A 56908-nucleotide genomic window follows, 5' to 3' on the forward strand; every position below is an offset into this window, starting at 1 on the left:
GGCCCGAACAGCCGGACCAGCGCGACGACGAACGCGAGCGCGAGGCCGATGCCGAACGATGCCAGCGTGAGCGGCACGGTAAAGACAAGCCCCGCGTACAGCAGGGGCCTCAGCGAGTGCGCCATCAGATCCAACCATGCCGGCATGATTCAGACTCGCAGGTGGTGTTTATTGGGAGACGTCCTTGCCGAAATACTTCTGCGAGAGTTTCGCGTAGGTGCCGTCTTTCTTGATCTCGGCGAGCGCCTTGTTGATCGCCGCCTGCAACTCCGGGTTGCCCTTGCGGATCAGCACCGCGGATTTGTCGCTGCTATCCGGCGAGGTATCGAGCGCGGCGATCTTCACCTTCGCATCCGGCTTGTGCTTCTTGAAGTCGAGGAACGACAGCGAATCGTTGACGGTCGCATCCACGCGGCCCGAGGTCAGCAGGTCGATCGATTCGTTGAAGCCCTGCACGGGAATCACTTCCGCGCCATGCGCCGCCGCGATCTTGCCGAAGTTGCTGGTCAGCGTGTTGGCGGATTTCTTGCCTTTGAGGTCGTCGAAATTCTTGATCGCGCTGTTGTCGGAACGCACGATCAGCGCCGCGTGCGACGTGATGTACGGGTCGGAGAAATCGTATTTGGCCTTGCGCGCCTCGGTGACGGCCACTTCGTTGATCACGGCGTCGTAGCGGTTCACATCGAGGCCGGCGATCAGGCCGTCCCATTTGCCTTCGACGAATTGCGGCTTGACGCCGAGGCGCTGCGCGATCGCCGTGCCGATCTCCACGTCGAAGCCGGTCAGGTTGCCCGATTCGTCGTGATACGTGAACGGCGCATAGGTGCCTTCAGTGCCGATCTTGAACACGCCGGCGGATTTGATCCGCGCGAGTTCATCGGCGGCGAACGCGGAGCTCACGGCCACCGCTTGAAACAGCGCGATCAGCAGGATGGAACGAATCGACTTCATCAGTTGGCTCCGTAAAGTTTGCTACGTCGGTTGCATGGTCTTGTTCGACAGATCCCCGCCTGGGTCGCGCCGGGCGGAGTGGGCGGACTGTAGCAAACGGTCCGCCTTTTTACAAAGGATCAGGTTTGCGATCAATATGCGCACACGTGCTAAGCGGACAGCGGCGGCCTCCGGTGCGACATGGAATTCCACTCTACAGCAGATAGGGCGGACGCGGCATGCATCGCAACATGGAACGCATGCCGCGCGCCATCGGGGAAAACGCGGGCGAGGTGCTGCCGCGGCGAACGCGCGGCATTGAGAAACGGGCGGCGCCGAAGGCCGCCCGTCGTGCGATGGGCAAGGATCTAGCGCTCCACGCGATGCGGTTCCTTCAACTTGTTGGCCACGCGGATCGCCTCGAAATACGCCGGGTTCGGCGGACGCTTCAGGTAGCGCCCCGCGCCGCGCACCGCGCGCAGTTCGCCGTCGGTCCACGCGAGCGCGCCGCGCGTGAGCGTATGCATCGCCACGCCCTGCACCGTCATGCCTTCGAATACGTTGAAGTCGACGTTCTGATGATGCGTCTTGACCGAGATCGTCTTGCTCGCATTCGGGTCCCACACCACGAGGTCGGCGTCCGCGCCGACCTGCACGGCGCCCTTGCGCGGATACAGGTTGAAAATCTGCGCGGCGTTCGTCGACGTGATGCGCACGAATTCATTCGGCGTGAGACGTCCTGAATTCACACCGTGATGCCACAGCACGGCCATGCGATCCTCCACGCCGCCGCAACCGTTCGGGATCTTCGTGAAGTCCTCGCGGCCCATTGCCTTCTGCGACGCGCAGAACACGCAGTGATCGGTCGCCGTGGTATGCAACTGGCCGGCTTGCAGACCGCGCCACAATGCCTCGCGATGCTCGGCCGAGCGGAACGGCGGGCTCATCACGTGCGCGGCGGCGCGGGTCCAGTCGGGATCGCGATACACGGCCTCGTCGATCACCAGGTGGCCCGGCAGCACTTCGCCGAACACGCGCAGGCCCTCGCTGCGCGCGCGGGCAATCGCATCGACCGCGTCTTTCGCGGACACGTGCACGATATACACCGGCACGCCCAGCACTTGCGCGATGCGGATCGCGCGATTGGCCGCCTCGCCCTCCACCTCGGGCGGCCGCGACAAGGGATGCGCCTCCGGTCCCGTCAAGCCTTTCGCCAGCAACTGACGCTGCAACTGAAACACCAGTTCACCGTTTTCCGCATGCACGGTAGGCAGCGCGCCGAGTTCGAGCGAACGCGAGAAGCTGTTCACCAGCACTTCGTCGTCGGCCATGATCGCGTTCTTGTAGGCCATGAAATGCTTGAAGCTCGACACGCCATGGTCATGCACCAGCGTGCCCATGTCGCGATGCACCGACTCGTCCCACCACGTCACCGCGACGTGAAATCCGTAGTCCGCCGAGGCTTTTTCGGCCCAGCCGCGCCACGCGTTGAACGCATCCATCAACGGTTGCTTCGGGCTCGGAATCACGAAGTCGATGATGCTCGTCGTGCCGCCCGACAAACCCGCGGCCGTGCCGGTGTAGAAATCGTCGCTCGCCGTCGTGCCCATGAACGGCAGTTCCATATGCGTGTGCGGATCGATGCCGCCGGGCATCACGTATTGCCCGCCGGCATCGACGATCGTCGCGCCCGCCGGCGCCTCCAGGTCCGCGCCGATTTGCAGGATCGTGCCGCCGTCCTGCGGGTCCGCGCACAACACGTCCGCGCGATACGTGTTCTGCGCGTCGATGATGGTCCCGCCGCGAATCAGGGTCGTCATGTTGCCGCCTCCTCATTGCTGGTTTCATGCCGCGTACTTCGTTCGAGCGCGCGGCTGTTCATGCGCTCGCCACGCGCGCGCTGGTTCCCTTGCTCAGCTTCATCCACGCGCTGTACACGATCGACGCCAGCGCGAGTCCCACAAACCATGCATACGTGTAGAGCGTATTGAAGATCGCCGGCACGTTCGGAAACGCCGCGGGAAACGCGGTGTGCAGGAAGCCCGGCAAATTCGGCAGCACGCCGATGACCAATGCGACCACCGCACCGATATTCCAGCCGCCCGTATAGCTGTACTCGCCATGCTCGTCGAACAGTTCTCGCGGGTCCAGCCGCGTGCCGCGAATCAGGAAGTAGTCGACCATCAGAATGCCCGCCACCGGACCGAGCAACGCCGAATAGCCGACCAGCCACGTGAAGATATAGCCTTGGGTGGTGGCGAGAATCTTCCACGGCATCATCACGATCGCGATGGTCGCGGTAATCATGCCGCCGACGCGATACGAAATACCCTTGGGCCACAGGCTCGAAAAATCATAAGCCGGACCGACGAGATTCGCCGCGAGATTGCAGCACATCGTGTCGAGCGTCAGGATGATCAGCGCGAGGCCGACGCCGATGCCGGTCATGCGGCTCGTCAGATCGATCGGATCCCAGATCGCCTTGCCGTAGATCACCACGGTCGCCGACGTCACCACCACCGAAATCACGGAGAGCAAGGCCATCGGCACGGGCAAGCCGATCGACTGGCCGATGATCTGGTCGCGCTGCGTTTTGGCGAAGCGCGTGAAGTCGGGAATATTCAGCGCGAGCGTGGCCCAGAAGCCCACCATCGCAGTCAGGCCCGGCCAGAACGTCGCCCAGAACAAGCCCTCTTTCTTGCCGCCCGGCACGAACTGCGACGGCGCGGACAACATCGAACCGAGCCCGCCCGCCTTCGAGGTCGCCCACCACACGAGCGCGATGCACATCACGATCTTGATCGGCGCGGACCAGCTTTCGAGCCAGCGGATCGAATCGGTGCCATGCACGATGAAGTAGATTTGCAGCGCCCAGAACACCAGAAAGCACGCGAGTTGCGCCGCCGAGATGTCGAGAAACGGCAATGCCGCGCCGTGCAGCGCGTTGCCGGTGAGAATGTTCAGCAGCGTATAGATCGCGCTGCCGCCGAGCCACGTCTGAATCCCATACCAGCCGCACGCGACGATCGCCCGCAGCATCGCCGGCAATTTCGCGCCCTGCGTGCCGAACGACGAGCGCACCAGCACCGCGTACGGAATGCCGTGCTTCGCGCCCGCGTGACCGATCAGCAGCATCGGCACCAGCACGATCAGATTGCCGAGCAGCACGGTCAACACCGCCTGCCAGGGCGACATGCCCTCTTCCGTCAAGCCGGCGGCGAGCATGTACGACGCGATGTTCATCACCATGCCGACCCACAGCGCGGCGAAGTGATACCACCTCCACGTGCGTTGCGCGACGCCGGTGGGCGCCAGGTCGTCGTTGTAAAGACTGCTGCCCTGCGCGCCGGCCGCGAACTGCGGATCGACGGGATGCGCTGTCTGCTTCATCGAAAGATCTCCACTGGATCGTTGGGGCCCGCGCGGCTTCTCGTGGCGCGTCGGGTCTTTGGGGACACTCAGGTTCAGTACAGGCGCTTCCTCGATGGGGACTGCGTGTTTCAAGCCGCCTTGGCCGCATGAGCCTGCGCGTGTTCGGCGGTTTCAGCCGCGCTCGATGTGTCGCTCTCTTGCGCCGTCGCCCTCGTGGGATTGTTCGGATGCGTGGTCCAGTTCGCGTACTCGCCGTTGTCCACGCGTTCCATCGTGATGCACTGCTCCACCGGGCATACGTGCATGCACAGATTGCAGCCGACGCACTCGGAGTCCATCACTTCAAAATGCCGGACGCCATCTTTTTCTTTCATGATCGCCTGGTGCGCGGTGTCCTCGCAGGCGATATGGCACAGCCCGCACTGAATGCACTTGTCCTGATCGATGCGCGCCTTGATGTCGTATTTGAGGTTCAGGTATTTCCAGTCGGTGACGTTCGGCACCGCGCGGCCGCGAATCTCGTCGAGCGTCGCGTAGCCTTTTTCGTCCATCCAGTTCGAAAGGCCATCGGCCAGATCGGAGACGATGCGAAACCCGTAGTGCATCGCCGCCGTGCAGACCTGCACGCTTCCCGCGCCCAGCACGATGAATTCCGCGGCGTCGCGCCACGTCGAAATGCCGCCGATGCCGGAGATCGGCAGATTCGGCGTTTCCACGTCGCGGGCGATTTCCGCGACCATGTTCAGTGCGATCGGCTTCACCGCCGGGCCGCAGTAGCCGCCGTGCGTGCCTTTGCCATCGACCATCGGCAACGGCGACATCGCGTCCAGATCGACCGCGACGATCGAGTTGATCGTATTGATCAGCGAGACGCCGTCGGCGCCGCCTTGATACGCCGCGCGCGAACCGAGCCGAATGTCGCTGATATTCGGCGTGAGCTTCACGAGGCACGGCAGCTTCGTGCCTTCCTTGACCCAGCGCGTGACCATCTCGATGTACTCGGGCACCTGGCCCACCGCCGCGCCCATGCCGCGTTCGCTCATGCCATGCGGACAACCGAAATTCAATTCCACCGCGTCGGCGCCGGTGTCCTCGACGAGCGGCAGGATCCATTTCCAGTCGCGTTCGTTGCACGGCACCATCAGCGAGACGATCATCGCGCGCTCGGGCCAGTCGCGCTTGACTTGCGCGATCTCGCGCAGATTGACGTCGAGCGGACGGTCCGTGATCAGTTCGATGTTGTTCAGGCCCGCGATGCGCTGGCCGTTCCATTGCACCGCGCCGTAGCGCGAGCTGACGTTCACGACGTGCGGGTCGAGGCCGAGCGTCTTCCACACCACGCCGCCCCAGCCCGCTTCGAACGCGCGGTTCACGTTATAGGCTTTGTCGGTCGGCGGCGCGGAAGCGAGCCAGAAAGGATTCGGCGAGGTGATGCCGGCAATCGTACAGCGCAGATCGGCCATGTTCGGCTCCTTGGGGACTGCTGTTTTTGTCTGGTGTGATGCGTGGCTTCGCGGCCGCCGCTAGGCGGCCTTGATCGCCATGCGGGCGAACTGCGCATCGATCGCCGCGGCGGCGAGCTTGCCGTCCTGCACCGCCTGCACCGTGAGATCCACGCCGCCGGTCGCCGCGCAATCGCCGCCCGCCCAGACGCCTGCAAGCGAGGTCTGCCCGTTCGCATCGACGGCGATGCGGCTGCCGTCGAGCGTCAGCAATTCCCGTTCGATACCCACGGCAACCAGCGTTTGACCGATCGCCTTGAGCACCATGTCGGCCTCGACCACGAAGCGCTCCTGCGCCTGATTGCCTTCGTCCGCTGTACGTTCGAATTCGACACCGGTGACGACGCCGCCCTCGCCGATCAACCGCACCGGCCTCGCATGCGTGACGAGCGTGACGCCGTTGGTCTGCGCGAACTCGCGCTCGGCCCACGTCGCGCTCATCGCTTCCACGCCGCGCCGGTACGCCATCGTCACGGCGGTCGCGCCGAGCTTGCGGCTCTGCACGGCGGCGTCCACCGCCGTATTGCCGCCGCCGATCACGACCACGCGGCGGCCTACCGGCACCGTGCCGAGGTCGCTCGCGTCGCGCACCTGTTCGATGAAATCCACCGCGTTCATCACGCCGCTCAGGTCTTCGCCTTCCATCGCCAGCGCGCGCACGCCGGTCAGGCCGATCGCGAGAAACACGGCGTCATGGTTCTTGCGCAGCGTGTCGAGCGTGACGTCACGCCCGAGCGCCACGCCGTATTCGATCTCGATGCCGCCGACCGAACACAGCCACGCCACTTCCCGCTGTGCGAAATCGTCGACGGTTTTGTAAGCGGCAATGCCGTATTCGTTGAGGCCGCCCGCTTTCTCGCGGGCGTCGAAGAGGGTGACGCGATGCCCCGCGAGCGCGAGCCGATGCGCGCACGCGAGCCCCGCCGGTCCCGCGCCGACCACCGCGACGTGCCGCCCTGTTTCCGCCGCGCGCTTGAACAGCACCTCGCCGCGCGCCATCGCCCAATCGGTCGCATGGCGTTGCAGCGCGCCGATCGCCACCGGCTTCGCGTCCTGGTGGTTACGCACGCAAGCCCCCTCGCAAAGAATCTCGGTCGGGCAGACGCGCGCGCACATGCCGCCCATCGGATTGGCCGACAGGATATCGACGGCGGCGCCCTTCAGATTGCCGTTGCCGATCTTGCGGATGAAGCCGGGAATGTCGATCCGTGTCGGGCACGCATTCACGCATGGCGCGTCGTAGCAGTAGTGGCAGCGGCTCGCCGCCGCGGCCGCGGCGCTTGCGTCGAGCAAGGGCGCGATGTCGGAGAACTCGCACGCCAACTGCTCGGGCGACAGGCGCTGCGCGGCAATGTCGCCGGTTTGCTTGATGGCCATACACGTTCCTTCTTCGTTGTGAGGACGTAGCCGTACCTGCCGGCTGCGTTTCAGGCGAAGCCGGGACGGCGTGTTTCATGGGCACTACGGTGAAGCGAGTGATGCAACCGAATCACGCAACCGCTGCCGCAAAAAGCGTTATGAAACCGGCTCGCACGCCCGTTCGAGCATCGCGTGCAACAACACGTTGGCGCCCGCCTCGATCCATTCGAAGGTGGCGTCCTCGATTTCGTTATGGCTGATCCCGTCGACGCAAGGCACGAACACCATCGAAGTGGGCGCGACTTGCGACAGATAACAGGCGTCGTGCCCCGCGCCGGACACCATGTTGCGATGCGGATAGCCGAAACGTTCGGCCGCGGCGCGCACGGATTTCACGCAGGCTTCGTCGAACGCGACCGGCGCGTAGTAAAAGATCTGTTCCAGTTCGGTTTCGAGACCGATGCCGCTCGCGATCTTCGCCACGCCTTCACGCAGCGCGGCATCCATCTTCGCGAGCACCGCATCGTCGGGATGACGAAAGTCGACGGTGAAAAACACGCGGCCGGGAATCACGTTGCGCGAGTTCGGATGGACTTGCATCATGCCGACCGTCGCGCAGCCGAACGGCGCGTTATCGAGTCCGATGCGATTGACCAGATCGACCACGCGCGCGGCGCCGAGCAATGCGTCGCGACGGCGCGGCATCGGCGTCGGACCCGCATGCGCCTCCTGTCCCGTCAACGTGATCTCGTACCAGCGCTGACCTTGCGCGTCCGTCACCACGCCGATGGTTTTCTGCTCGGCTTCGAGAATCGGCCCCTGTTCGATATGCAGTTCAAAAGCCGCATGCAACGCGCGCCCGCCGCACGGAACATCGCCCGCATAGCCGATGCGTTGCAGTTCCTCGCCGATGGTCTTGCCGTCCACGTCCTTGCGCGAGAGGCCATACTCCAACGTGAACACGCCGGCGAACACGCCCGACGCGACCATCGCCGGCGCGAAGCGCGAGCCTTCCTCGTTGGTCCAGATCACTACTTCGACGGGGTGCTCGGTCTCGATGCCGTGATCGTTCAGGCTGCGAATCACTTCGAGACCGCCGAGCACGCCATAGATGCCGTCGAAGCGGCCGCCGGTCGGCTGCGAGTCCGCGTGCGAGCCGGTCATCACCGGCAGCGCATCCGGGTTGCGCCCGGCGCGGCGCATGAACACATTGCCCATCTGATCGACACTGACCGTGCAGCCCGCTTCCTTCGCCCAGCCGACGATCAGATCGCGCCCCTGCTTGTCGAGGTCAGTGAGCGCGAGACGGCAAACGCCGCCCTTGGGCGTCGCGCCGATCTTCGCCATCGTCATCAGGCTGTCCCACAGCCGATGGCCGTCGACCTTGATCGACGTAGCGGGTTCTCGGTGGGCCTTCTTCAGCGCTTCGGATACCGCGTTCATTCGTCTCGCTCCTTTCGGTGAACCGACATGAAACTGGTGCATTGACGGCGAATTCTGGGGCGTGGCCGCACGGCGGCGGTGCACATTCGATCGCTTCGCTCGCCCCTTAGGGAAAGGGCAAACCCTGGGGCATCGCCCGCTCCCTCAATCCTGTCCAGTTGGACAGGTTGTAGACGATTAAGACCGCCAAATCAATGCCTTTCGTGCGGTGACAAACAGAGCGAGAAGCGTGCCATTGCATCGCAGCACGCGCTCGATGCGCGTGGCGAATCCGCATGTCCACGCGCCGCCAAACGACTAGAATGAAGCGCGACGCGGCACACATGCCGCTGCGGGTGAACATGAGAGACGACCACGTGGCTGCCGACATCACCGAAAACGAAGAAACGCGCGCACCTTTGCGGCGGCGCAAGGCGCACATTCGCGAGTCGAATGAAGCGCATCTTCTGGCGTGCGCCGAGGCGGTTTTCGCCGAGCGCGGGCTGGAGGGCGCCAGCACCGCGATGATCGCCGAACGTGCGGGTTTACCAAAAGCCAACTTGCATTACTACTTCCCGACCAAGCTCGCGTTGTACCGGCGCGTGCTGGAAGACCTGTTCGAGGATTGGTATCGCGCGGCGGATACGTTCGAATGCAGCGACGATCCGGTCGAGGCGATCGGCGGCTATGTACGCGCGAAAATGGAACTGTCGCGGCGCCGGCCGCTCGGCTCGAAGGTGTGGGCGAGCGAGATCATTCACGGCGCCGAGCACATGGACGACATACTCACGCAACGCGTGAAGCCGTGGCTCGACAGCCGTGTGAAAGTGATCGACGACTGGATCGCGCGCGGCCTGCTCGCGCCGGTGAATGCGCAAACGCTGATGTACATGATCTGGGCGACCACGCAGCATTACGCCGACTTCGACGCGCAGATTCGCGCGCTCAGGGGCAAGCGCGCGTTGACGCAAAAAGCGTTCGAGGCGACGACGGAAGAAGTGGTGCAGTTGGTGATTCGGGCGTGCGGGGCGGTGTCGCCTGGGCAGGCTGGAGGCTCGCGTTAGAACAGGTAGTGGAAATCGCCGAATTTCATTTAGGATGATGCCTTCGGGCAGATGGCTATGGAAAAAGTCATGCAAGACAAGCGGGTATCCAAGTCCGAGTTCAAAGCCAAGGCGCTGGAATTTTTTCGGCAAATCGAATCTTCCGGCGAAAGCATGATCGTCACGGATCACGGCAAACCAGCGCTGGAAGTACGGCCCTACCACGGTGCAGAGCGCCTCAGTTGTGCGTTATGACGAGTCAGCTTCGCCTATCGAAGAAGACGACTGGGAGACCGCACAGTGACCATCTGGTAAAAAACGCAGGGCTCGCAAGCGCGCGAGCCGCTTCGCGTGGAAACGTAAGCCGCTCAATACGTCTCCAGATGCAACCGCCCTTCCCGCTTCAACTTCGCCCACAGCGCGTCCCAATCCATCCGATGCTGCTCGCCGATTTCCCTGAGCGCCTGCAGCACGCCCTCTTCCATGCCCTTCAACCCGCACACGTAGATATGCGTGTTGTCGTCCTTGAGCAGCTGCGCGACATCGACCGCGCGCTCGCGCATCGCGTCCTGCACGTAGCGCTTCGCCTGCCCCGGCGTGCGTGAAAACGCCAGATTCGTATCGATGAAATCCTTCGGCAGATTCGTGAGCGGCCCAAAATACGGCAACTCTTCTTTCGTGCGCGCGCCGAAGAACAGCATCAGCTTGCCGGTCGCGCCTTTCAGCCGGCGACGCCGACGATACTCGGTCATCGCGCGCATTGGCGCCGAACCGGTGCCCGTGCAAATCATCAGCAGATGCGAGTTCGGATGGTTCGGCATCAGGAACGTACCGCCGAACGGGCCGATCACGTTGACCACGTCGCCCTTCTTCAGATCGCACAGATAGTTCGAGCACACGCCGTCGATCGCATCGCCGTGCTGTTGCGACACACGTTTTACCGTCAGCGACACGTTGTTATAGCCGGGCCGTTCGCCGTCGCGCGGACTCGCGATCGAATACTGGCGCGCGTGATGCGTTCGGCCATCGGCGCTCGCGCCCGGCGGCAGAATGCCGATCGATTGGCCTTCCAGCACCGGAAACGGCATCGAACCGAAATCGAGCACGATGTGATGAATGTCGCTATCGGTCGAAGCGTCCGTGAGCCGGTAGTTGCCGACCACCGTCGCGGTGGTCGGCGCCTTGTGCGTGTAGAGATTCACGTAAGGCTTCGCCGCCGACCACGGCGGCACCACCGAGCCGCGCACGGTGTCCACTTCGACGCCGCTCGCGTCCGCCGCCGGATCCCCCGGCGCTTCATCGGCGGCGGGAACCGCCATCGTGTTCTGTTCCGGCAAGACGTCCCACGTGAACTGCTCGTCGACCGGATAGGCATCGGCCTTCGATACCGTGCGCCAGTTATCGATCGCGCCGGTCGGACACGGCGGCACGCATGCCATGCAGCCATTGCACACATCGGCCTTCACGACATAGTTGTTGTCATCGTGCGTGATCGCATCGACCGGGCAAGTCTCTTCGCAGGTATTGCAGCGAATGCAGATTTCCGGATCGATCAGATGCTGCCTGAGAACCTCGATCGACACTGGGCCGTTCATCACTACCTCCACCTCTATTGCGGCGCATGCGTGCCACGCGCATCCCGGCTTCTCGTGCGTTCAGTTAAAGCGCACGTATTCGAAATCGACCGGCTGGCGATTGACGCCCATCGCCGGCGGCGCAATCCAGTTCGCGAACTTGCCGGGTTCCGTGACGCACCCCATCAGCGACGCGACATACGCGCGGTCTTCCGGCGTGGCGAGCCACTTCGCCTCGTTGGCGGCCCATTCGGTTTCGCTCACCACGCGGCCATCGGGCGACACGCGCGTGCCCGCAAACGTGCCGATCTGGCGATTGAACGCCTTATGCGGCACCGTCATGCGGAAATCGATGCCGGCCTTGTCGAGCACCTTGTTCCAGCGCCCCACGCCCGCCATCGAGTCCTTGATGTAATCGTCGCGCAGCACTTCGTTCATGGCGTTGAGCATCGGCACTTCGCGCTCGACCAGCTTGCCGTCCTGCACGTCGAGCAGCTTGTAGCGCTGCCCGCTCAACTGATGATCGTCGTCGCGCTTGTTCTCTTCATAGCGTCCCTTCAAACCCGAGCTATAGAACGTAGCCGCATTCGATGAATGATCGGCGCCGAACAGGTCGATCGTCACCGAGTAATGGAAGTTCAGATAGCGCTGGATAGTCGGCAGATCGATCACGCCGGCCGCGCGAAGTTTCGTGACGTCGTCGGTGCCCAGTTCGTTCATCACTTGCGCGGTGCGCTGGATCACGCGCGACACACCCGATTCGCCGACGAACATGTGATGCGCTTCCTCGGTCAGCATGAACCTGGTGGTGCGCGCGAGCGGATCGAAACCCGACTCGGCGAGCGCGGACAACTGGAACTTGCCGTCGCGATCGGTGAAATACGTGAACATGTAGAACGCGAGCCAGTCCGGCGTTTTCTCATTGAATGCGCCGAGAATGCGCGGATTGTCGTCGTCGCCCGAGCGGCGGCCGAGCAATGCCTCGGCTTCCTCGCGGCCGTCACGGCCGAAATAACGATGCAGCAGATACACCATCGCCCACAAATGGCGGCCTTCCTCCACGTTCACCTGGAACAGATTGCGCAAGTCGTACAGGGAAGGCGCCGTCAAACCGAGATGACGTTGCTGCTCGACCGAAGCCGGCTCCGTATCGCCCTGCGTCACGATGATGCGGCGCAGATTCGCGCGATGCTCGCCGGGCACGTCCTCCCACGCCGCCTCGCCCTTGTGCTCGCCGAAGTGAATCTTGCGGTCCTGCTCGCCGGGCGTCAGAAAAATGCCCCAACGGTAGTCCGGCATTTTCACGTGATCGAAATGCGCCCAGCCGCCCGCATCCACGCTCACCGCCGTGCGCAGATACACGTCGTAACCCTGCGAGCCTTCCGGGCCCATATCGCCCCACCACGACAGAAAGTTCGGCTGCCATTGTTCGAGCGCGCGTTGCAGCGTGCGGTCGTCGGCGAGGTTGACGTTGTTCGGAATCTTTTCGCTGTAGTTGATCGTCGACATGGTCGGTTCCTTGAGCGGATGCAGTGCCGCGCGTATCCGGCGGGCCGCGTTGCGTTAAATCGCGTTAATGGCGTGGATGCTTTTCAGGCGCGCGCATTCACACGCGCATCACACGCGCGAAGCATCGAACTGCGCCTTGCTGCCCTTGCCGTACACCTTGAGCGCGCCTTTCTCGCCCACTGCGTTCGGCCGGTTGAAGATCCAGTTCTGCCATGCGGTGAGACGGCCGAAGATGCGCGTCTCCATCGTCTCGGGCCCGTTGAAGCGCAAGTTCGCTTCGAGGCCGGTGAGCGCATCGGGCGACATCGCGGCGCGTTCTTCGAGCGCGATGCGGATTTCGTCGGCCCAGTCGATATCGTCGGGAGAGGCGGTGACGAGTCCGAGGCGCTCGGCGTCGACCGGTTTGATCGGCTGGCCGATTTTCGAGCGCACGGCGTCGAGCGGTTCGGCTTCTTCATAGAACCGGCGAGCAAGCCGCGACTGATGCGTCACCATCGGATAAAGCCCGAAGTTGACCTCCGAAAGCGTGATGGCCGGCTCCTCGTCCTCATTGCTCGGCAGCGCGGCCATATACGCGCGGTCGGCGGCGAACGCGAGTTCCGCGAAGGTGCCGGCAAAGCACGAGCCCGGTTCGATCAGCGCGAACAGCGAGCGCGACGAGACGTCGATGCGCGCGAGCGTGCGGCGCAGCAGGCCGATCGTTTCGCGCACGAACCAGTGATCGCGGTGCTGCATCAGCGTGGCGTCCGCGGCGAGCAGGTTGCGCGCGTCGCCTTCGGTCTTGAACACCCAGGTGCCGACTCCGAGCTCATTGGTACGCATCGAGAGAATCGCGTCGTCGAGCTCGCGCGCGAATTGCAGCGGCCACCAGTGCGCGCCGGCTGCAACGATGGCGTCGATCTGCGTGGGTTGCTCGGTTGGCGGCGCTTTCGCCGTGAACGTCGCGATGCGCCTGGCGCGCTCGATCGTGACGTCGAGCGTCTGGTACGTCAGGCCGTCTTCGCGGTCGGCGCGTTCGACGCGCGTGAGCATCACGCCGCCCGGCGCATCCCCGGGACGATCGCTTTTTGCCGCGAGTTCAAGCGCGCGCGCCTGGATGGCCTGATCGAACTGATTCGGCTTCACGACTTCATCCACGAGACGCCAGGCTTTCGCGCGCTCGCCGCGAATGCCTTCCACCACCGTGCAGAAGATATCCGCGCGATCGTGGCGCACCTTGCGTTTGTCGGTCACGCGCGTGAGGCCCCCGGTGCCGGGCAACACGCCGAGCAACGGCACTTCCGGCAGCGACACCGACGACGAGCGGTCATCCACCAGATAGATTTCGTCGCAAGCCAGCGCGAGTTCGTAACCGCCGCCGGCGCATGCGCCGTTCACCGCCGCGAGAAACTTCAAGCCCGAGTAACGCGACGAATCCTCGAGACCGTTGCGCGTCTCGTTGGTGAACTTGCAGAAGTTGACCTTCCACGCATGGGAGGACAAACCCAGCATGAAGATGTTGGCGCCCGAGCAGAACACGCGGTCTTTCAGGCTGGTGAGCACCACCGTTTTGACTTCGGGATGCTCGAAGCGGATGCGTTGTATCGCGTCGTGCAGTTCGATATCGACGCCGAGGTCGTATGAGTTCAGCTTCAGCTTGTAGCCGTCGCGGATGCCACCGTCCTCGGCGATATCGATGCCGAGCGTCGCGACCGGACCGTTGAAGCTCAGCTTCCAATGCTTGTACTGCGAGGGATCGGTGCGGTAGTCGACCGGCGCGACCGCGGTTTCTGCTGTGGACATGGGCGTCTCCTGACTTGGACGATGCAACCTGTTTTTGAACAATAGTGCATCGTCATACCCATGTAAAGCACTTTACTTCATGTTTATTGGTAAACCCTAGCGCCGCAATGCATGTCAAATCGCGCGCGCGTCGTCCGGCGATTCCGCCGCAAGCCTTGCGGCAAGCCGGTCGCGTAGCTGCAAATAGGCGTCCGCCAAGGTTTTCTCGCTGGTGTCGAAGCTCATGTCGGCGCGGCCGTACAGCTCGCCGCGACCCGCCAGAATGCGCTTCAGGTCGTCCATCGCTTCGCGGTTGCCCGACATCGGCCGCAGGTCGCCTTGCGCGACCACGCGGCGCATGTGCTCTTCCGGCGCGGCTTGCAGCCACACGGTGAAGCAATGCGACAGCAGCGTATTGAACGTGCCCGACTCCGACACCAGGCCGCCCGGCGACGCGATCACCGCGCGCTCGTGCTCCTGAATCACCGCCTCGAGCGCGCGGTGCTCGTAGCGCCGGTAAGCGCTCGCGCCGTACAGCGAATGAATCTCCGAGGGCGGGCAGCCGGCAAGCTGCTCGATCACGCGCGTCAACTCGACGAACGGCACCTTGCGCTCCTGCGCGAGCATGCGCCCGAGCGTCGATTTGCCCGCGCCGCGCAGCCCGATCAACGCGATCCGGTCCTTGCGATGCGGGTCGCGCGGGGCCTGCGCGAACATCTCGGCGAGCGCCACGCGAGCGCGCTGCAAAGCCGCCTGATCCCGGCCGTGCAGCAGTTCGCGGATCAGCAGCCATTCGGCGGACGCCGTGGTTTCGTCGCCGATCACCTCCGCGAGCGGACAGTTCAAGGTCGTCGCGATCTGCCGCAACACCAGCACCGACGCGTTGCCCACGCCCGATTCCAGATTCGCCAGATGACGCTCCGACAAGCCGGTTTCGGTCGCCAGCGTCTTGCGGGTCATGCCGCGGCGCGCGCGCAAGAGGCGCACGCGCTCGCCCATCGCCGTGAGGAAGGGATCGCGTTCCTCGCGCTCGCCGCCGCGCTCGGTCGCGCTGTCGGGCCGGCCCGCGCGGCCTGCGTCGTCATTGGCGGCGTCGTCCGACGGCGCTGGAGTGTTATTTTGGTTCATGTTTTACTGCCTCACGACTGCAATGTATGTACTATAGTGCTTGACACGGCCTAGGCGAACGGTTAATTTTCGCCAAATATTGATGCAATCACAAACGCCGTCGAGATATTTCGGCCGCGTCACGGAGACGGCTCGACCACACGCATGAACTAACGTGCGTGCGCGGGTCGATATGGAGGGCTCGCATGTCCCCACATGAATTCCAGCGCCTGATCGCGGGCGTGACCGGGCAACTCGCCGGCCGAGCGCTCGACGGCGAACTCGCCGCGTGGTTGAACGCCACCTGGCCCGCGGATAGCGAAACGTTCCGCGCGCTCGCCGACGCATGCCGCACCGGCGTGGCCGAAGGCTGGCTGTGCAGTCGCGAGGGCGGCGGCATTCGCTACGGGCGCATCTTCAAGGCGCTGCCCGACACTCACGGCTTTTCCGTCGACGTGGTGGAGATGAAGGACATTGCCGGTCCGCATCACGTTCATCCTCACGGCGAGATCGACCTGATCATGCCGCTCACCGAAGGCGCCACCTTCGACGGTCATCCGGCCGGCTGGTGCGTGTACGGTCCCGGCAGCGCGCATCGTCCGACCGTGGCGAACGGTCAGGCGCTGGCGCTGTATCTGCTGCCGCAAGGCGCGATCGAATTCACCACGCCCCCCGCTTCCGCCTGACGCACCGAGACAGCCATGACCGAACTTTTGAAGAACTACGTGGATGGCCAATGGGTCGCGGGCAGCGGCGACGGCGTGACCCTGACCGATCCGGTAACAGGCGAGGCGCTGGTGCGCGTGTCGAGCGAGAGCCTCGACCTGGCGCGTGCCTTCGGCTTTGCCCGCGAACAGGCAGGCGCCGCGTTGCGCGCGTTGACCTATGCGCAGCGCACCGCGCGCCTCGCCGAAATCGTCAAGCTGCCGCAAGCCAGGCGCGACGACGACTACGCGATCGCCATCGCGAACTCGGGCACCACGCGCAACGATTCGGCGGTCGATATCGCGCTCGGCTTCTATCACCGGCGCTCGGCGGTTCAGGCATCGAGCGCGGCAATCGACGCGCTGACGCGAACAACCCACTTGCCCGCGGCATAGCGGAAGCCACCTGCGGAAGTACACGCGCAAGCCGCACGCGGAGCGCACGAGACGTACACAAGCAGCAAGCAGCAAGCATCGAGCGGATCAAGAGCAGATAACAGCCGGACCGCCCCTCACCCGTTGGAGGAGACATATGGAAGCCCTGCTGGAACCGGCTGCGAGTCAGCCCGCCGTGACGGTCGAGCCGCCGCCCGCGCTGTTCAATTTCGCGGCTTATCTGTTTCAACTGAACCAGGCGCGCGCCGCCAAAACCGCTTATGTCGACGACACCGGCGCGACCACCTACGGCGAACTGGAGAACCGCGCGCGGCGCTTCGCGAGCGTATTGCGCACGCTCGGCGTGCATCCCGAGGAACGCGTGCTGCTGGTGATGCTCGACACAGTCGAATTGCCGATCGCGTTTCTCGGCGCGCTCCTCGCGGGCGTCGTGCCGGTGGTCGCGAATACGCTGCTCACCGCGCCCGATTACGTGTACATGCTCACGCATAGCCACGCGCGCGCCGTGATCGCATCGGGCGCGTTGCTGGCGAACGTCACGCAGGCGATGGAAGCCACCGAGCACGACGGCTGTCAGTTGATCGTCTCGCAGCCGCGCGAAGGCAACATGCTCGCGACGCCGCTACTCAAGGATCTGCTCGACGCCGCGACGCCGGCAGGCAAATCCGCCGCCACCGGTTGCGACGACATCGCGTTCTGGCTGTACTCGTCCGGCTCGACCGGCAAGCCGAAGGGCACCGTCCACACGCATGCGAATCTCTACTGGACCGCCGAACTGTATGCGAAGCCGATCCTCGGCATTGTGGAGGGCGACGTGGTGTTCTCGGCGGCGAAGCTGTTCTTCGCCTATGGGCTCGGCAATGCGCTGACGTTCCCGCTGTCGGTCGGCGCGACCGCGGTGCTGATGGCGGAGCGCCCCACCGCCGACGCGATCTTCAAGCGTCTCGTGCAGCATCGCCCCACCATCTTTTACGGCGTGCCGACGCTCTACGCGAGCATGCTGGTCTCGCCCAATCTGCCCGCGCGCGCCGATGTCGCGATGCGCGTGTGCGCGTCGGCGGGCGAGGCCTTGCCGCGCGAAATCGGCGAGCGCTTCACCGCGCACTTCGGCTGCGAGATACTCGACGGCATCGGCTCGACGGAAATGCTGCATATCTTCTTGTCGAATCGCGCGGGCTCGGTCGAATACGGCACCACGGGCCGTCCCGTGCCGGGCTATGAAGTCGCGTTGCGCGACGAGTTGGGTCAGCCGGTGCCCGACGGCGAAATCGGCGATCTGTTTATCAAGGGGCCGAGCGCGGCGCTGATGTACTGGAGCAATCGCGAGAAGTCGCGCGCCACGTTTCTCGGCGAATGGATTCGCAGCGGCGACAAGTACTGCCGTCTGCCGAACGGCTGCTATGTGTACGCGGGGCGCAGCGACGACATGCTGAAAGTGAGCGGCCAGTACGTCTCGCCCGTCGAAGTGGAGATGGTGCTCGTGCAGCATGACGCGGTGCTGGAAGCGGCGGTGGTCGGCTTGGATCACGGCGGGCTCGTCAAGACGCGCGCGTTCGTCGTGTTGAAGCGTGAGTTCGCCGCCTCTGAGATACTCGCGGATGAACTGAAAGCCTTCGTCAAGGGACGGCTCGCGCCGCATAAGTACCCGCGCGATATCGTGTTCCTCGACGATTTGCCGAAGACCGCCACCGGCAAGATTCAACGCTTCAAACTGCGCGAACAGTCATGAGGTAATCCATGCAGAACCCCGCCGCCGCAAGCGCCGCCAGCGATTTCGCCGACCTGCCCGCGACGGCGTCGCATGGGCCGTTGCGCATCGAATATCGCTGGGTGAACGAGGCTGCGGGCGATGCGCCGCTCGCCGTGTTCCTGCACGAGGGACTCGGCTCGCTCGCCATGTGGCGCGACTGGCCGCAATCCCTATGCGAGCAACTCGGCATGCGCGGGCTCGTCTATTCACGGCCCGGTTACGGACGCTCCACGCCGCGCGCGCATGACGTGAAATGGCCGGTCGATTTCATGACCGCCCAGGCGCGCGACATTCTGCCCGCCTTGCTCGACGCACTGAATATCGACATGCGTCAGCGCCAACGCATGTGGCTCGTCGGCCATAGCGACGGCGGCTCGATCGCGCTGCTGTACGCGGCGCTCTACCCCGGGGCGTTGGCCGGCGCGGTGGCGATCGCGCCGCACGTATTCGTCGAAGACATTTCGGTGCAAAGCATCGCGCAGACCAAACAGCTTTACGAAACCACCGACCTGCGCGGCAAACTCAGCCGCTATCACGCCGACGTCGATTCGGCGTTTTATGGCTGGAACGACATCTGGCTGAATCCGGCCTTCAGGCAGTGGACCACTGCCGAGGAACTGCCTGCGATCCGCGAGCCGCTGCTCGCGGTGCAAGGTCACGACGACCATTACGGCACGATGGCGCAGATCGAGACGATCGCGCAGCGCGTGCCGCATGCGCGGCTCGTGAAGCTCGACGCTTGCGGACATTCGCCGCATCGCGATGCGCCGCGGGCGTTGAACGAGGCCATTGCCGCGTTCATTGTTCAACAGCGCCAGTAGAACTTCGGCGTTGGGGCATCACATAACTGCGCGATGCCGGCGCGGTTTCCTCATGCGGTTCAAATAAACAACGGCGAGACAACGGCGCAACGTTAAAAACCGCGCCACGCGCATTCGCGTTTCAATTTTCCGCTCTAAAAGATACCGTTGCGCAAGCGTTCAATATGCTTGTAGACTTCGCGATCATTCGTCGGCGCCTTTAATCGCCGGCGACATTAAAAACACAAATTTGCTTAACGATTTCACACTGCTTCAATGCAAAGGAACACGTTTCCCCGTTTGCTGTTGCAGATTTTCATAAGGCCGGCTGCGCAATGCGGATAATTCAGCCCGCCATTTTCTGTTTGTATGACTTCACCTGATAGAACATCGACATGGGCCAAATCATCTTTATTCTTTTTCTTGCCGTCATTATCGGCGCGGCAGCCGTATTCGCATCGAAATCGCTGCGCAAGGATCATCAGCCGCAAATGCGCTATGGCGTAATCATCTTCGTTCTCGTCGTCGCCGTTGGCGCGCTGTTCTCGAGCTTCGTGCAGGTTTCGCAATCGCACATCGGCGTGGTGACGACCTTCGGACATATCGAGGCGGAAACGCTGCCCGAAGGCCCGCACCTGGTGAGCCCGGTATCGCGCCTGCACGAAGTTTTCATCGGGCTCGACGTCGCCAAGGTGGAAGGCGCGCAGGCGGCGTCCAAGGATCTGCAGTCGGTGCACACCGATCTGACGATGAACTACCGCGTCGATCCGAACAAGGTTCGTGCGCTGTATGCCATGGCGCCGTCGCTCCAGTATGAAGCCTCGTATGTGCAGCCAGCCATGTTCGAGGTGTTCAAGGCGGTTGCGGCGCGCTACACCGCGGAAGAACTGGTGACCAGGCGCCAGCAGGTCTCCACCGACATCATGAGCGGACTGATTACGAAACTGAAAGGCTATGGCTTCCTGATCCAGGATATCAACATCACCAATTTCAAGTTCAGCGCGGCGTTCGACCAGGCCATTGAAGCCAAGGTCACCGCGAGCCAGCGCGCCGAGCAGGCGGAGCGCGAACTCGCGCGCGTGAAGTTCGAAGCCGATCAGCAGATCGCCAAGGCGCGCGGCGAGGCCGAATCGATCGCGATTCAGGCGCAAGCGGTCAAGACCAACGGCGGCAAGGAGTATCTGCAACTGCAGGCGATCAACCGCTGGGACGGCAAGCTGCCGACGTACCTGGGCGCGGGCGCGCCGCTGCCGTTCCTGAATCTCGACAAGTAAGCACCGCTTTTGCCATGCCGTTGCCGCTGCCCTTTCGTAGTGCAGCGGCATGCCGACAATAAAAACCCCTCACTACCTCTTCACAAAACTTACACAGGTAAGCGATTATGCTTCTGCATCGCTGACCTGGGCACACGGATGCCCTCGCACCCCTTCCCCGTGCCGGAGTCGTTGCCATGTCCGTTGTGCCGAAGCCATCCCTTGCTGTTTATCGCAAACGTTTGGCGGGCGTGCTGGTCACCGCGTCCTTGTGCGCGCTGATCGGCGCATGCGGCGACGAGGGTCGCGACCCGAGCCAGGCCGGCGCTGCCCGACGTTCAGACAACGCTTCGGCAGATAACAGCAACACCCCGGCGGTCCTCTCAGCCGATCCGTCATCCGCATCACCCGCACCCGCAGCAGTCACGATTCAAAGCCCAGCACTGCCCGCATCAAGCGCCGACCCGGCACTGTCCGCCGCCGCGTCGACGCCGCTCGCCCCACCCGTCATTCATACCGTTGATTGAGTTCCGCGTCCACGCAATGCGCGGGTTGATGCTCGCGCGTCGCGTGGTTCGTTCCTCTACCGAGATCGAAGGCCAAAACCATGACATCAAAAAATCGCCGTGATTTTCTGCGCTCCGCCGCGCATGCCGCCGGGTCCGTGACCGCGTTGAGCATGTTGCCGCTGGGTATTCGCAACGCCCTCGCCATTCCGGCGAACAACGCAACGGGCACCATCCGCGACGTCGAGCACATCGTCGTGCTGATGCAGGAAAACCGCTCGTTCGACCACTACTTCGGCACGCTCAAGGGCGTGCGCGGTTTCGGCGACACGCGCGCGATCAATCTGCCCAACGGCAAACCGGTGTGGTATCAGCCGCTCGCCGCGGATGCCGGCTACGTGCTGCCGTTTCGTCCCACCGCGTCCAACCTCGGCATGCAGTTCCTGCAGGATCTCCCGCACGACTGGAACAGCTCGCAGGCGGCATGGAACGGCGGCCGCTACGATCAGTGGGTGCCCGCGAAGAGCGCCACGACGATGGCCTACCTCACGCGCGAGGACATTCCGTTTCACTACCAGCTCGCCGACGCCTTCACGATCTGCGACGCGTATCACTGCTCGCTGATGGGCCCGACCGATCCGAACCGCTACTACATGTGGAGCGGCTGGGTGGGCAACGACGGCAGCGGCGGCGGTCCGGTGATCGACAATTCCGAGCTCGGCTATGGCTGGTCCACCTACCCGGAAGTGCTGCAAAACGCGGGCATCTCGTGGAAGATCTATCAGGACGTGGGCGTGGGACTCGACGCGAAGGGCTCATGGGGCTGGACCGAGAATCCGTACATCGGCAATTACGGCGACAACTCGCTGCTGTATTTCAACCAGTACCGCAACGCGCAGCCGGGCAACCCGCTGTACGACAACGCGCGCACCGGCACCAACGCGACGAAGGGCGACGGCTATTTCGACATTCTGAAGCGCGACGTGCAGAACAACACGCTGCCGCAAGTCTCGTGGATCACCGCGCCCGAGGCGTATTCCGAGCATCCGAACTGGCCCGCCAATTACGGCGCGTGGTACATCGATCAGGTCTTGCAGATTCTCACGTCGAACCCCGAGGTGTGGAGCAAGACGGTCCTGCTGATCAATTACGACGAGAACGACGGCTTCTTCGATCACATCTCGCCGCCGTTCGCGCCCGCTTCGAGCGCGAATGGCTTGTCCACCGTCGACACGGTCAACGAAATCTATCCCGGCGATGCGAAAAGACCCGCCGGTCCCTACGGACTGGGCGCGCGCGTGCCGATGCTGGTGGTCTCGCCGTGGTCGAAAGGCGGCTATGTGTGCTCGGAACTGTTCGACCATACGTCGGTGATCCGCTTCATCGAACAGCGCTTCGGCGCGCAGAACAATCTGGGCGAAGCGAACATCTCGCCGTGGCGCCGCGCGGTATGCGGCGACCTGACGTCGGCCTTCAACTTCAGCAACCCCAACGATGCGTTCCCGAAGCTGCCGAGCACGAGCGGCTATGTGCCGCCCGATCAGAATCGCCACCCGGACTACGTGCCGCTGCCGCCGGCCGTGCAGGCGGTGCCGAAGCAGGAGCCCGGCGTGCGGCCGGCTCGCGCGCTGCCATATGAACTCTTCGTGCGCGTTCACGGCGAAGGTTCGCTCAATAAGCTCGTGATGCGTTTCGTCAACACGGGCAGCACCGGCGCGGTATTTCTGGTCTACACCGCGAACGGTCTCGCCGCGCCGCGCACCTATACGGTGGAAGCGGGCAAGCGCTTGCAGGACGAGTTGCCGTTGAATGCCGACGGCACGTACGACTTCACCGTGCACGGCCCGAACGGTTATCTGCGGCGCTTTGCGGGCCGGCCGGTCGCCCGTAGCTGGTGGGACGGATCGGGCATCGCGCGTCCTGAAGTCGAGGAAGGCTACGACGTCGCGAACGGCAATCTGCAGTTGCGGCTCATCAATGTGGGCAGCGAGCGTTGCCGCTTCCATATCGTCAACGCCTATGACCCGAAACACGAAATCAAGCATTGGGTGCGCGGCGGCGATACGGACCAGATCTACCTCGACCTGCGCAACGCCTACGGCTGGTACGACCTGGCGATCACGGTGGAGAAGGATGCGCTGTTCGCGCGGCGTTTTGCCGGCCACGTGGAAACCGGCAAGAGCAGCATGAGCGATCCTGCGCTGGGCGGTTGACGCTCGCTTAGCATTCGGTCGAAGCAGTCAGACGTCCGCGGGAAAGATAGCGGCCGCTGCGAATCGAGCAGCGGCCGCTTTTTCATTCGTCTTCGCAAGCGCGCCGCGAGGGGCTTCGAGCGGCTTCGAGCCGCACCGCCGTCACGACTCGAAGTCGAGCCCGCCGATCAACATCACCGGCTCGCCCTGCGTATGCGAGAGAAAATCCAGTTCGCGCGCATGCCGCCAGGCCGTGAGCTTGCGCGGCAACGCGGCCAGATAGTTGTCGAAGCGCGCCGGCTCTCGCGCGCTCACCAACCTTTCAATCTCGTCGCTGTCCCACGTCAGATACAGATTCAACGGATGCGCATAGTGGCGGATATCGTCGATCGGCGCGGCATGGATCCGCACGCGCGTCGGATGCCCGTGGCCGCCGTAAGGCAGCACTTCGGTATGCACGGTGGTGGCGAAACACGCGGCGATGGCCTCGGCGATGCGCGGCGCGAACTGTTCATCGAAACGGGCGGCATTCTGTGGACGCATGGGTGTCTCCGACGCTCTGCGCAATGAGCGAAGCATCGTAGCACGCGTGTGCGGCTGCTCGGTCAACCGATGATGGTGTACCAGGCGGACAACGCCGGTTTGTTGCGGGCCTTTCGCCAGGGCATCGAGCGTGAACTGATGCGCGCGGTCTATGTGCGCGCGATGTTCTCGACCGGCCACGATCAGGCGAACCGCGAGGTGTTCCGCGCCGGACCCGCCGAACCCGCCGATGCGCCCGATCTCGTCGGGCTCGCGGTGCGCGGCGCGAAGAAGGCCGTCGACAAGGCGGTCAAGGGTCTATCGCTGCATGCCTGATTGTCGCGCGCGACGCTTTGCACGTCGGCTTGTTGGTTCAGCGCGGCGCCTTTCGTTGCTCGCGTTTGGCGGCGCGCCAGCGAAACAGCAAGCTGACCAGCGCGGCAAAGAGCGCGGTGCCCGCATAACCGGCGAAACGGATGGCCTGCTCGGCAGGCAGGCGCGCGACCAGTACGACGACAATGGCGCTTGCAAGCAGCGCCAGAAAGGCGATGGCCCATTTCATCCGTGTCTCCTCTGGGTTTCACGTGTCGCCCGATGGCGCACGGCTCTTCGTTTTTGTTGAGCATACCCGCGACCGCTCAAGCCGTAATTCTCTTCCGCTTTCCCACGCCTGCGTCAGAACAAGCTCGATGAAAGTCACCGCCGCCCGCGTGTGATGTGGTTCGGCCTATACAGCATCTACTCCATGTGATTGTCAATAAAGCCTGACCGACCGACAATCGGGCATTCACCGGACCCGGCACGCCCGATCGGAATCAGGAGACAACCCATGAGCCTCAAACCTTCGGCCGACGTCGTGACGCGCGAATTGCGCGGCGCGGAATTTGCGAGCCACAATCAGAAAGTTTGACTTGCCACGTCATCGAGCTTCGTTGCGGTAAGCACATCTCGGCCGGCGGTGGCCTGCCCGCGCACCGCTGCTCTACTCAACCTTCACGGACACCCTCGTCATGGATCTGAACTTCACTGCCGAAGAAGAAGCCTTTCGCGCCGACGTGCTGGCCTTTTTGCGCGACAAGCTCCCGCAACGTCTCGCCAGCAAGGTGCACGGCGGACGCCGCCTCACGCGCGACGACATGGCCGAGTGGCACGCGATTCTCAACGCGCAAGGCTGGCTCGCGAATCACTGGCCGAAGGAATACGGCGGCCCAGGCTGGAATGCGGTGCGGAAATTCATCTTCGAAAACGAATGCGCGTTGGCGGGCGCGCCGCGCGTGGTGCCGTTCGGCGTCAACATGCTCGGCCCCGTGCTGATCAAATACGGCAGCGACGCGCAGAAGCGCCACTGGCTTCCACGCATACTCGACGGCTCCGACTGGTGGTGCCAGGGCTATTCGGAGCCGGGCGCGGGTTCCGATCTGGCCTCGGTGAAAACCACCGCGGTACGCGGCATGGACGCGCAAGGCGAGCACTACATCGTCAACGGCCAGAAAACGTGGACCACGCTCGGCCACTACGCGAACATGATCTTCTGCCTCGTGCGCACCGCGACCGACGTGCGCAAGCAGGAGGGCATCAGCTTCCTGCTAATCGACATGACGACGCCGGGCGTCGAGGTGCGGCCGATCATCACGCTCGACGGCGAGCACGAAGTCAACGAGGTGTTTTTCACCGACGTGCGCGTGCCAGCCGCGAATCTCGTCGGCGAGGAGAACAAGGGCTGGACCTACGCGAAGTATCTGCTCACGTATGAGCGCACCAATATCGCGGGCGTCGGTTTCTCCGTGGCCGCGTTCAACCGCTTGCGCACGATCGCCGCGAAACAGCGGCGCAACGGCCGGCCGCTGGCGGAAGATCCCTTGTTTGCGGCGCGCATGGCGCGCGTCGAGATCGACCTGGAGAACATGAAGACCACCAACCTGCGCGTGATCGCGGCGGTGGCCGGCGGCGGCGTGCCGGGCGCGGAGAGTTCGATGCTCAAGATTCGCGGCACGGAGATTCGCCAGGAGATCTCGTCGCTCACGCGCCGCGCGATGGGCGCATACGCGCAGCCGTTCATCGAAGAAGCCTTGCACGATGGTTTCGCAGGCGAGCCGGTCGGCCCCGACGAAGCCGCGAGCGCGGCGGCTTCGTACTTCAACAACCGCAAGCTGTCGATTTTCGGCGGCTCCAACGAAATCCAGAAGAACATCATTTCCAAAATGATCCTGGGACTGTAAGGGGCGCAACTCATGAACTTCCAGCACACCGAAGACCGCCGCATGCTGGCCGATACGCTCAACCGTTTTATCAGCGAGCAATACGGCTTCCAGACGCGCGACCGGATTGCGGCCTCGGCACAGGGCTTCAGCGCCGAACTGTGGCATCGCTTCGCGGAGCTAGGCATCATCGGCGCGTTGTTCGATGAGGCGAACGGCGGCTTTGGCGGCGACGGGTTCGATATCGCCGTGGTGTTCGAGTGCCTGGGCCGCGGCCTCGTCGTCGAACCGTTTCTCGATACGTTGATCGTCGGCCACGCGATTGCGAAGAGCGGCAACGAGATGCAGAAAGCGCTGCTCGGCGAATTGATCGACGGTTCGCGAATCGTCGCGCTCGCGCATGGCGAGCCGGACAGCCACTACGAGCTGGCTCGCGTGACGACGCGTGCCGAGCGCCACGGTAACGCATGGCACTTGAGCGGCGCGAAGGCGGTCGTTCAGCACGGCGAGAATGCTTCGCTCTTTCTGGTTTCCGCGCGCACCGCCGGCGCCGACGACGAAGAAGAAGGCGTGACGCTCTTTCTCGTGCCGCGCGATGCAGCGGGTGTCGGCGTGCGCGGCTATCGCAAGATCGACGGCGGGCGCGCGGCCGAAGTGACGTTCGACAACGTGTCGCTCGACGACGGCGCGCTGCTCGGCCTATCCGGCGAGGGTTACGCCACGCTGGAATACGCGATTGCCCGCGGGGTACTGGCGCTGTGCGCCGAAGCGGTCGGCGCAATGGATGTCGCGAAGGAGCACACGCTCGAGTATCTGCGCACGCGCAAGCAGTTCGGCGTGCCCATCGGCAGCTTCCAGGCGTTGCAGCATCGCATGGCCGATTTGCTGCTCGAAATCGAGCAGGCGCGCTCGGCGGTGATCAATGCGGCGGCGGCGTTGGGCGCTGCGCGCACGGTTCGCGAGCGTGCGCTTTCGGCGGCGAAATACAGTATCGGCCGGATCGGCACGCTGGTCGCCGAGGAGTGTATTCAACTGCATGGCGGAATCGGCATGACGTGGGAACTGCCGCTCGCTCACTATGCGAAGCGCCTCGTGATGATCGATCATCAGCTAGGCGATGAGGACCATCATCTGGAGAGATTCGTGGCGCTGGGGCGCGAATCGTTCAGGTGATGACGCCCAATTGCCACGGCACGAACTCGTTTTGTCCATAACCGTTCGCTTCGCTTTTCGACGGGGCCCCGGATGCGCATTCGAGCATGCGCTCGAAGATGAGGTCGCCGAGTTCCGCAACCGAGGCGCTGCCGTCCACCACGCCGCCGCAATTGATGTCCATGTCGTCCTCCTGCCTTTCCCACAGCGCTGTATTGGTCGCGAGTTTCAACGAAGGCGATGGCGCGCAGCCGTATGCGGAACCGCGCCCGGTCGTGAAACAGATCAGATTGGCGCCTGACGCGACCTGCCCTGTCGCCGAAACCGGGTCGTAGCCCGGCGAGTCCATGAAGACGAATCCCTTTGCGTCGATGCGTTCAGCGTACTGATACACCTCGACGAGATTGGTCGTGCCGCCCTTGGCCACCGCGCCGAGGGATTTTTCGAGAATCGTCGTCAAACCGCCGACCTTGTTACCCGCGGACGGATTGTTGTCGAGCGCCGCGCCGTTCCTCGCGCAATAGTTTTCCCACCAGGCAACGCGTGCCAGCAGTTTCTCGCCCACCTCGCGACTGACGGCGCGACGTGTCAGCAAATGCTCGGCGCCGTAGATTTCCGGTGTCTCCGAGAGAATCGCCGTGCCGCCGTTCCGTACCAGCCGGTCGACCGCGGCGCCCAGCGCGGGGTTCGCCGAAATGCCCGAGTAGCCGTCGGACCCGCCGCATTGCAAACCGACGATCAGATGCGAGGCCGGCAACGGTTCGCGCGTGACACGATTGGCATCGGCGAGCATCTCCCTCACCATGTCGACACCGCGTTCGATGGTCTTTCGCGTTCCGCCGGAGTCTTGAATCGTGAAGCTGCGCAACCGCTCTCCCGCTTTTAACCCGGCCGATTCCAGTACGCCCGAAATCTGATTCGTCTCGCAGCCGAGCCCGACGAACAACACCGAGTGGAAGTTCGGATGAATCGCATAGCCGGCCAGCGTGCGTCGCAGCACCGCGAGACCTTCGCCCATCGTGTCGATGCCGCAGCCGAGGCCGTGCGTCAATGCGACCACGCCGTCGACGTTGGGGTAAGGCGCGAGCGCTTGCGGATGCACGTCGCGCCGGAAGTGATCGGCGATGGCGCGCGCGACGGTGGCCGAGCAGTTCACGCTCGTCAAGATGCCGATGAAATTGCGCGTCGCGACTCGTCCGTCGTCGCGGCGGATGCCCATGAAGGTCGCGGGCTCGCGCGCGTATTCAGTCGGATGAAGATCGATACCGAATGCATGCTCTCGTGAAAACTCAGCCATGCCGAGGTTGTGAACGTGGACGTGCTGACCACGAGAGATCGGTTCCTTGGCCACGCCGATGATCTGGTTGTAGCGTTTCACCGGCTCACCGGCGGCCATATCGCGTGTCGCGATCTTGTGGCCGGGCGGAATGAGCCCGGCGACCACCAGATCCTCCGACGCGATGCGCGCGCCGGACATCAATTGCCGGGTTGCGATCACGACATCGTCGTTGGCGTGAAGACGAATAGCTGCAAGATCGGATACGGTCGAGATCGAAGGCATGATGTTTATACCGCTGACTGAACAGGGCTCTCTGCGGGGGAATGTGCGTCGTCGTCCACCGACAACGGTTCGATTTTTTTCACGATCACCAGATAGCTGAACGCGCCAAGCACACAGAAGCCGCCCGCCACGCACAGCGGAATCGTGAACGACCCGTGCGTGAGCGACACCATCAGGCCGGTGAACGTCGTGATCACGATGCCGGCGAGATTCGACGCAAAGTTCTGGATGCCGCCGATGGACGCGACGTGATCGGGCGTGGGAGCGACATCGCCGGGCAGGGACCAGATGCTCGCCCCGGCAAACGACAGGCTGCCATAAGCGATGCCGAAGAATGCCAGCATCAGATAGATATTCGGCGTGAACGCGCAGAGCGTGATGATCGACGAAAGAAGCATGCCGCCCACCATGCAGGTCTTGCGAGCCCTGGTCAGACTCCAGCCGCGGCGATACAGCGCATCGGACACATATCCGCCGAGCCAGCCGCTCGGAATCGCCATGAGCGCGGGAATCATGCCTAGCGTACCCAGCGATTTCAGCGAGAAGCCGCGCGTCTGAACAAGATAGCTAGGGAACCAGGTAATGAAAAAATAGATGACGAAGTTCAGGCAGAAGAAGCCGAGCATCATGCCCCACAGCGTCCGGTGCCTGAAGAGCGAAAGCCACGGAATCTTCTTCTTCGGCGCGGCCTGTTGCCGCGCAACGGCGTCGGCCTCGCCGGTGAGATCCCCGCGCGATGAACTTCTATAGATCAGGAACCAGCCGAGCACCCAAACGAACCCGACGGCGCCGGTGATGATGAACGACGCTTCCCAGCCGAGCGCGTTGATGATCAGTGCGACCAGCGGAATCGAAAGCGCGGAGCCCACGCGCGATCCGCTATCGAAGATACTCGTGGCGAGCGCGCGTTGCGCCGGCTTGAACCATTGGCTCACGAGTTTTGCACAGGACGGATAGGCCCCCGCTTCACCCACGCCAAGCAGCAGACGGCAGCCGAACATGGCGGTGACGCTCGTCGCCGCGGCGGTGAGCGCCGTAAAAAGCGACCACCAGCCGACCGCCAGCGGCAACGCGATTCGCGCGCCGATGCGATCGACGAACCAACCGAACGGCATTTGCATCAGCGCATAGGTCCAGAAGAATCCGCTCAGGATGAGTCCCATCTGAGCCGGGCCGATATCGAGCGCCTTCTGGATTGCCCGTGCCGCGACGGCCATATTCGCGCGATCGACGTAGTTGATCGCGATGGCGAGAAAGCAGAGAAATATCACTACCCAACGCATACTGCGCATATTCGTCTCCTATGCTTCTGAGTTGACGGTCTCCGGTTTTTCCGCTGGACCGATTGTTTTTGGATTGAGGACAGCGAGGAACTGATTCGGGTCGCCGAGGTGCGACTTAGGTGCGAACTTAGGTGCCGCCTTAAGTGCCGCCCCCAAGCGCCAGCCTCAGCCGTTTCTGCTCGACCCGGACGCCTAGTTCACTCGCGAGATCGACGACCGGCTTCAGTCGGCGCTGCTTTTTTTCCTGATGATTGCCGGCGATGTCGGCGAGACGGTGGGCGAGAAACGGGTTTTCGAAACGATCGCGCACGTCGTCGAGATATTTGCTGGCGATTTCGTACTGGCCCAGTGCCTCGAAAACCGGAAGCACTTCATCCTTCCATGTCGATTCAAGCGCTCCACGCCAGGATTCGTGGCGCATGCCATCCAGTACGGTGGTGCCGGCTTCTCCTCGCGAACCGAGCCAGAACTCCGCAAGCATCGTGTGGCCGAGATTGAGCAGGAAAAGCTTCAAACGTTCGAAATGGGCCAGATCGTCGGTGACGCTGATGCTCTCGTGCCGGCAGGGCAACACCATGCCCTCCTGACGCTCGATCGCCCACAGCGCGTAGGGCTCGGCCACCGCCCCGACGGGATCGATGGCTTCCGAGACGATCCGGTCGACCAGCGAGTTGACCCAGATGCAGTCATGCGCCAGGTAGTGAAGAAAGCCTGGCTCCATGTGCCAGCCACGCGCGACCGACATCACCAGATCGCGCAGGACATCGCCATTGCGCGAAATCAGTTCGCAGGGCAGCACGGTGATCGCCTTGCCTTCCGCGCGATAACGTTCGTGCAGCAAAGCGGCCAGCTTCGCCGCGAAGCCGCGCGGCGCGGAGCCGGCGGCCAGCATGGAGGCCGTGTCTTCGGCGAACAGCGCATAGCCGTTGTCCGCCGTGTTCGACACGATCACCTCCACCTGATCCCGGATGCGCTCGAGCAATGCGGGCCAGTCATCGTCGGCGTGGAGCGCTTGCGCGACGCTATCGCATTCGATGGTCAGGTCGACTGTCTGCTTGCGCTGCAAACCGCGGATGCGAACGGGATATCGGCCGGTTGCGCGAAGCGCCTCGATACGCGCCCGGCTTTGTGGGCTCGTGGTCGTTTGCACGACGGCGATCTTGCCCAACGCGTCGTCTGGATGACGGCGCGCCGCCTCGCACACGAACAGGTCGACATGCGCTTGCAAGAATCGGCTGGTTCCAAACTGAAGAATCGGACAGGTCGTGATTGTCATTCGGAGAGCTCGCCCTTCAGCATTCGACAATCGCTTTGACGACACCCGCGGAGGGCGCCAGCAGCTTCGAGAATTCGGTGGGAAGGGACGACAGTTGCAGACGATGGGTGTTGAGCGCCGCGTCGGGAATCTGCCCCGCGCGCATGGCGTCGAGGACGGTGTCGAAGTCTTCCAGCGTCGCATTTCTGCTGCCCAGCAGCGTCGCCTCGCGCTTATGGAACTCGGGGTCGGAGAACGATATGACGTCCTTGACGACAGAGATGAGGACGTATTTCCCGCCGTGCGCAATAAACTCGAAGCCGCGCCGCATGGCGTCCGCGTTGCCGGTTGCATCGAATACCACGTCGAAGAATTCGCCGTCCGTGAGTTCGCTCAGGCGCTCGACATCCCCCTCGCCGAGGGCAACCGACGCCGCCACTTCTAGCTTCGCGGAACAGAAGGCCAGGCGATCCGCTCGTGAATCGAGGGCGGTCACGGTGGCCCCTCGCAGCTTGGCGAAGATCATGGCCGCCATGCCGATGGGCCCGGCGCCGACAACCAGCACGCGCTGTCCGGCGCTGACGTCCGCGCGCCGTACCGCATGCGCGCCGATCGCGAGAAATTCGACCATGGCGGCCTGGTCGAGCGTCACGCCTTCCGCCTTGCGTACGAACTGGGCCGGCACGCTCAGATACTCGGTCATCGCGCCGTCCCGGTGAACGCCGAGGACCTGGATGTTCACGCAGCAATTGGTCTTGCCGTTACGGCACGCAATACATTTGCCGCACGACAGATACGGCATCACATACACGGCATCGCCGACGTTCAAGGCCGAACTGTCGTCGGCCTCTTCGACCGTGCCCGACAGCTCGTGGCCCATCACGCGGGGATACTGGAGGTAGGGCTGATTCCCCGTGAAGATGTGCATGTCGGTGCCACACACACCCACGCGCCTGACTCTGAGCAGAACCTCGCCCGCCGCGCGTTCGGGAATCGAGCGCATCTCCGAGCGGAGCGTTCCGGGGTTGTCACAAATAACTGTAAGCATGATTAAGTGGCCTTTATTGACGATTCGTCATGGATCGGACAGAGACGTTCTCTGCCTCCGCGCTGTCTTTTTCGCGGGCTCGTGAATGAGCGGGGAAAAGACTCGCTGACTACCCGAAGCCGCCGCACACTGCGCAAATCAGAGCAGCAGCCCGACGCGTTTGTTGGGCGTAGAATAGTTTTCTCAATAAGAATTGGTCAAGCCACTTTGCCGATTCGCGGGTAAATACCGAGATGCTTCGGGCGAATCCACGCGTGTTTTTAGGTGTAAACCCGTACATATATGGCGTTTCGGCGCCCATTCCGGTCAGGCCAATTTAAACCCAACCGATGCATGAAACCTCAGACCATGGAACTCAAATCGGTACAGCCGCGCCGGCTTTATCATCTGATCGGCGATCAGATTCGCGCGTATATCGCGGCGAATCATCTTTCGACGGGCGACCGTCTCCCTCCGGAACGCGACCTGGCCCAGCAGTTGAATGTCTCGAGGCCCTCCGTGCGCGAGGCGCTGATCGCGCTCGAAATTCAGGGTGTGGTCGAGATCAAAATGGGCGCCGGCGTTTTCGTGTGCTCCGCCGCACCGGTCTCCGAGGCACTACGCGACAAGATCGGCGATAGTCCAAGCGACATCATGCAGGCGCGCGCGGCAATCGAAGGTTGCGTTGCGTCGCTGGCGTGCGCGCGTCTGACCGACGAGGGCCTGTCACGTCTACAAGAACTCGTTGCGGACATGCGGCGCTCGATCGCGGAAGGCGGTTCGCCCGTGGAGGCTGATCGGCAATTTCACATGTGTATTGCCGAGATGGCGCAGAACGCGGTGCTGACACGTGTGGTCGGCGAACTGTTCGACGAGCGTCACGCACCCATCGCGGAAAAGTTAAGACGTCAGACGGAAAACGCATCGACCTGGAATGCGGCGCTCGTCGAGCACGAAATGATCGTCGCCGCGCTGATCGCGCGCGACGCGCTGGAGGCGCAGACGGCCATGCGGTTGCATCTGAAGGCGTCTGAAGTTCGCTGGATCGGCTCGCTCAACACGGGTCATTAGCCGGCTTCATCAGATCGGCGCGACACCTGGAACCGGTACATCGAGCGACGCTTGTTAAGGCGGGCGCTCGGAGCGCGGCCGGCACGTGCAGGCGGCTGGGCGGTTGTCGATCCCCATGCGACTCGTTCGTCGTGTCTACGAACCGATCGGGTTCGTGGACCAGGAGAGCATCATGCGCAAGCTCATCGTTTCCGCTTTCATCAGTCTGGATGGCGTCATTCAATCGCCTGGCGGGCCGCGAGAAGATCCCAGCGGCGAATTCCGCCTCGGCGGCTGGATCGTTCCCTATGCGGACGAAGCCACCGGCCAACACTTGCACGACCTGCTCTCGCAGCCGTTCGACTTGCTGCTGGGGCGCCGCACCTACGACATATTCGCGTCGTATTGGCCGCGCATACCGGCCGATTCAAACAGCCGCGCCATCGCCGACCTGTTCAACAGCGTACCCAAGCACGTGGCCACGCATCGATCCGACACCCTCGACTGGCAGAACAGTCATGCGCTGGAGGGCGAGCTTGCCGACGCGATACGCGCGCTCAAAGGTCGGCACGGCGCCAATCTGCTGACGTTTGGCAGCGGCGACATGGTGCGCCAACTGCTCGCGGCCGGTTTGATGGACGAGCTTCGGCTTCTGATTTATCCCGTCATGCTGGGGCGCGGCAAGCGCCTGTTCGGCGACGACGCGGCAGCGTCCGCGTTGACTCTGGCGCACTCGGCCAGCACCCCTCACGGCGTGCTGGTCACCCGCTACCTGCGCAACGGTGCGGTGCGCACAGGAACGTTCGAAGAAGTCGATTAACGCTCCGCGCAGCGAGAGCGCGCGTCCCGGCAAGCTGCCCGGAGGCACGAATCGCAGCCGTTTCACAGGCTTTTACTGGCGCTGCGCGCTCTGGCTGTCACCACGGCCAGGCGTCGTTTTGCTCGCCAACGCACGACCGACGCCATGCGGCCCGGGGTATAGTATGTCGTTCGCGGGGTCACGCTGCGGGCTGCATCTGGGTACATCTTCAACGGCGGGTCCAACGACCCCGATAGTGCCCTTGGGGAACAGCATGAGGGGCTTGCTTCTGGCATTGGCATGCGTGTGTATGCCGTGGGTTGCCACGGCGCAGGGTGTGTTGCCGGCCCCCGTGTCCGCCGCCTCGGTCGTCGCCACGAGGGACTACCTGGAGGAAGCGAAGCGCGTTGTCGAAGCCGCGACGCAACCCGCCGCGCCCTGGAACGGGCCGCGCAAGGGACCGCGCGCCCAGGCCGGCAAATACATCGCCGTCGTCGCCGAGGATTTGCGCAACGGCGGCATCCTCGGCGTGGTCGACGGGGTGCTGGAGGCGGCCAAGGCCATCGGCTGGAGCGTGAAGATATTCGACAGCGGCGGCACCCCGAATCTGCGGCTCAAGATGCTGGCCAACGGGCTGGCAAGTCGTCCGGACGGGCTGATCATCGTCGGCGGCGACGCACGCGCCCTGCTGCCCGGGCTGCAGCCGTTCGCGGAACGGGGCATCCCGATCGTCGGCTGGCATGTCGCGGCCCAGGCCGGACCCGTACCCGGCACGCCCGTGGCGATGAACGTATCGACAGATCCGCTCGAGGTCGCGCGCGTCACCGCGCTGGCAGCCATCGCGCAGTCCGGCGGGCATGCGGGAGCCGTCGTGTTCACCGACACCAATTTCGAGGTTGCGCAAGGCAAGGCGGATGCAATGGCTGCCGTCGTGCGCGCGTGCGGCGGCTGCACGTTGCTCGAAGTGCGCGACGTGGCGATCTCGCGCAATCAGGAACTGATGCCGGGCACGACACGCGCATTGCTCGCGCACTATGGCAAGCGCTGGACGCATGCGCTGGCGATCAACGACATCTACTTCGACTACGCCGCCCCGGTGCTGACCCAGGCCGGGCTATCGAACGCCGCCATGGTCATGCTCTCGGCCGGCGACGGCAGCGAGTCCGCCTTTCTGCGCATCCGGACGGGCACGTTCCAGACCGGCACGGTGGCCGAACCGCTGAACCTGCACGGCTGGCAGTTGATCGACGAGATGAACCGGCTCCTGGCCCGGGAAGCCGTCACGGGTTACGTGTTTCCGGTGCATCTCGTGACGGCGGACAACATCGCCGCGGACGGCGGCGACCGCCTGATCTACGACCCCGCCAACGGCTATCGCGACATCTATCGCCGCATCTGGCAACGCCCGTGAAACTACCGCTCCCACAGTCGCTCACCGCGCAATTCGCGCTCGTGGTTTCGTGCCTCGCGGCCCTGGTGGTCGTGGTCGGCGCCACGACCATCTATTCGTTGACCGGTTCGGCCTACGCGATCCGCCAGTTGGCCGAGCAGCGGCTGGCGCGCCTGGAGGATGCGCAGGGCCTCGCGCAGCACACCCTGATGATCGAACGCATGGCCTTGCAGTTGTCGAGCGACGATACCGTCGACGCCGTGCGCGAGACGCATCGGCACATCCTCGACGAGTTGTCCTCCTTCGATCGTCTGATGGACCGCGTGGCCTCCGCGACCACGGGCGAGGACGTCGGTGTCGACGCGCTCGCGCTGCGCCGATCGAGCCAGCACTTCCGCAACACGGTCAACATCGAGGCGCAGGTGCGCGAGACCGCGTTGAGCGCCAGCGCCACGCCGATGTCCGCCTCGCAGCCCGGCGCGTCGTTGGCGAGCCTGGACGACGATCTGCGCCGCCAGGCCGACACCCTCGCCGTCGCGGCGCGCCGGCAGTCGGACTATTTCACGCACACGTACCGCGAAGCGGTGCAGGATCTGGCCGAGCACTCGGACCGCACGCGCAGATGGGTCATCGGCGAGGTTGCGATAAGCCTGCTGCTCGCCTGGCTGATTGCCAGCGCATTCCTCGGACGCCACGTCGTGGCGCGACTGCGCCAGGTCAGCCACTCGCTGCGGCACGGTGATGTCGACAGCGCGCAAGCCGGCGTGCCCGTGCACGGCGGCGACGAAATTGCCGACATGGCGCGCGCGGTCGAGCAGTTCCTGGAAGACCGGCGCCAGCGCAGGCAAGCCGAGGACGCGCTGAAGGAACTCAATGCCGAACTGGAGGCGCGCGTCGCGCGACGCACGGCCGAACTCAGCACCGCGCTTGCGGGCCGGACCGCCGAGATCGTCGAACGTCAGCACGCGGAAGAGGCCGCGCGAGCAAGCGAGCACTTCCTGAACAGCATCGTCGAGCACATCCCGGACACGATCTTCGTCAAGGATGCGGCGACCCTGCGCTTCGTGCGCTTCAACAAGGCGGGAGAGCAACTGCTCGGCTACCGGCGCGAGGAACTCATCGGCAAGTCCGTCCACGACCTGTTTCCGGCGCGGGAGGCCAGTTTCTTCGCGCAGAAGGATCGTGCCGTGCTCGAGTCGCGGCAGATGATCGACGTGCCGGAGGAACTGGTTCACACGCGTCACGGAACGCGCCTCGTGCATACGATGAAGATCCCGATCGTCGATGTGCACGGCGAACCGAAGTTCCTGCTCGGCATCTCGCGCGACATCACGGAGCACAAGCGCGCCGAAGAGGAACTGCGGCGCTATCGCGAGCACCTCGAGGACATGATCCGCGAACGAACGGCCGAACTGGCCGTCGCCAAGGAGCGCGCCGACGCGGCCAACCAGGCCAAGAGCGACTTTCTTGCGCACATGAGCCACGAACTGCGCACACCGTTGAACGGGATTCTCGGCTACGCGCAGATCCTCAAGCGCGACAAGAATTTCGATCAACGCCAGATCGACGGGCTCACGGTGATCCAGCGCAGCGGCGAATACCTGCTCGCGCTCATCAACGACATCCTGGATATGGCCAAGATCGACGCCGCGAGGGTGGAGCTCAACATGTCCGATATTCCGCTCGACCGGTTCATCAACTTCGTTGCCGAGACGATCCGGGTGAAGGCAACGGAAAAGGGCCTGGCCTTCGCGCTTGAAATGCCACCTGATCTTCCCGCGGGCGTACGAGTCGACGAAAAACGCTTGCGCCAGGTGCTGCTCAACCTGCTCTCGAATGCAATCCGCTTTACCGACGAGGGAAGCGTGCGTCTATGCGTCGGTTTCTCCCCGCCGGGGCGGCTGCGTTTCGAAGTGCGGGACACGGGCATCGGCATAGACCGGGAACATCTGGAGGCGATCTTCCGGGCTTTCGAGCAAGTGGGCGACGTTTCGCATCGGCATGGCGGCACGGGGCTGGGTCTCGCCATCAGCCGGCAGCTCGTGCGCTTGATGGGCGGCGAGATCCACGTCGAAAGCCGCCGCGGTGCTGGCAGCACTTTCTGGTTCGAACTGGACGTGCCGGTGGTTGCGCCCATCGCGGCTGTCGTCCCGCCCGAGTGGGCGGCAAGCGGCTACAAGGGGCCGCGCAAGACTGTGCTGGTCGTGGATGATGTGGCGGAAAACCGTGCCGTGGCCGTCGATATGCTCGGCCAGTTCGGATTCGACATGGCCGAGGCCGGCAATGGACTGGAAGCCCTGGAGAAAGCCAAAGCGCTGCGGCCGGCGCTCGTCCTGATGGATGTCGTCATGCCGGGGATGGACGGGCTGGAAGTCACGCGCCGCCTGCGCCAGATGCCGGAGTTCCGCGATCTGCCCATCGTCGCGGTTTCCGCCAGCGCATCGAGGACCGATGCGGCGGAAAGCCTGGCAGCCGGTGCGAACGCCTTTCTGCCAAAGCCGATCGGCTTCAGCGGGCTGTTGTCACAGCTCGCGGCCCTCCTGAAGATCGAGTGGTGTGACGAGGTTCCGAATACGCGGGCCATTGCATCGGGACGAACGACAGTACCTGCCGCCGACTCCGCCGCCGAGGCGTTGATCGTGCCACCGCCCGAGGAGGTCGAAGCGCTGCACTACCTGGCGCGACTCGGCGACATGCGTGCCATCGCGCAACACGCCGCGCACCTGATTGAACTCGACGAGCGCTATCGCCCTTTCGCCGATCACCTTTGCCAGTTGGCGAAGAACTACCAGTCCAAGGCGATCCTTCGTTTCATCGAGCAATATAGAGCCGCCGTTGGGACGTCTGAGTGAGAATCGTGGAGCGTGCTTGATGGGCCGTGAGGTAATGACGGGCATCGTCTCGCCTGTAGACCGTCATGCTGTGCTTTCAACGCGGTAACGCAACGTGGATATGGAAGCGTCTCATGCGCCTTGAAGGCGGCTCGAATTTCAGGCGCCAATGAAAAAGCCGCAACGCCTTTCGGCGTGCGGCTTTGATCTTTGGTCGGGGCGAGAGGATTTGAACCTCCGACCACCTGCACCCCATGCAGGTACGCTACCAGGCTGCGCTACGCCCCGAACAGCAAGAAATTATAACAGACACTTTATTCGATTAGAACCGCCGCACACCAACAAAGCGACCTAGCGACCCAACAGGTCGATCACCTGCAGCAATTCCTTGCGCAACTGCTCGACATCAACCGTGGGGGTGGCTGTTGCCGCTGCCGGCATCGCGACGCCCTCGCCTTCTCCGACCATCTCCGCCGACGCAGCGTGTGCCCCACCACCATGTGAGTCGAGCCGGTTGCGCGCACCGTTGATCGTGAAGCCCTGCTCGTACAACAACTCACGAATCCGCCGGATCAACAGCACCTCATGATGCTGATAGTACCGGCGATTGCCGCGCCGCTTGACCGGCCTCAACTGCGTGAACTCCTGCTCCCAATAGCGCAGCACATGCGGTTTCACGCCGCACAGTTCGCTAACTTCACCGATGGTGAAGTAGCGCTTCGCCGGAATCGGAGGCAAGACGACTTTTTCGATCGTCGCTGTCATCGTCAGTTAGCCGTCGTGGTGGGTTGCGCAGGAACGCGCCAGTCGATCAGCGCGTGAAGCTCGCTTCAGCGCCGTTCTCGACCAGTGCCTTCAGCTTTTGACTTGCATGAAACGTCACAACGCGGCGCGCGGCGATTGGAATCGCCTCGCCGGTCTTCGGGTTTCTGCCGGGACGCTGGGGTTTGTCGCGCAACTGAAAGTTGCCGAACCCGGACAGCTTCACGCTGTCGCCACTCTCCAGCGCGTCGCGAATCACTTCGAAGAACGCCTCGACCATGTCTTTCGCTTCCCGCTTGTTGAGCCCGACATTGTCGAACAGCAACTCGGCAAGTTCCGCCTTGGTGAGCGTGGGCGTTTCGGTGGAAACGGCCGCGGGTGATGTCGGAATATCGCGAATCATGGCGCTGCGTTGCGCCGTAAGAAGGGCTTCGAAATCACTCGAGTTCATTTCATTCATATCTATCAAATGGCGCGCCAAGCAGAAACAGAAGTTGCGGAAAAATGCCGTGCAAATATTAAATGCGGGTTATCCACGCAACCTTGCGCCAAATGCTCGAGCCAGACGTTCCACCAGAGTTTGAATGGCCAGATCGACCGTTTCATCCTGAAGGGTTCCGCCAGTATCTTGCAAGGTCACACGGAACGCAAGGCTTTTCTCGTGCGCGGCCAGACCACCGGAAGTGTTTGATTTTGGACGGAATTCGTCGAAAATTGCAACCCTCTGAACGGTCTTGCAGGCCTCTTCCGATTGCGCTTTCCCAAGCTCGTCCAGCAGCGCCTGAACCTCGATTTTCTGGTCGACGACCACCGCGATATCGCGACGCACCGGTGGGAATTTAGACACTTCCACCGGCGTGGGCAATACCCGCTGCATTAATGCGTCCGCTTCGATTTCAAACAGAATCGGCGCATGCGGCAATTCATATTTCTGCATCCAGCGCGGATGCAATTCACCAATCCAGCCGACTGCGCGTCCATTCAGTTCGATACGCGCGCAGCGGCCCGGATGCAATGCCGGATGCTCCGCTTTCACGAAGCGCGCCACTGCTGGCGCGAGCACCGCTTCGAGATCAGCCTTCACATCGAAGTAATCGACCGTGCGCGTGGACGCGCCCCACTGCTCCTCGAGCGCGGCGCCGTATGCGAGCGCGCCGATCATTTTCGGCTGCGCGAAACCTTCGACCGTCAATTCGCCCGCTTTGATCGACGGATCATGCAGGAACACGCGGCCGGCTTCGAACACGCGCACGCGGTCGGCCGCGCGGCGGTTCAGGTTGGTCCGCAGCACGTGGATCAGGCTGCCGAACAGCGTGGTGCGCATGACCGACAACTGGCTTGCAATCGGATTCAGCAGACGAACCGGTTTGTCGTTGCCGGCGAAGTCCTGCTCCCACTCGGCGTCCACGAAACTGAAGTTGATCGTTTCCGCGTAATCGCGCGCGGCGAGCGCGTGACGGAGCACGTGGATCGAGCGCTGCGTTTCATGGGTCGCGCGCATTTCGCTGGTGGCGACCGGCGGACGCGCCGGGATCTTTTCGAAGCCGTAGATACGCGCGACTTCTTCGATCAGATCTTCTTCGATTTCAATGTCGAAGCGATACGACGGCGGCATCACCGAGAACGTATCGCCCTCGCGTTCGAACGTGAGGCCGAGGCGCGTGAAAATCCGCGCGATTTCGTCCGCGTCGATCTTGATGCCGATGATGCGATTCGCGCGCGAGACGCGCATCTTCACAGGCTCGCGCTGGGGCACATTGACGATCTGATCGTCGACCGGGCCGGCTTGCCCGCCGCAGATATCGAGGATCAGTTGCGTGATGCGCTCGATGTGCTCGACCGTGGTCGCGTAATCGACGCCGCGCTCGAAGCGGTGGCCCGCGTCGGTGGAAAAGTTGTACTTGCGCGAGCGGCCGCGAATGCTGTCCGGCCACCAGAACGCGGCTTCCAGATAGATGTTGGTCGTGTCGAGCGTGACGGCGGTGCTGTCGCCGCCCATGATGCCGGCGAGACTCTCGATATGCTGTTCGTCGGCAATCACGCCGACGCTTTCGTCGAGTTCGACCGTGTTGCCGTTCAAGAGCTTGAGCGTTTCGCCCTTGCGGCCCCAACGCACGTCCATGCCGCCGTGGATTTTGTCGAGGTCGAACACGTGCGACGGACGGCCGAGTTCGAGCATCACATAGTTCGAGATGTCGACGAGCGCGGAGATGCTGCGCTGGCCTGAACGTTCGAGGCGCTCGACCATCCAGTGCGGCGACTTCGCGCGTGCGTTCACGCCACGGATCACGCGGCCCGAGAAGCGGCCGCACAGATCAGGCGCCGAAATTTTCACAGGCAGCGTTTCGTTGAGCTGGACAGGCGCCGGCTTGATCTCGAGCGGGCGCAACGGCGCACCGGTAATCGCCGAGGTCTCGCGCGCCACGCCAAACACCGACAGACAGTCGGCCTTGTTCGGCGTCAGCTTGATTTCGAAGACCGTGTCGTCGAGATTGAGCGTCTCGCGGATGTCCTGGCCGATCGGCGTATCTTCCGGCAGGATCATCAGGCCGCTATGGTCTTCCGAGAGCTTCAGTTCGCGTGCGGAGCACAGCATGCCCTGGCTTTCCACGCCGCGCAGTTTCGAGAGCTTGATCGCGAACGGCGCGCCGCCCGCTTCGGCTGGCGGCAATTGCGCGCCCACCAGCGCGACCGGCACCTTGATGCCCGGCGCGACATTCGGCGCGCCACATACGATGTTCAGCGTTTCGCCGGTGCCGGCATTGACCTGACACACGTTGAGCTTATCCGCGTCCGGGTGCTTGACGACTTCCAGCACCTGGCCCACGACGATCTTCGAGGTCGGCGGCGCGGCCGGCCGCAGGTCTTCGACTTCGAGACCCGCCATCGTCAACGCGTGCGACAGTTCATCGGTCGTGAGTTGCGGATCGACAAAAGTTCTCAGCCAGGATTCCGGGAATTGCATGGTTCTGTGTACGTTCTGATCAGGTTAGGTCCACGTCCGGCGGTGCGCTTGATCGAGTGATTCATCCACACTGCCGGGGACGCTGGCGGCATGCACTGTGTGCGGTGCCGCGCTCTATGCTTGTCGCGTTCGTACGCGCCGGTTCACGCAAATTGGCGCAGGAAACGCAGATCGTTCTCGAAGAACAGACGCAGATCCTGCACGCCGTAACGCAACATCGTGAGCCGTTCGAGCCCGCTGCCGAAAGCAAATCCGATGTAGCGCTCGGGGTCCAGACCCATGTTGCGGATCACCGTGGGGTGAACCTGGCCTGAGCCCGAAATCTCGAGCCACTTGCCGGCATTCTTGCCCGTTTCGAACAGCATATCGATTTCGGCCGACGGTTCCGTGAACGGAAAATACGACGGACGGAAGCGCACGAGAATATCGTCGCGCTCGAAGAATTTTTTCAGGAAGTCGGTATAGACGCCCTTCAGGTCCGCGAAACTGATGTTCTCGTCGATCCACAGACCTTCGACCTGGTTGAACATCGGCGAATGCGTTGCATCGCTATCCACGCGATATGTACGGCCCGGCACGATCACCTTGATCGGTGGCGTGTTGGTGCGCGCGTAGCGCACCTGCATCGGGCTCGTATGCGTGCGCAGCAGCAGTTGGCGGCCGTCGGCATCCTTGCCGTCGACGTAGAAAGTGTCCTGCATGGAACGCGCCGGATGGTTTTCCGGGCTGTTCAGCGAGGTGAAGTTGTACCAGTCGGTTTCGATTTCGGGGCCATCGGCCACGTCGAATCCGATCGTACGAAAAATCTGTTCGACGCGCTCCCATGTGCGCATCACCGGGTGCAGGCTGCCGGCTCCGGTGCCGCGACCGGGCAGCGTGACGTCAATGGCTTCAGCGGCGAGACGCTGATTCAGCAACGCGTCGGCCAGCGCCTGACGGCGCGCCGTCAACGCGGCTTCCACTTGTTGCTTGACGAGGTTGATCCGTGCGCCTTCAGCCTTGCGCGTTTCAGGATCGAGTTTGCCAAGGCCCTTCAACAATTCGGTCAGCGCACCCGATTTACCGAGAAAGCGGGCTTTCTCGTTCTCGAGGGTGGTGACGTCGGAGGCTTCTGCGAAGGCTTTTTGCGCGTCGGCGACAATCTGGTCCAGATCCATTGATCCCATCATTTCAACGTCAGTGTTCAATCGATGCAAAACTGGTTCTACCAACAAAAACGGGGCTCGGTGAGGAGCCCCGTTTTTGCTGCAGCGTCACCGAGACTACCGGATGTTCGCTGCAACGAACCACGCAGTGTTAATTGCCCAAAGCGCAATCAGGCTGCAACGGCGGCTTTCACCTGCTGAACGATCGCAGCAAAAGCAGCCTTGTCGAACACAGCCATGTCGGCCAGCACCTTGCGGTCGAGTTCGATCGAAGCCTTCTTCAGGCCGTTGATGAACACGCTGTACGTCATGTCGTGCTGACGCACCGCCGCATTGATACGCGTGATCCACAATGCACGGAACACACGCTTCTTGTTGCGGCGATCGCGGTAGGCGTACTGGCCTGCGCGCATGACCGCCTGCTTGGCGATGCGATAGACGTTATTGCGACGGCCGCGGTAACCCTTGGCCAGCTTGATGATCTTCTTGTGACGGGCCCGTGCGGTAACCCCACGTTTTACTCGAGGCATGTTTCGCTCCTATGAGTTTCGGTTAAGGGTTAAGCGAACGGCAGCATTGCGCGCACGGAGTTCAGATCGGAATCATGAACTGCCGTCGAACCACGCAGATGGCGTTTGTTCTTGGTGGTCTTCTTGGTAAGAATGTGGCGCTTGAAGGCTTGACCGCGCTTGACGGTACCGCCCGGACGCACCACGAAGCGCTTCGCAGCACTCTTCTTGGTCTTCATCTTCGGCATGACAACTCCATTATTAGATGGATATGGGTGTGCGGTCGGCCAGATGGCCATAACCCGCCCTTCGAAACCCATTCCACTTGGTATGCAGACCACCGATACTGCCGGCAGCCGCTTTTCAGGAAGCGGCGCGCATTTGCATAGGCGCCGTTCCGAAACTGCTGATGCCGCGCCGGACACCCGGCACAGCCTTCAATTCAACCGTTGACAACCGGAGCGCACACCACATGGCGCGCCGCCACTCCAGCCGCTTACTTCTTTTTCTTTGGAGCGAGCACCATGATCATCTGGCGCCCTTCCATTTTCGGCATTTGCTCGACCTGACCCACTTCGTCGAGGTCCGTGCGCAAGCGCTCGAGCATGCGCATACCGATTTCCTGGTGAGCCATTTCGCGGCCACGGAAACGCAACGTGATTTTCGTCTTGTCGCCGTCTTCGAGGAAGCGGATGAGGTTGCGCAGTTTGACGTTGTAGTCACCGTCGTCGGTACCCGGGCGGAACTTGACTTCCTTGACCTGGATGACCTTCTGCTTGAGCTTGGCCTCGTGTTGCTTCTTCGCTTCCTGGTACTTGAACTTGCCGTAGTCCATCAAGCGGCAAACCGGCGGAACCGCTTGCGGCGCGATTTCGACCAGATCCACGTCTTGCTGTTCCGACATGCGGAACGCATCAGCGAGTTTCACGATGCCGAGCGGTTCGTTCTCGACTCCGACCAGACGCACCTCGGGTGCCGTAATTTCACCGTTGATGCGGTGCGCAGACTTATCAGTAGCGATGTTACGTTTCCTCTAAAAATTAAAAAAACGAGCCGGGCTGCCAAGTGGCTCAGTTGAACGACTGCACGTCCTGACGCAGACGCTCAATGAAGGTATCGAGAGGCATGACGCCGAGATCGACACCACCACGGGCACGCACGGCTACCGTTTGGGCTTCACGCTCTTTGTCGCCGACCACAAGCAGGTACGGCACCTTTTCCAGCGTGTGCTCGCGTATTTTATAGCTAATCTTCTCGTTGCGCAAATCGGCCTCTACTCTAACCCCTTGTTTTTGCAACGATTGGGCTAGCGACTGTGCGTATTCGGCCTGACTTTCCGCAATGTTCATCACGACGACCTGCATCGGCGCGAGCCAGACAGGCATTGCACCGGCATGGTGCTCGATCAGAATGCCGAGGAAACGCTCCATTGATCCGACGATTGCCCGGTGCAGCATGATCGGCCGGCGGCGGCCATTGTCCTCGGCGACGTATTCCGCGCCCAGACGTTCCGGCAACACCATATCCAGTTGCAGCGTGCCGCATTGCCACGAGCGGCCGAGCGCGTCCTTGATGTGATATTCGACCTTCGGCCCGTAGAACGCGCCCTCGCCGGCCAATTCTTCCCACGTCACGCCGCATGCCGTCAACGCCTCGCGCAGACCCTGCTCCGCGCGGTCCCACGTCTCGTCCGTGCCGGCGCGCGCATCCGGGCGCAGAGACAGCTTGATCTCGACATTGTCGAAACCGAAGTCCTTATAGACGCTCATCGCCAGCGTGTTGAACGCGATCGACTCGCTGATGAACTGGTCTTCGGTACAGAAAATATGAGCGTCGTCCTGCACAAAACCGCGCACGCGCATCAGGCCGTGCAGCGCGCCCGACGACTCATTGCGGTGGCACGAGCCGAATTCCGCGTAACGCAACGGCAGGTCGCGATACGAACGCAAGCCATGATTGAACACCTGCACGTGACCCGGACAGTTCATCGGCTTGATCGCATAGTCGCGCTTTTCCGATTCCGTCGTGAACATGTTTTCACGGTAGTTCTGCCAGTGGCCCGACGCTTCCCACAGCGAGCGGTCCATGATCATCGGCGTCTTGATTTCGAGGTAGCCGGCATCGTTCACGCGGCGGCGCATGTACTGCTCGACCTGCTGCCACAGCGTCCAGCCACGCGGATGCCAGAACACCATGCCCGGCGACTCGTCCTGCATGTGAAACAGATCGAGTTGCTTGCCGAGCTTGCGGTGGTCGCGCTTCTCCGCTTCCTCGAGCATGTGCAGATACGCGTCCTGGTCTTCCTTCTTCGTCCAGGCCGTACCGTAGATGCGCTGCAATTGCTCGTTCTTTGAATCGCCGCGCCAGTACGCGCCGGCCACCTTCATCAGCTTGAAGACTTTCAGCTTGCCGGTGGAGGGCACGTGCGGGCCGCGACACAAGTCGGTGAAGCCGCCATGCGAGTACAGCTTGATTTCGTCGCTGGCGGGAATCGATTCGATGATCTCGGCCTTGTACTTTTCGCCGATGCTCTTGAAGTAGTCCACGGCTTCGCCGCGCGACACCACGCGGCGCGAGACCGGCTCGTCTTTCTTCGCCAGTTCCTGCATGCGCTTTTCGATCTTTTCGAGGTCTTCCGGCGTGAAGGGACGGCTGTACGCGAAGTCGTAATAGAAGCCGTTGTCGATTACCGGGCCGATCGTGACTTGCGCTTCCGGATACAGATCCTTCACCGCGTACGCGAGCAAATGCGCCGTGGAGTGACGAATGATGTCGAGACCGTCTGCGTCTTTTTCCGTGACGATGGCAAGCGCCACATCGTGATCGATCAGCGTGGACGTATCGACGAGCTCGCCGTCGATCTTGCCGCCGAGCGCGGCTTTCGCGAGGCCGGGGCCGATCGAGGCCGCCACTTCGGCGACGGTCACCGGATGCTCGTACTGTCGAACAGAACCGTCAGGCAGACGTATCGAAACCATTTTGTTCTCCGTTGCCGACCGGCGGCGGCACATGCAATCAGGTCAAAAAGCCAAAAAAAATGCGGCCCCACTTTCGAGGGGCCGCATTCACATTTCCTGCAAACTACAGTGGCGAAAGTGGTCCTCGACTAGCGTCGCTCCGAAGTGGTTTCGGTCAACGTTCGCGGTGCCATAACCGTATTTGCCTTTTGCGCCAGGGCGCTTGCTGCAGTTTGCGAAACCCCGGCGCAAGCCGGAATTTCTCTTTCGTTGGTAGGCTCGATTGGACTCGAACCAACGACCCCCACCATGTCAAGGTGGTGCTCTAACCAGCTGAGCTACGAGCCTGAAGAAACGAGATTATATGGAGCACCACACTGCTTGGCAAGTACTTTTATGCACCGACTTTAAATTTCCAACGACCGCCTAAACAGCCAGCGAACGGCTGCCCCGGCGATGTGAGCCGCGGCACCTGTCCGTCAATTTTTGCGTGAGGCGCGCACCACGCCTGTCACCTCGCCGAGCAGCGTGCATGCGCGTTGAATCTGCGCGGCGCTCGACACCTCGACGGTGAATTGCATGAACGCGGCGTTCCTGCGGGTCTGCGTTTTCACGCCGATCACGTTCATCTTCTCGCGCGCGAACACTTCGGAGATATCGCGCAACAGGCCTTGCCGATCCGTTGCCTCGATCGTGAGGTCGACAGGATAGACGGACTGCCCGCGCCCGCTCATCACGTCCGCCGACCACGCCGTTTGCAACACACGCTCCGGCGCGCGCTCGGCCATGCGCAGGAAGGTCGGACAATCGCTGCGATGTATCGACATGCCCTTGCCGCGCGTCACGAAACCGCTGATATCGTCGGGCGGCGCGGGCCGGCAGCAGCGCGCAAGCTGCGTGAGCAACGCATCCACGCCGACCACCAGCACGCCCGTGGACGCGCCGCGCGCAACGCTCGCACCGCTGCTGCGCTTTTCGAACTGCTCGGGCGCCTCGACAACGGGCTCGGGCGGCGGCGCGTCGTGGAGCGCCTGCTCGACGAGCCGCAAACTGAACTCCTCCTTGCCGACCACCGAGAACAGATCGTCCGTCGTCTTGAAGCCGAGCTTGGCGGCAAGCTGATCGAGATTGACCGACGTCTTGCCCTCGCGCTGCAAGGTCTTTTCGACCATGGCGCGACCGCTCGCGATGTGCTCCTGGACCTCGACCGCGTTGAACCACGCGCGCACCTTCTGCCGCGCGCGCGGACTGTGCAGATAGCCAAGCTGCGGGTTGAGCCAGTCACGCGACGGACCGCCCTCCTTCACCGCGACGATCTCCACCGTCTGACCGTTCTGCAACGGCGTGTTGAGCGGCACCATCGCGCCGTCCACGCGCGCGCCGCGGCAGCGATGCCCCAGTTCGCTATGCAGGTGATACGCGAAATCGATGGGTGTGGCGCCGTGCGGCAACGGGATCACGCGCGCTTGCGGCGTGAGCACGTAGATGTGGTCGTCGTCGAGCGTGGCCTGGCGCAGTTGCTCCCACGGCTGCGCGGCGCGCTTCTCACCGTGCTCGCCCTCGGCGACATCGTCTTTCCAGGCGAGCAGTTGACGCAGCCACGCGATCTTCTCGTCGTACTTCTCGTTGGCGGCGAACTGACCGCCGTACCCGCGCGTGCCCGCTTCCTTATAGCGCCAGTGCGCGGCCACGCCGTACTCGGCGAACTGATGCATTTCGTGCGTGCGGATCTGCACTTCGAACGCGCGGCCGTCGTCGCCGATCACGACCGTATGCAGCGACTTGTAGCCGTTAGGCTTCGGCCGCGAAATGTAGTCGTCGAACTCTTTCGGCACCGGTTGCCACAGGTTGTGCACGATGCCGAGCACGGTATAGCAATCCTTGATGTCCGGCACGATCACGCGAAACGCCCGCACGTCGTACAGTTCGGCGAAGTCCAGTTCCTTGCCGCGCATCTTGCGCCAGATGCTGTAGATATGCTTCGGCCGGCCGCTGACTTCGGCGCGAATGTGCGCCGCGGCCAGTTCCTGCTGCAGCCGTTCGATGGCCTGCGCCACGTAGCTCTCGCGCTCCACGCGCTTTTCGTCGAGCAGCCGCGCGATGCGCTTATAGGTCTCGGGCTCTTCGAAGCGGAACGCGAGATCCTCGAGCTCCCACTTCAGTTGCCAGATGCCGAGACGGTTGGCGAGCGGCGCGTAGATATCGAGCGTCTCGCGGGCCACGTCCGGCGACGGCGAGAGTTTCGCCGCCGCGTAATAACGCAGCGATTGCAAGCGCGAAGCGAGCCGGATCAGCACCACGCGAATGTCTTGCGCGAACGCGAGCAGCATCTTGCGCAGCGCCTCGACCTGCGCACGGCGCGCGGCCTGCGCATCGCGCCCGGCTTCGGGCATCGTATTCTGCGAGGCGCGCAAGCTGACCGAGCCGAGGCGCAGCAACTTGCGCACGTTGCCGACCAGTTGCGCGACCTCGTCGCCGAACTTCTCGGCGATCATGCGCTCCGGGTCTTGCAGGTGCGGCGTCAACGCAAACAACGCCGCGGCCAGCACCGCCGGCGGGTCGACGTTGAGCGTGAGCATGATCGACGCCGTACCCGCCGCGTGATCCGCCAGCAACTCGCCCGAGGAGAAGCGCACCCCGCCCGCATGCTCGCGCACGAACGCCACCGCTTCGTCGAAAGAAGGAAGGGGTGTCGGCGTGCTCGTAACGATTTCGATAGTCATGGTGCGGCGGCCCACCGGGCCAGACGGATCAACGGAATTTCAACAACGACAACTGGGCCGGCCTTAGCTGCGCTGAGCCGCGACCACCACGATTTCGACGAGGCACTTCGGGTTCGCGAGCGTGGCCTCGACGGTTGCGCGCGGCGGCGTGGCGCCTTGTGCGACCCACTCGTCCCACACGGCGTTCATGCCGGCGAAATGCACCATGTCCGAGATGTAGATCTGCACCGACAGCAAATGCGACTTGTCGCTGTTCGCCTCAGCCAGAAGACGGTCGATGTGGCCAAGCACCTCGCGCGTCTGGCCCGTGATGTCCTGATCCGTGTCTTCGGCGATCTGGCCGGCCAGGTATACCGTGCCGTTATGTACGGCGATTTCCGAAAGGCGCTTGCCGACGTGATGACGAATGACTGCCATGAAGAATCCCGAGGTTCGTTGAAAATTGATCGAAGATGCGTTCCGCGTTGCGGCCGATGAACGAAGCCGCGATGAGCGCCGCGCGGAACTGCATATTATGACGCGTCGGCGGGCGGGCCGATAAAGAACCGCCTGGCAATCTCGATCTGATCGGCCGACAGAAACGCCGGCGCATGCCCGACCCCGGGAATCTCCACGCTCGATACGGCGCGCCCGACCTCGACCATCTTCGCGACGGTTTCGCGCGACAGCAAATCGGACTGCTCGCCGCGCGCCACCAGCACCGGCCCCTGGAACGCGGCCAGCGAATGCCATAGCGCGGCTTCGCCCAGCTTCGTTGCTTCCTCGGTGGTCGCGGCAAACGGCTGCGCAATGCGCGGGTCGTAGCGGAATTGCCAGCCGCCGTTCTGCTCGTGCAGCAGCGGGGTATTGATTTCGCGCCACTCGTCCGGCGTGAGCGGGCCGAACGTTTGCGCGAGCAAACCCGCGTAGTCGATGCCTTGCTGCAACGTTTCGAAGCGCACCGGCTTGCCGAGGTAGTCGCCGATGCGCTGCACCGCCACCGGCTCCAGATGCGGACCCACGTCGTTGAGCAACAGCTTGCGGATCGGCGTGTCGGCCAAGCCGGCCAGCGCGAGCCCGATCAGGCCGCCCATCGACGTGCCGAACCAGTCGACCGTTTCGACGTTCAGGCGCGCGATCAGCGTGACCATGTCGGCGACGTATTGCGGCACGCCATAGAAGTTGGGGTTGGCAAGCCACGACGACAAGCCCCGCCCCACCACATCGGGACAGACGACGCGATACGTACCGGCGAACTGCGCCGCGACGCGGTCGAAGTCGCGCCCCGAGCGCGTCAATCCATGCACACAGAGCAGCACGCGCGGATTGGCCGGGTCGCCCCATTCGGTGTAGGCAATGCGGTGCAAGCCACCAGGACTCGCGCACTGCACATAACGTTGACGCGGCGCGAGCGGCGCAGCGGCGGAAGCGGGCGTTGCGGTCATTGGAGTTCCTTGCAAAAGCGCTGCGGATCTGGCGTGGGCAAAGCGGGAATCAATCGGCGTCCAATCTGCGAACGATTGTAAACCGCTTTGCCGCGCCGCACGGATCGGCCACACGGCATAGGACTGGCCGAGACTCGCCAGGAACAATCCGATTGCGCCAAGACAAAGCGGGCGAGACTCACGCCTCGCCCGCCTGCTTTTGCCGCGCCACCGCCGCGCGCCGGCCACGTCGACCGGCGGCGCAGCGACAAGCCGTTCAACTCACCGCGCTCACATCGAGCGGCGCGCCCGTCTTCGCCTTGATTTCCTCGATGGTGACACCCGGCGCCAGTTCGGTCAGCTTCAGACCGTCTTCCGTCACCTCGATCACGCCGAGGTCGGTGATGATCTGATCGACCACGCCCACGCCCGTCAGCGGCAGCGTGCATTCCTCGAGGATCTTATGCTGGTCGCCCTTCGCGACGTGCTCCATCAGCACGACCACGCGCTTCACGCCCGCGACCAGATCCATTGCGCCGCCCATGCCCTTGATCATCTTGCCGGGGATCATCCAGTTGGCCAGATCGCCCTTCTTGCTGATCTGCATCGCGCCGAGAATCGCCAGGTTGATGTGGCCGCCGCGAATCATCGCGAACGAATCCGCCGACGAGAAAATCGACGAACCCGGCAGCGTGGTCACCGTCTGCTTGCCGGCGTTGATCAGGTCGGCGTCCACTTCTTCCTCGGTCGGCGAGGGGCCGATGCCGAGCAAGCCGTTCTCCGACTGCAGCCACACTTCCATGCCGGCCGGCACGTGGTTCGCCACCAGCGTCGGCAAGCCGATGCCGAGGTTCACGTAAAAACCGTCCTGCAATTCCTTCGCCGCGCGCGCGGCCATTTGGTCACGAGTCCATGCCATGATCAGTCTCCTTTCGCGCGGACGACGCGTTGTTCGATGCGTTTTTCCGGATGCGCATTCAGCACGATGCGCTGCACGAAGATGCCCGGCGTATGAATCGCGTCCGGATCGAGTTCGCCCACCTCGACGATTTCCTCGACTTCCGCGACGGTGATCTTGCCGGCCATCGCGCACATCGGATTGAAGTTGCGCGCGGTGCGGCGGTAGATCAGGTTGCCCGACTTGTCGGCCTTCCACGCCTTGACGAGCGCGACGTCGGCTGTGAGCGAATGTTCGAGCACGTAGTGGTTTTCGCCGAACTGGCGGGTTTCCTTGCCCTCGGCGATCAGCGTGCCGAAGCCGGTGTTCGTGAAGAATGCCGGAATGCCCGAGCCGCCGGCGCGCAGCTTCTCGGCGAGCGTGCCTTGCGGGGTGAATTCGAGCTCGAGCTCGCCGGCCAGATACTGCCGCTCGAACTCCTTGTTCTCGCCGACATACGAGGAAATCATCTTTTTGATCTGGCGCGTTTCGAGCAGCAGGCCCAGGCCGAAACCGTCCACGCCCGCGTTGTTGCTGATGCACGTGATGCCCTTCACGCCCGAATCGCGCAGCGCCGCGATCAGCGCCTCGGGAATGCCGCACAATCCGAAGCCGCCGACGGCGAACGTCTGCCCGTCCTTGACGATGTCTTTCAGCGCCTCGGCGGCGCCTGGATAGACCTTGTTCATCAGTATGTCCCTTCCTTTATGGAAATCCGAAACCGGATCAATGCGCTCGGCATGACGTTTTGGGGCAAAACCCACACGTCATTCTAGTCATCCGCGGCGGACCGTGCGTTCAGCCCGGAGGTGCCTCGCGCCCATGCCTGCCGCGGATCGCTTCGCCGCGTTGTGATGTGCCCGAAAGGGTACGCTGCGCGCGCCATGCGGCACAATACGCAAAAATACATAAGTACTTGCCGCCAACCCATGCCCGCACTGGATTACCAAACCGCCTTTCACCTCGCCCCGATCGGGCTCGTGCTGTCACGCGAACGGATTATCGAAGACTGCAATGACGAACTCGCGTCGATTTTCGGCTGCCCGCGCGAGGCGCTGCTCGGCCAGTCGTTCCAGGTGCTGTATCCGTCGGCGGACGAATTCGAGCGGATCGGCGCGCGGATTCCGCCGATCATGACCGCGCAAGGCAGTTACGCGGACGACCGCATCATGAAGCGGGCCAACGGCGAACTGTTCTGGTGCCACGTGACGGGCCGCGCGCAGCGGCGCGCCGATCCGCATGCGGCGGGCGTCTGGACCTTCGAGGACTTGAGCGCGACGCGGCGCGTGGCGGTCGAACTGACGCCGCGCGAACGCGAAATCGCCGCGCAACTGGTGACGGGGAAAACCAGCAAGCAGATTGGCCGGGTGCTGGATATCAGCCCGCGCACGGTCGACGTCTACCGGGCGCGGCTGATGCGCAAATACGATACGGGCAACGCCACCGAGCTATTGCAGAGACTGCTCGGGCATTGATTGAAAAGGCGGGCGCGAAGCCTCGCGCTCAAGCCGCGTTGACCAGCGCGGCGCGCTCGATCGTGGCGCGCAGCAGATCAGGAACCGGCACCGACTTTCCGGCCGCGTAATCGATCCACACGCAGCGCGCGGCGCCGCGCGCGTACACGGTGTTCGGGTCGTCGGCGCGCACGAGTTCGAAGCCGGTATCGAAACTGCTGCGCCCCGGCGTGGCCACGGTCATCCGGCCGATCACCTCGCCGGGATAGTGCAGTTGCTTGAGAAATTCCATCGACGCGTTGACGATCACCGGCCCCTGCCCGTCGGCGTTGCTGCCGGCAAGACCCAGTTGCTCGAACCAGGAAATGCGCACCTGCTCCATGTAGCGGAAATAGACCGTGTTGTTCACGTGGCCGAATGCGTCCATGTCACCCCAACGGATCGGCATCGACATCTCGAAGACTGCGTGGAAATCGCTCATCGTACTTCTTTGAAGGATTGAAACCAGGTTGAAGCCGGCGCACCGACCGGCGTGAAGCGCGCTCAGGCGAGCCCGAAGCCGTCGTCGGCGGCGATCACCGAGCCGTTGATGAACTGTGACTCGTCGGCCGCGAGCAGCAGCAGCAGACCGTCGAGATCGTCCGGCTTGCCGACGCGATGACGCGGCAGCATCGACACCAGCTTCTGCCCCTGCTCGGTCGACCAGTGATGGTGATTGATCTCGGTGTCGATATAGCCGGGGCAAATCGCGTTCACGTTGATGCCGTGCTTGCCCCACTCCAGCGCCATCGCTTTCGTCATATGGACGACGGCCGCCTTGCTCATCGAATACAGGCCGATTTGCGGCAGCACGCGCAGGCCCGCCATCGACGCGATATTGATGATCCGGTACGACGGTTTCTGCGCGCTGTTGCCGCGCATGATCATGCGCTTGGCGACTTCCTGGGCGACGAAAAACGCGCCGCGCGTGTTCGTGTCGAACACGTATTCGAAGTCGGCGGGCGTGACTTCGGAGAGCTTCTGCGTGGTCGAGACGCCCGAGTTGTTCACGAGGATGTCGATCGTGCCCGCCTCGGTTTCCGCATGGGCCACCGCCGACTTGATGCTCTGATAATCGGTCACGTCGAGCGAAACGACGTGCGCCGCGCCGCCGGACGCCTCGATCTCGGCGCGCAATTCCTTCAGACGCTCGGTACGCCGGCTCGCCAGCACGACCTTCGCGCCCGCTTGCGACAACACCTGAGCGAAGCGCTTTCCCAACCCGCTCGAGGCGCCGGTGATCAGCGCGACCTTGCCTTCCAGATTGATCGAACGGCCCATTGTCGTTCCTTGTTCGGTTGTGGTTGCAGATACGATTGACAGGTGCGGTAGGACCATCGCTGCGGGTCGATACCGTATCCCATTAATAGAACGATCGTGCTAATGTCGGCTCGTCAGGTTGCAGTGGTTCAGGTCATCACCCACAATACGAACCCGAAAAAAGCATTCTAACGGTAAGAGGAGCATCAATGACCCCCGCAAGTCTCATTGAGCAGTACGGCCCGCGCGAGTCGATGGAATACGACGTCGTGATCGTCGGCGGCGGCCCGGCCGGCCTGTCGGCGGCGATCCGCCTGAAGCAGCTGGCGGCTGCGAAAGGCGTCGAGCTTGGCGTGTGCGTGCTGGAAAAAGGCTCGGAGATCGGGGCGCATATCCTCTCGGGCGCGGTGATGGACCCGCGCGCGATCACCGAACTGATTCCCGACTGGAAGGAACAAGGCGCGCCGCTCACGGTGGACGTGACCGAGGACCGCTTCCTGTTCCTCACCGAAACCGGCTCGAAGAGCGTGCCGGCCTGGGCGCTGCCGGATAACTTCAGGAACCACGGCAACTACGTGATCAGCCTCGCGAACGTCACGCGCTGGCTGGGCACCATGGCCGAAGCGGCGGGCGTCGAGATCTTTCCGGGCTTTCCGGCTGCCGAGATCCTTTACCACGACGACGGCTCGGTCAAGGGCGTCGCCACCGGCAATCTCGGCATCGGCAAGGACGGCCAGCCCACTGAGAACTTCCAGCTCGGCATGGAACTGCATGCGAAATACACGCTCTTCTGCGAAGGCGCGCGCGGGCATCTCGGCCGTCAGCTGGACGAGAAATTCAGGCTGCGCGACGGCGTCGATCCGCAGGTCTACGGCATCGGCATCAAGGAACTGTGGGAAATCGAGCCGTCGAAACACAAGCCGGGTCTCGTGATGCACACCGCCGGCTGGCCGCTGAACACCGATACCTACGGCGGCTCGTTCCTCTATCACATGGATAACAACCAGGTGGTGGTGGGCTTCGTGGTCGGCCTCGGCTATACGAACCCGTATCTGTCGCCATTCGAGGAATTCCAGCGCTACAAGACGCATCCGGCGATCCGCGGGTTTCTGGAAGGCGGCAAGCGCGTCTCGTATGGCGCGCGGGCGATCACCGCGGGCGGGCTGATGTCGCTGCCGAAGCTGGTGTTCCCCGGCGGCGCGCTCGTCGGTGACGATGCGGGCTTCCTGAACGCCTCGCGCATCAAGGGCAGTCACGCGGCGATCAAGACCGGCATGCTGGCCGCCGAGGCGGCGTTCGATGCGGTGCAGGCCGGACGTCGGAACGACGAACTCACGGCCTACCCGGAGTCGTTCCGCACATCGTGGCTGCACACCGAACTGCATCGCGCGCGCAACTTCAAGCAGTGGATGAGCAAGGGCCTGTACCTCGGCACGCTGATGGTCGGCATCGAGCAGAAGCTGTTCGGCGGCAACGTGCCGTGGACGCTGCATCACCAGCACGCCGATCACGAGATGCTCAAGCCCGCGTCGCAATGCACGCCGATCACATATCCGAAACCGGACGGCAGGCTGACGTTCGACCGGCTCTCGTCCGTGTTCATCTCGAACACCAATCACGAAGAGAACCAGCCGGCGCATCTGACGCTGAAAGATCCCACCGTGCCGGTGAACGTGAACCTGCAGACCTATGCCGGTCCCGAAGCGCGCTACTGTCCGGCCGCGGTCTATGAATTCGTGAAGACCGACGACGGCGGCGAGCGCCTCGTGATCAACGCGCAGAACTGCGTGCACTGCAAGACCTGCGACATCAAGGACCCGACGCAGAACATCGTGTGGGTCACGCCGGAAGGCGGCGGTGGGCCGAACTATCCGAACATGTGAGTGACGAGTCGGCGCTTTGTTTGCAGCACGCGGTGCGGATTCGCTGACCGCGTGCGAACCCCCTTCGACGAACGTGGGCATCGCCGCGTCGTCAGCAGAAAACCAGAACCTTTGCCACAATGCCCCATCGCGCGAAAGCGCCCGAAATGGCATGTGAGCAGACAATGATCCCCTTCTCGGTCCTGGACCTATCGCCGGTCATCGCTGGCGCGACACCTGCCGACGCATTCAGGAACACGCTGGACCTCGCCCAGCACGCGGAAAACTGGCACTACCACCGCTACTGGCTGGCGGAACATCACAACATGACCGGCATCGCCAGCGCGGCCACTTCGGTGGTGATCGGCTACGTGGCCGGAGGCACCCAAAAGATTCGCGTCGGTTCGGGCGGCGTCATGTTGCCTAATCACGCGCCGCTCGTCATCGCCGAACAGTTCGGCACCCTCGCCTCGCTCTACCCCGGCCGGATCGATCTCGGCCTAGGCCGCGCGCCAGGCACCGACCAGAGCACCGCGCGCGCGCTGCGCCGCGATCTGCAAAACAGCGCCGAGTCTTTCCCCGACGACGTGGTCGAGCTGCAACGTTATTTCGCCGACCCGGTGCCGGGCCAGCGCATTCGCGCG

General features: G+C 63.1%; 49 protein-coding genes, 2 tRNA genes and 2 pseudogenes (2 of these 53 cut by a window edge). 19 read left to right on the forward strand and 34 right to left on the reverse strand.

Annotated features, from left to right (window positions below; all coding sequences use genetic code 11):
* From ACTJLC_RS07235 to ACTJLC_RS07265, 7 genes are all read right to left on the reverse strand, one after another.
* Positions 1-146 carry the 5' portion of an amino acid ABC transporter permease gene (locus ACTJLC_RS07235; RefSeq protein ID WP_073430521.1) on the reverse strand. Its footprint begins 532 nt before the window's first position, so only the first 146 of its 678 coding nucleotides appear in the window; the start codon lies at positions 144-146; its stop codon lies beyond the left edge, outside the window.
* A 22-nt stretch (positions 147-168) separates the two neighbouring features.
* The gene (locus ACTJLC_RS07240) at positions 169-951 is read right to left on the reverse strand and encodes an amino acid ABC transporter substrate-binding protein (RefSeq protein WP_073430522.1); all 783 of its coding nucleotides are present in this window, start codon (positions 949-951) and stop codon (positions 169-171) included.
* 347 nt (positions 952-1298) lie between these two features.
* Complete coding sequence (gene hydA / locus ACTJLC_RS07245; protein WP_073430523.1) at positions 1299-2750, reverse strand: dihydropyrimidinase; 1452 nt, start codon at positions 2748-2750, stop codon at positions 1299-1301.
* Positions 2751-2808: 58 nt separating this feature from the next.
* Positions 2809-4320 (reverse strand): NCS1 family nucleobase:cation symporter-1, encoded by a 1512-nt coding sequence (locus ACTJLC_RS07250; RefSeq protein ID WP_073430524.1) that lies wholly within the window; start codon positions 4318-4320, stop codon positions 2809-2811.
* Positions 4321-4430: 110 nt separating this feature from the next.
* Positions 4431-5765 (reverse strand): NAD-dependent dihydropyrimidine dehydrogenase subunit PreA, encoded by a 1335-nt coding sequence (gene preA / locus ACTJLC_RS07255; RefSeq protein WP_073430525.1) that lies wholly within the window; start codon positions 5763-5765, stop codon positions 4431-4433.
* A gap of 60 nt (positions 5766-5825) precedes the next feature.
* Positions 5826-7181: an NAD(P)-dependent oxidoreductase gene (locus ACTJLC_RS07260; protein WP_073430526.1), complete on the reverse strand. Its 1356-nt coding sequence runs from the start codon at positions 7179-7181 to the stop codon at positions 5826-5828.
* Positions 7182-7319: 138 nt separating this feature from the next.
* On the reverse strand, positions 7320-8606 hold the full coding sequence (locus ACTJLC_RS07265; RefSeq protein ID WP_073430527.1) for a Zn-dependent hydrolase: 1287 nt from the start codon (positions 8604-8606) through the stop codon (positions 7320-7322).
* Positions 8607-8908: 302 nt separating this feature from the next.
* On the opposite strand from ACTJLC_RS07265, the gene ACTJLC_RS07270 reads away from it, so the two are divergent.
* Positions 8909-9649, forward strand: a complete 741-nt coding sequence (locus ACTJLC_RS07270) for a TetR/AcrR family transcriptional regulator (protein ID WP_073430528.1) — start codon at positions 8909-8911, stop codon at positions 9647-9649.
* A gap of 69 nt (positions 9650-9718) precedes the next feature.
* Positions 9719-9883, forward strand: coding sequence for a type II toxin-antitoxin system Phd/YefM family antitoxin (locus tag ACTJLC_RS07275; protein WP_143031958.1), 165 nt, complete (start codon positions 9719-9721; stop codon positions 9881-9883).
* A gap of 113 nt (positions 9884-9996) precedes the next feature.
* Here ACTJLC_RS07275 and boxA read toward each other — a convergent pair whose 3' ends face one another.
* The 4 genes from boxA to ACTJLC_RS07295 form a co-directional block, all read right to left on the reverse strand.
* Positions 9997-11223 carry a benzoyl-CoA 2,3-epoxidase subunit BoxA gene (gene boxA / locus ACTJLC_RS07280; protein ID WP_073430529.1) on the reverse strand — a complete coding sequence of 409 codons (1227 nt, stop codon included), beginning with the start codon at positions 11221-11223 and terminating at the stop codon, positions 9997-9999.
* A gap of 60 nt (positions 11224-11283) precedes the next feature.
* The gene (gene boxB, locus ACTJLC_RS07285; RefSeq protein ID WP_073430530.1) at positions 11284-12711 is read right to left on the reverse strand and encodes a benzoyl-CoA 2,3-epoxidase subunit BoxB; all 1428 of its coding nucleotides are present in this window, start codon (positions 12709-12711) and stop codon (positions 11284-11286) included.
* A 108-nt stretch (positions 12712-12819) separates the two neighbouring features.
* A complete protein-coding gene (gene boxC, locus ACTJLC_RS07290) occupies positions 12820-14493 on the reverse strand; it encodes a 2,3-epoxybenzoyl-CoA dihydrolase (protein WP_073430531.1) in 1674 nt (557 codons plus the stop codon).
* Positions 14494-14607: 114 nt separating this feature from the next.
* Entirely contained in the window at positions 14608-15600 is a 993-nt protein-coding gene (locus tag ACTJLC_RS07295) for a helix-turn-helix transcriptional regulator (RefSeq protein WP_073430532.1), read from the reverse strand.
* Positions 15601-15785: 185 nt separating this feature from the next.
* On the opposite strand from ACTJLC_RS07295, the gene ACTJLC_RS07300 reads away from it, so the two are divergent.
* The 7 genes and pseudogenes from ACTJLC_RS07300 to ACTJLC_RS07330 all read left to right on the forward strand — a co-directional run bounded on the left by ACTJLC_RS07300 (position 15786) and on the right by ACTJLC_RS07330 (position 23201).
* Positions 15786-16265 carry a DUF4863 family protein gene (locus tag ACTJLC_RS07300; RefSeq protein ID WP_073430533.1) on the forward strand — a complete coding sequence of 160 codons (480 nt, stop codon included), beginning with the start codon at positions 15786-15788 and terminating at the stop codon, positions 16263-16265.
* A gap of 15 nt (positions 16266-16280) precedes the next feature.
* A pseudogene (locus tag ACTJLC_RS07305) lies at positions 16281-16601 on the forward strand (3,4-dehydroadipyl-CoA semialdehyde dehydrogenase); the annotation flags it as partial.
* A 214-nt stretch (positions 16602-16815) separates the two neighbouring features.
* Positions 16816-18408, forward strand: a complete 1593-nt coding sequence (locus tag ACTJLC_RS07310) for a benzoate-CoA ligase family protein (RefSeq protein ID WP_073430534.1) — start codon at positions 16816-16818, stop codon at positions 18406-18408.
* Between the two features lie 8 nt (positions 18409-18416).
* Positions 18417-19250 carry an alpha/beta fold hydrolase gene (locus tag ACTJLC_RS07315; RefSeq protein WP_440843384.1) on the forward strand — a complete coding sequence of 278 codons (834 nt, stop codon included), beginning with the start codon at positions 18417-18419 and terminating at the stop codon, positions 19248-19250.
* Between the two features lie 374 nt (positions 19251-19624).
* A complete protein-coding gene (locus tag ACTJLC_RS07320; RefSeq protein ID WP_084561449.1) occupies positions 19625-20503 on the forward strand; it encodes a prohibitin family protein in 879 nt (292 codons plus the stop codon).
* A 176-nt stretch (positions 20504-20679) separates the two neighbouring features.
* Complete coding sequence (locus ACTJLC_RS07325) at positions 20680-21009, forward strand: hypothetical protein (RefSeq protein WP_073430536.1); 330 nt, start codon at positions 20680-20682, stop codon at positions 21007-21009.
* Between the two features lie 80 nt (positions 21010-21089).
* Positions 21090-23201: a phosphocholine-specific phospholipase C gene (locus tag ACTJLC_RS07330; protein ID WP_073430537.1), complete on the forward strand. Its 2112-nt coding sequence runs from the start codon at positions 21090-21092 to the stop codon at positions 23199-23201.
* A 141-nt stretch (positions 23202-23342) separates the two neighbouring features.
* Here ACTJLC_RS07330 and ACTJLC_RS07335 read toward each other — a convergent pair whose 3' ends face one another.
* Entirely contained in the window at positions 23343-23723 is a 381-nt protein-coding gene (locus ACTJLC_RS07335; protein WP_073430538.1) for a DUF5594 family protein, read from the reverse strand.
* A 51-nt stretch (positions 23724-23774) separates the two neighbouring features.
* Here ACTJLC_RS07335 and ACTJLC_RS07340 point away from each other — a divergent pair.
* A pseudogene (locus tag ACTJLC_RS07340) lies at positions 23775-24038 on the forward strand (DUF2000 family protein); the annotation flags it as partial.
* Positions 24039-24075: 37 nt separating this feature from the next.
* On the opposite strand, the gene ACTJLC_RS07345 reads toward ACTJLC_RS07340, so the two are convergent.
* The gene (locus tag ACTJLC_RS07345; protein ID WP_073430539.1) at positions 24076-24264 is read right to left on the reverse strand and encodes a hypothetical protein; all 189 of its coding nucleotides are present in this window, start codon (positions 24262-24264) and stop codon (positions 24076-24078) included.
* 448 nt (positions 24265-24712) lie between these two features.
* Between ACTJLC_RS07345 and ACTJLC_RS07350 the strand changes: the two genes are divergently transcribed.
* Complete coding sequence (locus ACTJLC_RS07350) at positions 24713-25921, forward strand: acyl-CoA dehydrogenase family protein (protein ID WP_073430540.1); 1209 nt, start codon at positions 24713-24715, stop codon at positions 25919-25921.
* Between the two features lie 12 nt (positions 25922-25933).
* The gene (locus tag ACTJLC_RS07355; protein ID WP_073430541.1) at positions 25934-27073 is read left to right on the forward strand and encodes an acyl-CoA dehydrogenase family protein; all 1140 of its coding nucleotides are present in this window, start codon (positions 25934-25936) and stop codon (positions 27071-27073) included.
* On the opposite strand, the gene ACTJLC_RS07360 is transcribed toward ACTJLC_RS07355, so the two are convergent.
* From ACTJLC_RS07360 to ACTJLC_RS07375, 4 genes are all read right to left on the reverse strand, one after another.
* Positions 27066-28613 (reverse strand): UxaA family hydrolase, encoded by a 1548-nt coding sequence (locus ACTJLC_RS07360; RefSeq protein ID WP_374710296.1) that lies wholly within the window; start codon positions 28611-28613, stop codon positions 27066-27068. The genes ACTJLC_RS07355 and ACTJLC_RS07360 overlap by 8 nt on opposite strands.
* A 5-nt stretch (positions 28614-28618) precedes the next feature.
* Positions 28619-29905, reverse strand: a complete 1287-nt coding sequence (locus ACTJLC_RS07365; protein ID WP_073430542.1) for an MFS transporter — start codon at positions 29903-29905, stop codon at positions 28619-28621.
* A gap of 130 nt (positions 29906-30035) precedes the next feature.
* The gene (locus ACTJLC_RS07370; RefSeq protein WP_310132307.1) at positions 30036-31172 is read right to left on the reverse strand and encodes a mannitol dehydrogenase family protein; all 1137 of its coding nucleotides are present in this window, start codon (positions 31170-31172) and stop codon (positions 30036-30038) included.
* Positions 31173-31188: 16 nt separating this feature from the next.
* The gene (locus tag ACTJLC_RS07375) at positions 31189-32199 is read right to left on the reverse strand and encodes a zinc-binding alcohol dehydrogenase family protein (RefSeq protein ID WP_310132309.1); all 1011 of its coding nucleotides are present in this window, start codon (positions 32197-32199) and stop codon (positions 31189-31191) included.
* A gap of 333 nt (positions 32200-32532) precedes the next feature.
* Here ACTJLC_RS07375 and ACTJLC_RS07380 point away from each other — a divergent pair, with 333 nt between their 5' ends.
* The 4 genes from ACTJLC_RS07380 to ACTJLC_RS07395 all read left to right on the forward strand — a co-directional run bounded on the left by ACTJLC_RS07380 (position 32533) and on the right by ACTJLC_RS07395 (position 38269).
* On the forward strand, positions 32533-33249 hold the full coding sequence (locus ACTJLC_RS07380; RefSeq protein WP_235004905.1) for a FadR/GntR family transcriptional regulator: 717 nt from the start codon (positions 32533-32535) through the stop codon (positions 33247-33249).
* A gap of 172 nt (positions 33250-33421) precedes the next feature.
* Entirely contained in the window at positions 33422-34048 is a 627-nt protein-coding gene (locus tag ACTJLC_RS07385) for a dihydrofolate reductase family protein (protein ID WP_073430565.1), read from the forward strand.
* A 253-nt stretch (positions 34049-34301) separates the two neighbouring features.
* Entirely contained in the window at positions 34302-35438 is a 1137-nt protein-coding gene (locus ACTJLC_RS07390) for a substrate-binding domain-containing protein (protein WP_073430546.1), read from the forward strand.
* On the forward strand, positions 35435-38269 hold the full coding sequence (locus ACTJLC_RS07395; RefSeq protein ID WP_440843391.1) for an ATP-binding protein: 2835 nt from the start codon (positions 35435-35437) through the stop codon (positions 38267-38269). Before ACTJLC_RS07390 ends, ACTJLC_RS07395 begins: the two co-directional genes overlap by 4 nt.
* Positions 38270-38459: 190 nt before the next feature.
* Here ACTJLC_RS07395 and ACTJLC_RS07400 read toward each other — a convergent pair.
* From ACTJLC_RS07400 to ACTJLC_RS07470, 15 genes are all read right to left on the reverse strand, one after another.
* Positions 38460-38536: transfer RNA gene (locus tag ACTJLC_RS07400), tRNA-Pro, on the reverse strand.
* A gap of 63 nt (positions 38537-38599) precedes the next feature.
* Entirely contained in the window at positions 38600-39013 is a 414-nt protein-coding gene (locus ACTJLC_RS07405) for a MerR family transcriptional regulator (protein WP_073430548.1), read from the reverse strand.
* A gap of 46 nt (positions 39014-39059) precedes the next feature.
* Positions 39060-39470 (reverse strand): integration host factor subunit alpha, encoded by a 411-nt coding sequence (locus ACTJLC_RS07410; protein WP_028200202.1) that lies wholly within the window; start codon positions 39468-39470, stop codon positions 39060-39062.
* Between the two features lie 69 nt (positions 39471-39539).
* On the reverse strand, positions 39540-41975 hold the full coding sequence (gene pheT / locus ACTJLC_RS07415; protein ID WP_073430549.1) for a phenylalanine--tRNA ligase subunit beta: 2436 nt from the start codon (positions 41973-41975) through the stop codon (positions 39540-39542).
* 143 nt (positions 41976-42118) lie between these two features.
* Positions 42119-43132, reverse strand: a complete 1014-nt coding sequence (gene pheS, locus ACTJLC_RS07420) for a phenylalanine--tRNA ligase subunit alpha (protein WP_073430550.1) — start codon at positions 43130-43132, stop codon at positions 42119-42121.
* A 158-nt stretch (positions 43133-43290) separates the two neighbouring features.
* Entirely contained in the window at positions 43291-43650 is a 360-nt protein-coding gene (rplT, locus tag ACTJLC_RS07425) for a 50S ribosomal protein L20 (protein ID WP_006052502.1), read from the reverse strand.
* Positions 43651-43679: 29 nt separating this feature from the next.
* Complete coding sequence (gene rpmI / locus ACTJLC_RS07430; RefSeq protein WP_006052501.1) at positions 43680-43877, reverse strand: 50S ribosomal protein L35; 198 nt, start codon at positions 43875-43877, stop codon at positions 43680-43682.
* A gap of 248 nt (positions 43878-44125) precedes the next feature.
* Positions 44126-44650 (reverse strand): translation initiation factor IF-3, encoded by a 525-nt coding sequence (gene infC, locus ACTJLC_RS07435; protein ID WP_073430551.1) that lies wholly within the window; start codon positions 44648-44650, stop codon positions 44126-44128.
* Between the two features lie 49 nt (positions 44651-44699).
* The gene (gene thrS / locus ACTJLC_RS07440; protein ID WP_114162882.1) at positions 44700-46607 is read right to left on the reverse strand and encodes a threonine--tRNA ligase; all 1908 of its coding nucleotides are present in this window, start codon (positions 46605-46607) and stop codon (positions 44700-44702) included.
* A gap of 250 nt (positions 46608-46857) precedes the next feature.
* A tRNA-Val gene (locus ACTJLC_RS07445) sits at positions 46858-46934 on the reverse strand.
* Between the two features lie 131 nt (positions 46935-47065).
* Positions 47066-49309 (reverse strand): RelA/SpoT family protein, encoded by a 2244-nt coding sequence (locus ACTJLC_RS07450; protein WP_310132319.1) that lies wholly within the window; start codon positions 49307-49309, stop codon positions 47066-47068.
* Positions 49310-49372: 63 nt separating this feature from the next.
* Positions 49373-49726 carry a RidA family protein gene (locus tag ACTJLC_RS07455; protein WP_073430554.1) on the reverse strand — a complete coding sequence of 118 codons (354 nt, stop codon included), beginning with the start codon at positions 49724-49726 and terminating at the stop codon, positions 49373-49375.
* A gap of 95 nt (positions 49727-49821) precedes the next feature.
* Positions 49822-50733, reverse strand: coding sequence for an alpha/beta fold hydrolase (locus ACTJLC_RS07460; protein ID WP_114162883.1), 912 nt, complete (start codon positions 50731-50733; stop codon positions 49822-49824).
* A 256-nt stretch (positions 50734-50989) separates the two neighbouring features.
* Complete coding sequence (locus ACTJLC_RS07465; protein WP_114162884.1) at positions 50990-51631, reverse strand: CoA transferase subunit B; 642 nt, start codon at positions 51629-51631, stop codon at positions 50990-50992.
* Positions 51632-51633: 2 nt separating this feature from the next.
* Positions 51634-52338, reverse strand: a complete 705-nt coding sequence (locus ACTJLC_RS07470; RefSeq protein WP_073430557.1) for a CoA transferase subunit A — start codon at positions 52336-52338, stop codon at positions 51634-51636.
* Between the two features lie 240 nt (positions 52339-52578).
* Between ACTJLC_RS07470 and ACTJLC_RS07475 the strand changes: the two genes are divergently transcribed.
* The gene (locus ACTJLC_RS07475) at positions 52579-53124 is read left to right on the forward strand and encodes a LuxR C-terminal-related transcriptional regulator (protein WP_073430558.1); all 546 of its coding nucleotides are present in this window, start codon (positions 52579-52581) and stop codon (positions 53122-53124) included.
* 28 nt (positions 53125-53152) lie between these two features.
* Here the strand turns inward: ACTJLC_RS07475 and ACTJLC_RS07480 are convergent, their stop codons facing one another.
* On the reverse strand, positions 53153-53584 hold the full coding sequence (locus ACTJLC_RS07480) for an acyl-CoA thioesterase (RefSeq protein ID WP_073430559.1): 432 nt from the start codon (positions 53582-53584) through the stop codon (positions 53153-53155).
* Positions 53585-53646: 62 nt separating this feature from the next.
* The gene (locus ACTJLC_RS07485; protein ID WP_073430560.1) at positions 53647-54423 is read right to left on the reverse strand and encodes an SDR family oxidoreductase; all 777 of its coding nucleotides are present in this window, start codon (positions 54421-54423) and stop codon (positions 53647-53649) included.
* A gap of 188 nt (positions 54424-54611) precedes the next feature.
* Between ACTJLC_RS07485 and ACTJLC_RS07490 the strand changes: the two genes are divergently transcribed.
* Both ACTJLC_RS07490 and ACTJLC_RS07495 read left to right on the forward strand, forming a co-directional pair.
* Positions 54612-56285 (forward strand): electron transfer flavoprotein-ubiquinone oxidoreductase, encoded by a 1674-nt coding sequence (locus tag ACTJLC_RS07490; RefSeq protein ID WP_310132325.1) that lies wholly within the window; start codon positions 54612-54614, stop codon positions 56283-56285.
* A 164-nt stretch (positions 56286-56449) separates the two neighbouring features.
* On the forward strand, positions 56450-56908 hold the 5' end (the start) of the coding sequence (locus ACTJLC_RS07495; protein WP_440843398.1) for an LLM class flavin-dependent oxidoreductase. The gene runs 537 nt beyond the window's last position; 459 of the gene's 996 nt are visible here — the first part of the coding sequence; its start codon is at positions 56450-56452; its stop codon lies off the right edge, out of view.

Origin of the sequence: Paraburkholderia sp. 22099 (genome assembly GCF_052045835.1) — a bacterium.
Lineage (GTDB): Bacteria > Pseudomonadota > Gammaproteobacteria > Burkholderiales > Burkholderiaceae > Paraburkholderia > Paraburkholderia terricola.

Excerpts from the sequence above, each read along its gene's own strand:
- ACTJLC_RS07325 (WP_073430536.1), top strand. The coding sequence starts at position 20,680 with ATGTCCGTTGTGCCGAAGCCATCCCTTGCTGTTTATCGCAAACGTTTG.
- ACTJLC_RS07295 (WP_073430532.1), bottom strand. The coding sequence starts at position 15,600 with ATGAACCAAAATAACACTCCAGCGCCGTCGGACGACGCCGCCAATGAC.
- ACTJLC_RS07410 (WP_028200202.1), bottom strand. The coding sequence starts at position 39,470 with ATGAATGAAATGAACTCGAGTGATTTCGAAGCCCTTCTTACGGCGCAA.
- ACTJLC_RS07270 (WP_073430528.1), top strand. The coding sequence starts at position 8,909 with ATGAAGCGCGACGCGGCACACATGCCGCTGCGGGTGAACATGAGAGAC.
- hydA (WP_073430523.1), bottom strand. The coding sequence starts at position 2,750 with ATGACGACCCTGATTCGCGGCGGGACCATCATCGACGCGCAGAACACG.
- ACTJLC_RS07300 (WP_073430533.1), top strand. The coding sequence starts at position 15,786 with ATGTCCCCACATGAATTCCAGCGCCTGATCGCGGGCGTGACCGGGCAA.
- ACTJLC_RS07310 (WP_073430534.1), top strand. The coding sequence starts at position 16,816 with ATGGAAGCCCTGCTGGAACCGGCTGCGAGTCAGCCCGCCGTGACGGTC.
- boxA (WP_073430529.1), bottom strand. The coding sequence starts at position 11,223 with ATGAACGGCCCAGTGTCGATCGAGGTTCTCAGGCAGCATCTGATCGAT.
- ACTJLC_RS07345 (WP_073430539.1), bottom strand. The coding sequence starts at position 24,264 with ATGAAATGGGCCATCGCCTTTCTGGCGCTGCTTGCAAGCGCCATTGTC.
- ACTJLC_RS07240 (WP_073430522.1), bottom strand. The coding sequence starts at position 951 with ATGAAGTCGATTCGTTCCATCCTGCTGATCGCGCTGTTTCAAGCGGTG.
- ACTJLC_RS07450 (WP_310132319.1), bottom strand. The coding sequence starts at position 49,309 with ATGACTATCGAAATCGTTACGAGCACGCCGACACCCCTTCCTTCTTTC.
- ACTJLC_RS07475 (WP_073430558.1), top strand. The coding sequence starts at position 52,579 with ATGCCCGCACTGGATTACCAAACCGCCTTTCACCTCGCCCCGATCGGG.
- ACTJLC_RS07390 (WP_073430546.1), top strand. The coding sequence starts at position 34,302 with ATGAGGGGCTTGCTTCTGGCATTGGCATGCGTGTGTATGCCGTGGGTT.
- thrS (WP_114162882.1), bottom strand. The coding sequence starts at position 46,607 with ATGGTTTCGATACGTCTGCCTGACGGTTCTGTTCGACAGTACGAGCAT.
- ACTJLC_RS07315 (WP_440843384.1), top strand. The coding sequence starts at position 18,417 with ATGCAGAACCCCGCCGCCGCAAGCGCCGCCAGCGATTTCGCCGACCTG.
- ACTJLC_RS07360 (WP_374710296.1), bottom strand. The coding sequence starts at position 28,613 with ATGCCTTCGATCTCGACCGTATCCGATCTTGCAGCTATTCGTCTTCAC.
- pheS (WP_073430550.1), bottom strand. The coding sequence starts at position 43,132 with ATGGATCTGGACCAGATTGTCGCCGACGCGCAAAAAGCCTTCGCAGAA.
- ACTJLC_RS07365 (WP_073430542.1), bottom strand. The coding sequence starts at position 29,905 with ATGCGCAGTATGCGTTGGGTAGTGATATTTCTCTGCTTTCTCGCCATC.
- ACTJLC_RS07480 (WP_073430559.1), bottom strand. The coding sequence starts at position 53,584 with ATGAGCGATTTCCACGCAGTCTTCGAGATGTCGATGCCGATCCGTTGG.
- ACTJLC_RS07260 (WP_073430526.1), bottom strand. The coding sequence starts at position 7,181 with ATGGCCATCAAGCAAACCGGCGACATTGCCGCGCAGCGCCTGTCGCCC.
- boxB (WP_073430530.1), bottom strand. The coding sequence starts at position 12,711 with ATGTCGACGATCAACTACAGCGAAAAGATTCCGAACAACGTCAACCTC.
- boxC (WP_073430531.1), bottom strand. The coding sequence starts at position 14,493 with ATGTCCACAGCAGAAACCGCGGTCGCGCCGGTCGACTACCGCACCGAT.
- ACTJLC_RS07335 (WP_073430538.1), bottom strand. The coding sequence starts at position 23,723 with ATGCGTCCACAGAATGCCGCCCGTTTCGATGAACAGTTCGCGCCGCGC.
- ACTJLC_RS07470 (WP_073430557.1), bottom strand. The coding sequence starts at position 52,338 with ATGAACAAGGTCTATCCAGGCGCCGCCGAGGCGCTGAAAGACATCGTC.
- ACTJLC_RS07320 (WP_084561449.1), top strand. The coding sequence starts at position 19,625 with ATGGGCCAAATCATCTTTATTCTTTTTCTTGCCGTCATTATCGGCGCG.
- ACTJLC_RS07465 (WP_114162884.1), bottom strand. The coding sequence starts at position 51,631 with ATGGCATGGACTCGTGACCAAATGGCCGCGCGCGCGGCGAAGGAATTG.
- ACTJLC_RS07485 (WP_073430560.1), bottom strand. The coding sequence starts at position 54,423 with ATGGGCCGTTCGATCAATCTGGAAGGCAAGGTCGCGCTGATCACCGGC.
- ACTJLC_RS07330 (WP_073430537.1), top strand. The coding sequence starts at position 21,090 with ATGACATCAAAAAATCGCCGTGATTTTCTGCGCTCCGCCGCGCATGCC.
- ACTJLC_RS07375 (WP_310132309.1), bottom strand. The coding sequence starts at position 32,199 with ATGCTTACAGTTATTTGTGACAACCCCGGAACGCTCCGCTCGGAGATG.
- ACTJLC_RS07275 (WP_143031958.1), top strand. The coding sequence starts at position 9,719 with ATGCAAGACAAGCGGGTATCCAAGTCCGAGTTCAAAGCCAAGGCGCTG.
- ACTJLC_RS07455 (WP_073430554.1), bottom strand. The coding sequence starts at position 49,726 with ATGGCAGTCATTCGTCATCACGTCGGCAAGCGCCTTTCGGAAATCGCC.
- ACTJLC_RS07380 (WP_235004905.1), top strand. The coding sequence starts at position 32,533 with ATGAAACCTCAGACCATGGAACTCAAATCGGTACAGCCGCGCCGGCTT.
- preA (WP_073430525.1), bottom strand. The coding sequence starts at position 5,765 with ATGGCCGATCTGCGCTGTACGATTGCCGGCATCACCTCGCCGAATCCT.
- ACTJLC_RS07385 (WP_073430565.1), top strand. The coding sequence starts at position 33,422 with ATGCGCAAGCTCATCGTTTCCGCTTTCATCAGTCTGGATGGCGTCATT.
- ACTJLC_RS07460 (WP_114162883.1), bottom strand. The coding sequence starts at position 50,733 with ATGACCGCAACGCCCGCTTCCGCCGCTGCGCCGCTCGCGCCGCGTCAA.
- pheT (WP_073430549.1), bottom strand. The coding sequence starts at position 41,975 with ATGCAATTCCCGGAATCCTGGCTGAGAACTTTTGTCGATCCGCAACTC.
- ACTJLC_RS07355 (WP_073430541.1), top strand. The coding sequence starts at position 25,934 with ATGAACTTCCAGCACACCGAAGACCGCCGCATGCTGGCCGATACGCTC.
- ACTJLC_RS07250 (WP_073430524.1), bottom strand. The coding sequence starts at position 4,320 with ATGAAGCAGACAGCGCATCCCGTCGATCCGCAGTTCGCGGCCGGCGCG.
- rpmI (WP_006052501.1), bottom strand. The coding sequence starts at position 43,877 with ATGCCGAAGATGAAGACCAAGAAGAGTGCTGCGAAGCGCTTCGTGGTG.
- ACTJLC_RS07405 (WP_073430548.1), bottom strand. The coding sequence starts at position 39,013 with ATGACAGCGACGATCGAAAAAGTCGTCTTGCCTCCGATTCCGGCGAAG.
- ACTJLC_RS07350 (WP_073430540.1), top strand. The coding sequence starts at position 24,713 with ATGGATCTGAACTTCACTGCCGAAGAAGAAGCCTTTCGCGCCGACGTG.
- ACTJLC_RS07490 (WP_310132325.1), top strand. The coding sequence starts at position 54,612 with ATGACCCCCGCAAGTCTCATTGAGCAGTACGGCCCGCGCGAGTCGATG.
- ACTJLC_RS07370 (WP_310132307.1), bottom strand. The coding sequence starts at position 31,172 with ATGACAATCACGACCTGTCCGATTCTTCAGTTTGGAACCAGCCGATTC.
- rplT (WP_006052502.1), bottom strand. The coding sequence starts at position 43,650 with ATGCCTCGAGTAAAACGTGGGGTTACCGCACGGGCCCGTCACAAGAAG.
- ACTJLC_RS07265 (WP_073430527.1), bottom strand. The coding sequence starts at position 8,606 with ATGAACGCGGTATCCGAAGCGCTGAAGAAGGCCCACCGAGAACCCGCT.